Consider the following 57671-nt stretch of genomic DNA (forward strand, 5'->3'; position numbering starts at 1 on the left):
GTGCCAGATTGCAGGAATTAGGTTAAGCCCATGACAAATCAAAAGTTACATACCGAACGTTTCAACTCTGTGTGGGATGCTCTGGAGGACACGCCAGCGCAAGCCGCCAATATGCGCCTACGCTCAAAGCTGCTGTTGGAGTTGTGCAACACCATTCGTAGCTGGGAGCTGTCCCAGAAGGATGCGGCGCTAAGGCTGGGTATCAGCCAGCCTCGCCTGAACGACGTACTTAACGGCAAGATCGACAAGTGTTCTCTTGATGCGTTAGTCAATCTGTCGGCCGCGGCGCAGATGAATGTGGATATCTGTTTCAACGCGCTGCCTGCGTGACGATCGTTTAGGTCGTCACGACGCTTGGGATATTGCCCAATTTTGCATTGGGCAATCGAAGGTCAGTCCAGCAGCAAGACCTTGGCCAGTACTATCTTGGGCCCTTTCATCTTCTTGATGATGATCCGCAAGCCTTCCACTTCCAGCACTTCCTCTTCTTCCGGCACGCGCTTGAGGGTGTCGTAGATCAGGCCGGCCAGGGTTTCGGCTTCGATGTGGTCCAGGTCGACGCCCAGCAGGCGTTCGACTTTGAACAGCGGCGTGTCGCCACGTACCAGCAGTTTGCCGGGCTGGTAGGCGAGGATGCCGCGCTCGGCCTTGCGGTGTTCATCCTGGATATCGCCCACCAGTACTTCCAGCACGTCTTCCATGGTCAGGTAGCCGATGATCTTGCCGTCGGCTTCCTCCACCAGGGCGAAGTGCGCGCCGCCTTTGCGGAACTGCTCCAGCAGTTGCGACAACGGCATGTGCCGCGAGACGCGTTCCAGCGGGCGGGTCAGTTCGGCCAGGTTGAAGGATTCGGGAATATGGTCCAGGGCGGCCAGTTCCAGCAGCAGATCCTTGATGTGCAACAGGCCCACGAACTCATTGCGCACCGCGTCATACACCGGGTACCGGCTGAATTTGTGGCGACGGAACAGCGCAAGAATCTCTTTGAGCGGGGCGTTGAAATCCAGGGTCACCAGGTCTTCCCGGGAGTTGGCCCAGTCCACCACTTCCAGTTCGCCCATTTCCACCGCAGAGGCCAGTACGCGCATACCTTGGTCGCTCGGGTCCTGGCCACGGCTGGAGTGCAGGATCAGTTTGAGCTCTTCGCGGCTGTAATGGTGCTCATGGTGGGGGCCAGGCTCGCCTTGGCCGGCGATGCGCAGGATGGCGTTGGCGCTGGCGTTGAGCAGGTAGATGGCCGGGTACATCGCCCAGTAGAACAGGTACAGCGGCACTGCCGTCCATAGCGACAGCAGCTCGGGCTTGCGAATCGCCCAGGACTTGGGCGCCAGCTCACCGACCACGATGTGCAGGTAGGAAATCACGAAGAAGGCGGCAAAGAACGACACGCCCTTGATCACTTCCGGCGACTGCACGCCGATCGCGCCCAGCATTGGCTCGAGGATGTGCGCAAAGGCCGGTTCACCGACCCAGCCCAGGCCCAGGGACGCCAGGGTGATACCCAGCTGACAGGCCGACAGGTAGGCGTCGAGCTGGCTGTGTACGGTACGCAGGATCTGCCCGCGCCAGCCGTTTTTGTGGGCGATGGCCTCGACCCGCGTGGCGCGCAGTTTGACCATGGCAAATTCCGCCGCAACAAAGAAACCGTTGAGCAGTACCAGGATCAGTGCAAAAAGAATCATGCCGAAATCGGCGAAGAGTGTAGCGAGGGTAATGCCAGGGGAAGGGTCCATGATGGGGTTTTGCAGGTTCCGTGTGTTCAATAAGGGATGACAGGTGAGCCTGAAAGGCAGGCGCAAGTCGGCCAATGTAGCGGCTGACGGGGCGCTTGCCTAGTGCCCGCTGCCGGGCGGGGCAAGGAACCTGTTCTCCAAAAGCATACAAATCCAATGTGGGAGGGGGCTTGCCCCCTCCCACATTTAGATTTGTGCTGTATTTGAGTTATTCATCATTGTCGATCACTGGCGAACGCGTTACCTGCGTTGTCGGAAAATGGCAGGTAAACGTACTGCCATGCCCCAGCACGCTGCTGATTTCCAGGCGCGCCCGATGGCGCAACAACACATGCTTGACGATCGCCAGGCCGAGCCCCGTGCCGCCGGTGTTGGAGTTGCGGCTGGAGTCAACGCGGTAGAAACGTTCGGTGAGGCGCGGCAGATGCTTGGCGTCGATGCCGATACCCGAGTCCTGCACGCTCAGGTGCGCGCCCTGTTCGTCGGCCCACCAGCGAATACGGATATTGCCCTTGTCCTGGGTGTACTTCACCGCGTTGAACACCAAATTGGAGAACGCGCTGCGTAACTCGCCCTCACTGCCCTTGAGCAGCACCGTCGGGTCGGCTTCCAGGGTGATCTGCTGGCCGCGTTCGCCGGAGAGCGCCTGGGCGTCATTCTTGATGGTGTGCAGCAGGCTTTGCACTGCCACCGGGTGGTTATCCGAAGGGTAATCGGTGGCTTCAAGCTTGGCCAAAAGCAGCAAGTCGTTGAGCAGGGTCTGCATCCGCGAGCCTTGCTGCTGCATCTGCTGCAGGGCGCGGCTCCAGCGCGGGTTGATCTCGTCGACGTTGTCCAGCAGCGTCTCCAGGTAGCCGCAGATCACCGTCAGCGGTGTGCGAAGCTCGTGGGAGACGTTGGCGACGAAGTCCTTGCGCATCTGTTCAAGCTGATGGATGCGGGTCACATCACGCACCAGCATCAAGTGCTCATTGTTGCCATAGCGCGTCAGGTACAGCTGGATGCGTACGCGGTCGTTGGTGGGCGACGGGATTTCCAGGGCTTCTTCGTAGTTGTCCTGCTCGAAGTATTCCTTGAAGCGCGGGTGGCGCACCAGGTTGGTCACCGGCTGGCCGCTGTCCTGTGGCGTCTTGAGACCCAGCAGGGTTTCGGCGGCGCGGTTCCACCATTCCAGGTTGCCGTCGCTGTCGAGCATGATCACGGCGTCCTTGAGCGCCGCGGTGGATTCCTGCACCCGGTCGATCACCGCTTGCAGGCGCCCGCGTACCCGTTGGTCGCGACGTTGCAGGTGGTAGATGCTGTCGAACACCTCACCCCACAGGCCATAGCCATCGGGCGGCGCCTCGTCGGGTTTGTGCTGGCGCAGCCATTCATGCAGGCGCAGCAATTGTTTGAGGGTCCAGCCCAGGTACAACGCGATGCCGGCGGCCAGGCTCCAGCCGTAATAGCCACTGATCAGCCCGACCAGCAGGCAAGCAGTGATCAACAGAAGCATGTGGCGGATCAGGGTGCCATGCCAGTTCTGGTTCACTTAAACATGCGTCCTTGTCAGCTGTTAAGGGAGGAAGGGGCTGGCTCAGCTTTTGGTGGAAAACCGATAGCCGGTGCCGCGCACGGTTTGTACCAGATTCTCGTACGCGTCGCCCAAGGCTTTGCGCAAGCGGCGGATATGCACGTCCACGGTGCGTTCCTCCACATACACATTGCCGCCCCACACCTGGTCCAGCAATTGGCCGCGGGTGTAGGCGCGCTCCTGGTGGGTCATGAAGAATTGCAGCAATCGGTATTCGGTCGGGCCCATCTCGGCGGGCTTGCCGTCGATGGTCACGCGGTGGCTGATCGGGTCCAGAATCAGGCCGTCGACTTCGATCGGCGCTTCGCCATCGGTCGGGCCGGCACGGCGCAATACGGCTTTGAGGCGCGCCACCAGCTCCCGAGGGGAAAAAGGTTTGGTGATGTAGTCATCGGCGCCCACTTCCAGGCCCTGGATCTTGTTGTCCTCTTCACCCTTGGCGGTGAGCATGATGATCGGGATATCCCCGGTCAGTTCGTCACGCTTGAGGCGCCGGGCCAACTCGATGCCGGACGTGCCGGGCAGCATCCAGTCGAGCAGGATCAGGTCCGGCTTGCGGTCGACGATAATGGCGTGGGCCTGCTGGGAGTTTTCCGCCTCCAGGCAGTCATAGCCGGCCATTTCCAACGCAACGGCGATCATCTCGCGAATGGGCGCTTCGTCGTCAACAATCAGAATGCTCCTGCCAACCATGCTCAAAATCCTCTTGTCATTTAACTGTCTTGCGCCGCATTAGATAACGGAATTATTGCAGTCGTGTGACAGTAATTTAGTCGCTTGGGCAATTCAGGGCACTCTGGACTACCCTTTGGGTCCGAATCCTGACAACCACAAAAGGAAGGTTCCGATGACTTACAGCACGATTTCCTGGAAAGCCCTGCTGCTATCCGCAGCCTTGGCGCTGCCAGGCCTGGCGTTTGCGGCAGAGCCTGCGATGACTAAAGAAGGGATGTTGGTGGATCACAAGGGCATGACGCTCTACACCTTCGACAAGGACGCCGATGGCAAGTCAGTGTGCAAGGACCAGTGCGCGACCAACTGGCCACCGCTGAAGGCAGAATCCACCGACACCACGACCGGTGACGGTGATTGGACGGTGATCACCCGCGACGACCAGACAAGCCAGTGGGCCTACAAAGGCAAGCCTGTCTACACCTACAAGGACGACAAGAAAGCCGGTGACAAGACCGGGGATGGCAAGGGTGGCGCCTGGCACATCATCAAGCCTTAAGTCTGCGGTGCTGCTGAATCCATCGGGGGCAAGCCCCCTCCCACACTTGAATGTATTCACACATCAAAATGTGGGAGGGGGCTTGCCCCCGATGGCGTCAGTCCTGCACTACCGAACCGCGTAATCCACCACAATCCCGACAAAAATCGCCAACCCCGCCCAATGGTTATGCAAGAACGCCCTGAAGCACTTCATACGGTCCCTGTCCCGGGTGTACCAGAACTCCCAGGCAAAACAGCCCGCCGCCGCCAGCAACCCCAGTTGGAACCAACCCCCCAGTTCAAACCGCGTGCCGGCCAGCAACAGGCACACCAGCGACAGCCCTTGCAGGGTCAGGATGATCACGCGATCAGCATCACCAAACAGAATGGCGGTGGATTTCACCCCGATCTTCAAGTCGTCATCACGGTCGGTCATGGCGTAATAGGTGTCGTAGCCCACGGTCCACAACAGGTTGGCGATATACAGCAACCACGCGGTAGCGGGCAGATGGCCGGTCTCGGCGGTAAACGCCATCGGCATGCCCCAGGAAAACGCCGCGCCCAGCACTACCTGCGGGTAATAGGTGTAGCGCTTCATGAACGGGTAGCTGGCCGCCAGCGCCAGGCCGCCCAGGGATAGCAGGATAGTGCTGGCGTTGGTCAGCAGCACCAGCAGGAAGCTGGTACCCATCAACACGGCAAAAAACACCAATGCCTCTTTCGAGCTGATCTTGCCGCTCACCAGTGGGCGTTGCTCGGTGCGCTTCACATGGCCATCGACCTTGCGGTCAGCCCAATCATTGATCACGCAGCCACCGGCGCGGGTCAGCACCACGCCCAACACGAAAATCACGATATTAAGCAGCGACGGCGAGCCCTCGCCGGCGATCCACAGTGCCCACAATGTCGGCCACAGCAACAGGTAGATGCCAATGGGCTTGTCCATGCGCGTCAACTGAATGAAATCCCAGGCCCTGGGGTTCAGGCGGTTCAAGGACTTGAGCAGACGTTGATACATCAGCAGTTCTCCGGATGGTCATGCAGCGCGTGCCAGAAACTCGGCAGGAAGACTTCTGCCACCAGCACGCTCAGCGCGCCGCGATCGAAGCGAGAGCGGCGCGCCCACAAACCGTCGGTCTGGTCCGCTGCCGGCAGGCATGGGCGAGGGTAATGGCACACTTCGATGGCCTGGCGGGTAAAGGCGCGGTCGCAGAACAACAGCTCCCCCAGCGAGCGACTGCCCAGCTCGTCCATATGCAGCCCGTCGCCCTGCAAGGCACTGCGCGCCGCCACGCTGCGGGCAAACACCCACGGCTGGTCATGCCCACGCAGGTACACCTCGCGCACCCAGCCGATGCTGGCCGGGGCCAGGCCCAGGGCGGCACATTCATCGTCGCGCAATGGCTGCCAGCCTTCGAACAGCGGCGTCACGCTGAAACCGTCGTTGGACAGCCCTGTCAGCCGTCGCGTCAGCGAGCCTTCGTCAAACAGCCAGTTGAGGGTCAAGGGCGTGGGCAAGGGACTCAGAAGGCTCTGGGTCAGCCATTGGCAAGCATCGGAAGGGGCGATTGAGTGCGGCACGGTGAGTCAGTATTGGCAGCAAAAGAGGCGGCGAGCTTACCATGGCACCCTGAACTTTTGCCGCGCCAAACCGGCCGTTTGCGCCGATCGTGCTTGCATCTGCCGGCCCCGATCAGTACAAAACGCCCTGAGCCGTGCGGCAACGCTGGATCCATCGACCGCCGGCCAACATGCCTGGACTTGAGGAAGCACGTAATGAAGAAGTGGCAATGTATCGTCTGTGGCTTGATCTACAACGAAGCGGACGGCTGGCCGGATGACGGAATCGCTCCGGGCACGCTGTGGCAAGACGTCCCGGAAGACTGGCTGTGCCCGGACTGCGGCGTGGGCAAAATGGATTTCGAAATGATCGAAATCGGCTAATTCTTAGTTTAAGACACGTACTACAAGGAGAAAGGAATGAACGCACCCGTCGTGATCATCGGCACAGGATTGGCCGGTTACAACGTAGCCCGGGAGTTTCGCAAGCTCGACAGCGAGACCCCATTGCTGCTGATCACCGCGGATGACGGGCGCTCCTACTCCAAGCCCATGCTCTCCACCGGCTTTGGCAAGAACAAGGAAGCCGATGGCCTGAGCATGGCCGAACCCGGCGCCATGGCCGAGCAGCTCAAGGCCGAAGTGCGCACCCATACACGTGTCAGCGGCATCGACGCAGGCCACAAGCGCCTGTGGATCGGCGAGGAAGCGGTGGCCTACCGCGACCTGATCCTGGCCTGGGGCGCAGAAACCGTGCGCGTACCGGTTGAAGGCGATGGGGCTGAACTGATTTTTCCGATCAACGACCTGGAAGACTACGCGCGCTTCCGCGCCGCGGCTGCCGGCAAACGTCGCGTGTTGTTGCTTGGCGCTGGCCTGATCGGCTGCGAATTTGCCAACGACCTGATCCTCGGCGGCTATGAAATCGACCTGGTCGCACCCTGTGAGCAGGTCATGCCGACCCTGCTGCACCCGGCGGCTGCCGCAGCGGTGCAAGCCGGGCTGGAAGGCATCGGCGCGCGTTTCCACCTGGGCCCGGTGCTCAATCGCCTGCAACGCACGGCTGATGGCCTTGAGGCGCACCTGTCGGACGGTGATGTGATCCACTGTGACCTGGTGGTGTCCGCCATCGGCCTGCGTCCTCGTGTAGACCTGGCCGCCGCCGCCGGCCTGCAAATCAATCGCGGGATCATGGTGGACCGTCACCTCAAGACGTCCCACGCCAACATCTACGCCCTGGGCGACTGCGCCGAGGTCGACGGCTTGAACCTGCTGTACGTGATGCCACTGATGAGCTGCGCCCGTGCCCTGGCGCAAACCTTGGCCGGCAACGCCACGGCGGTGAGCTATGGGCCTATGCCGATCACCGTGAAAACCCCGGTCTGCCCGCTGGTGGTGTCACCTGCGCCACGGGGCACCGAAGGTGTGTGGAGCGTCGAAGGGCAGGGCGCCGACATCAAGGCCCTGTGTCGCGACGCCAGCGGCCGCCTGCTGGGATACGCGCTGACCGGCAGCGCCGTCATGGAAAAACTGGCCCTGAACAAAGAACTTCCGCCATTGCTGGCGTAAATGCCAGCTGTTCTGTCGGAATCAGCACCGTTTCGCCTGTAGAAAGGTCGCCGGGAGACTGGCGGAGCGTGCGAGGGCGTGCCATCCTCACTCCCGTCTGCCGCAGAGTAGAGCCTGCGGCGCCTTGGGCGCTGCTCCACCAGAGAGCAGCACGGACATAACAACAAAAAACCGTCAAAGAGGCTTCATTTATGCGTAAACCAGATCTCGCAGCCGCCATCGCTGAAAAAGCAGACCTCACCAAAGAGCAGGCCAACCGCGTCCTTAACGCCGTACTCGAAGAAATCACCGGCGCCCTGCACCGCAAGGACAGCGTCACCCTGGTGGGTTTCGGCACCTTCCTGCAACGCCACCGCGGCGCCCGCACCGGCAAAAACCCGCAAACCGGTGAGCCTGTGAAGATCAAGGCAAGCAACACCGTCGCGTTCAAACCGGGCAAGTCGCTCAAAGACAGCGTCAACCCGTAAGTTAAGCGGTACCGTCTCGAAGGGAGGCGGGGCGGTAAAGAAAATGGGCACGCCGACTGGGTCGGGTGCCCATTTTTGTTGGGGGTGAAAAAAGGGTAGTGGGGAATATAAGTAGTTGTCTCTTGCAGAATTATTAATGGTTGAAGTGGAAGCTGAGTTGTAGCGAGTTTTTATTGAGTAATAATCGAATTATATAGTTGATATGGAACTACATCGGTACAGATATGACACATATGGCATGAGACAGCAGGGAGCGCGCTCTAAACTAATTTTTAGAGGTGTATATATGAAAATATTCGATCAGTCCCGTGTTCCATTGCTCACGCCATTAACCCAGCAAAAAAAGACGGAGATCAAATCGCCGTCGACGTCGGGTAGTACGGGGGGCGAGGCAAATAGTTCAAACGATAAACCGGATTACAGTCAGAACAAAGGGAGCGCTCAATACCCTCAAGCGACCCCTGAGGAACTCGTTAGTCGAAGCAAAAGGACTGCAGAAAGATTCGGCGCGCCAAGGGCCAGCATCAATCACAAGGGCAAGCCTCCCAAGTCTCGCAACCCTTCCAGGCGTCCACCTGGCAAGCCTGGCAAGTCTGGCAATACGCCTATTAAAAAGCCAGCGGGAGGATCGAACGGTCCCGGGGCGGCACGTAACACTGGAAATGACATTGCCGGCTTGCAACAGAACAACGCTTTCCCACCGGTTTCGCCGTCAGTCGCGATTACTATACGTAATGCGCTTCTAACGTCAGGGACCAGTAATTTGGTCAATAGCGGTTTTACCGTGGGGCAGCATTTCGTTTCCAAAGGCCTAGAAGAAAGGGTTGCAGCACAGGCAAAGATGCCTAGAGCAGAAGTAAAGAAACCAGACGGCACGACGGGTACCGTAGACCCTGCCGCGACGGAGGAGCAAAAAATGCAGGCGCGTCTTACAGGCGCAGAAATAAACACTGAGTCTCTGACCAACAGCATCATTTTCATCAACGAAGGCCCAGACGCGAAGGCTGTGGTAGCTAGCCCCGACGCGCCAACGGATACACAGGGGCGTTTGACCAACCTTGAGAAGCGGATGGACGCGATAGAAAGCCAAATGCCCGACATCGCTAAGCGTTACGGGCTTATCTATACCCCGTATGAGGCGTCTGAGTCATCGGAGGCGCCGACTGACAAGGCGCGTATGGAAAATGTTGAAAAGCGCTACGCGTTTATGAATAAGATGATTAAAACATTGGTCACACTTAAGCAGAACGAAGCTGACGCTGACTAGATTTGTAAATGCAATGAGGGCGGATTTAGCTGAATAAATCCGTCCCGTCCTCTTTTTAGATTTTTTATGTGGAATAAAACCTTGAGGTTACTTGAGGATTTCCCACGTTGTTTCCCCCTCGTAAGTTTGCACAGCCATCCGATAGATATCGGTCCATATATCCCCTGATGGCCTTTTAACAAGGTGTTTTGCACCAAATACATAAACAGTTTCACCTAGCGATATCCTTTCTTTGATGTGCTGCGCTGTAGGGGGTACCAGGAATTGATGCAAAAAGACCATAGGGAGACCCTGATGATATAGCCAGGCAGGTTCGCCTACCCATACGGGTTTATCCTTCATGCAAAGGTATTCGTTATCGAGTCGCTCCGTTAGCCATTTTTTTTTATTTTTTGGTGCGCCTTGCGCTACATATTCCTCGTAAAGCTTGCGAGCAAAATCCTCCGCGCTTTCATCTTCCATCGAGGCAGATTTTTTTTCCGCGACAGTCATTGCCGTGCCCCAGAAAACGTGAAAATCAGTCAACTCACTCATATCTGCTGCTCCTGAAAGGGTTCTCTAAAATTGCCCTGTGGTTTTTACAATTCTCACCAAATCCCAGCCGGTATGGCGATACTTGTCCATTGACTCATGCCCCCAAGGCGTCGCCTTGGTCAAGTTCCAATCTTCATGAGCCACTTTTGATCCGGCGCGTTGTGGAATGTATTGATGATTCAGCTCCATCGACACCGTGATTTCCTTGGTCGTGCCAACACGTCCCTTTAGTCGGCTTCTCAGAGTATTACGATAACGAACCTCTATTCTCATCTGCGGTGCCTTGCCTAGGGCCATTCGAGCCAGGTTTCTAGTTGAGTACTGGCCTGGCCGGGCATTGGCACCCGCGGCTTTCCAAACACCTTTCCTTGCTGTGCTCCAACATTTCCAGCCCCACGGGTCGATCCAGGCGATCGGATTCGGCCCATATTGATAGAGATTGATCCCTCCCGCCAACCCAAGAGGATCCGGTGTGGTAAACCGCCCGATATCCGGGTCGTAAAACCGGAATGTATTAAAATGCAGTCCCGTTTCTCGATCTAGATATTGCCCCTGAAACCGTAAGTTCTGCTCTTCGATGTAGGTAGGCTCGCGCACTTCCTCCACCGTACCGCCCCACATTCGATAACTGGTCCGCCAGATGACTTCGCCGTCTTCTTCGGTTAGCTGCTCCGGCTGGCTATTGAGGTCGTTATGGTAGTGACGGATTTTTTGCACAGGCCCCGTGCCGTCGACCCGGGCTACGGGCTTGTAGCCTTCATCTTCATAGATATAAAGGCTGGACTGACTATGCCTGGATTCCTGCAAGAGACGCAGCTCGTCCCAGAGGAAGCGCGTCATCCCCAACTGATAGCCATCGCTGCCATACTCGGCTTTTTCAATGCGACGCCCCAGGGGGTCATAGGTCATCCTTATCCTGTTGCCGCTATCATTTCGTACTTCAATCAGACGACTTTCCGCATCGTAGACAAAGCGCTGTAAACCGCGAGAGGCACTGCGCTTTTCGACCATGCGACCCAAGGCGTCGTACCGGTAACGCTTATCTTGATAGGTCAGCAGCCGGTTATGTTTTACCAAGCCACCTTGATGTGAACTATCGAGCAGGTTGGCTGCGGCATCATAGGCGCAGGTTTCGCTCCGTCCTGCCTGGTGGCTGACAAGAATCCGTTCGGTACTGTCGTAACCCAGATGCTCTTGATGATCGTGCACGCGATCAACACGATGACGTCCAATCACGTTGTCGCTGGGATCGTAGCTATAGTCGGTCTCTACCAGTGGTGGCAGCTGCCATGGTTGGTCGATGCTGCGACGCTGTCGGGACCGAACCCTTCCGCTACGGTCGTACGCAGTGCTTGTCTTGAGTTGACCCTGAGTACGCTGCACTTCGCGATGCAAGCGATCACGCTCGAAGTCGCTGATAACCTTTCCATCGAGATTCAACTGATGCAGGTGGCCACTGCCGTAATACAGGCGGTTCAGCCATCGACCATCAGGCAAGCCGGTTTGAATCAGATTTCCCAGTTCGTCGTAACGATGCTGCACAGACCCTGCCGAGCTTTTCTCCTCAAGGAGCTGCCCCATGGCGTCATAGCTGAAGCCAAGTAATTGCTCACTACCATCAGGCGCCGTGAAAGTAACACCGACCAGTTGGTCGTTGAGGTCGTGCGCGTAGCTGGTGGTACCGTCCGCAGTTATTTTGCTGACCAGGCGTCCCACGGGATCTCGCTGAAACTGATGTGACAGCGGCGCTACCGGCTCACCTTCCGTTCCCGGCAGGTAGTCAACGGCGACGACATCATCCAGCGGATCATAGGTGTAGCAGCGCCGGCTTTTATCCAGGTCCTGCTGCTGCACCATGCGGTCGGCTGCGTCCCACTCAAAGCGATAACTCTCACCGTTCTCGTTGGTCAGCTTGCTCAGACGTCCGTAGGCATCATGATCGAACATGACCGAACGGTTATGCGCGTCCCAGCGCTGTTTGACCAGACCGCGAATGTCATAGGCATAGCGTGTGGTGCTGCCGGCAGGGTCTACGTGGGCAGTCAGATAACCACTTGCGCTGCGTTGGAATTGTTCGACGCGGCCGTCCGGAAGCTGACATTCCAGAAGCAGCGCCTGAGGGCCGTATCGGTAACGCACCGATTCACCTTCGGCATTGGTCTGCACCACCAGATTGCCAAACGCGTCATATTGATAACGCGTCGGATAACCGGAACAATCGACTTCTTCGACCAGTTGGCTCCACTCGTTCCAATGCAATGTTCTGGATTTTTCCGTCGCATCGATGATGCGCACCGGCTGGCCGAAACCGTCATAGACATAGCGCGTGCGGTTGCCCAGTGGATCGACTTCCTCAATGCAGTTACCACGTTGGTCGTAGCGGTAATGCCAACTATTGCCCGCAGGGTCGGTTTCAATCTGAGGCAATGCCCAATGCGCAAGCCATTGTGTGCCACGGGTCCTGCCCAGCGGATCGGTCACTGTACTCAGGTTGCCGGAGTCGTCGTAACAGAAGCGCCATCTGCCGTTCTTTGGGTCAATCGCGCCTGCAAACTGGCGATCTTCGTTCCATTCGAATTCCCAGATACTGCCCGCGTTATCAACGTATCGGGTGATCTGATATTGCGGGTTCCAATGCCGAGTGCTGACGCGCATCAACCCATCGGTTACGCGTGTAATGCCCGCATCCAAGTCGTAGTCGAAGGTGTATTCATCACCCGCATCTGTCCAGTGCCGACTGACGCGCCATTCCGGGCCGTTTGGCCCAGGTACTTCAACCCATTGGTAGAAGCAACGCAGACCACTCGCCAATTGGTGCTCGACCATGCGTCTGCTGCTGTCGTAGGCAAAGCGCCGTAGGGTTGTGCCTTGGGCATCCAATACTTCGGCAAGATCGCCGTTGCTGTCATAGCGATAACTGACAAGTACGTCGCTGCGTGCATCGAAATGGTCCTGGCGCAGGTAACGCCGCTCGATGTGGCTCACACGACGCGGATGCTGAGTTGTATAACTCAACTCGACGTGCATGAAATCATGGGTGTCACGCAAGCGGTGAAGCCTTCCCTGGGCATCGTAATCGAGAAAGATCCGCCCTTCATTGCGATCACCCAGCAGGTGCAAGCGCATCCGTGAGTTGTTCTGCGGGTCGATTTCGAACAGCCGATACAGACCGTCGATGCTCTCGATCAATACCGCGCCTTCACCGCTGCGTCTCACCGCAAGGCCTTCGCCCGGATCGAACGCTCCACCGGACAACGGGATATAACCGATCTCCAGGCGCCGTCCCTGCTCATCGATATAGAACAGGTTTTCGTCGGCATCTATTTCGACCGACACCTCATAGTCGACGCTCCAGCCTGCGCCGAAGAGGCCGTTGCGACGTGTATCGAGACTGTTGTAGAAACGTTGCCAATCGATAGGGAGCAGGCCGGGCAGAACAAAGTCCAACTCCTCCTCTTCGCCCAAGACCTTGGCCCCTGTCGCGCTGTGCACCGGATTGGGCGAGCCATTCATGGCGCTCTTGAGCGCAGAGGTGACCTTGCTGGTCGCATACGAGACGGCGCCACCGAATACTAAGCCACCCACTAGACACGGCAACTTGGTCCAAAAACATTTCAAGTTGCCCCGCAATGCCATCACCACGGCAATGGCCAGCCCCACCCCCGGCGTTTTGCCGCTACGAATCTCCTGCACTACGATGGTCTCGCCACCAATGCGCACATCCGGCGAAATCAGGCCCTTGGCCGTGCCAATCTTGGCGTCACAGGTACTGCGATCCCCGCTGCGTGCCGCCGGCTGACCATTGATGAATACCGAACTGGAACCCTCGGCAATGAACTGCAGCGGCATGGGCGGATGCTTGTTGCACGCCACGGTATCCAGCGGGCAAGGCTCGGTGCCAGGGGCGGGCGAGGCGACGGTCGGGCGCCACATCTGCGAGAAAAACTCTCCGGCCATATCCAGGAAGCTCGGCGCTGCCGGCTCGCTGGGCGCGACGGGTACAGCCGTCATCTTGCCCGCGGCGCGGGCGGCCTTTTTGCCATTGATGAACACGTTGTGCGAACCGCTGGTGATGAAGGCATCAATCACCGGCGGAAACACCCAGTTGGCGGCGGACTCGCACCAACTGGATATCTTCAAGTCCGCCCCCGTGAGGCCAGCGGTAATACCGACGACCGCGCCCACCACCAACACCAGGGCTACACCGCCGGTGGCGATGGTTGCACCAGTCGCAAGGAACACCGCCCCGGCAACGGCCAGGCAGCCCACAGTAGTGATCGCCGCATAGGCGGCCACTTCCAGCACACCGCCGAGAATGTCGGCCATCACCGAGGTGTGCAGCAGTGCGTCGCCTTCGCGGGCAGCCCAAAGATCGTCACTCATCGCTCAGGCTCGACTCAGGGCGTAGCAGTAAAATTGAGCGTGTTTTTGAGTGTCGCCCAATGAGCTGCCTCGGCAGAGCCCAGGGGCTGGGTCTTGACGTAGCTCAGTGCAATCAGTTGGCGGGTGCCGGGTATCTGCATTGCCAGCTGATATTGGTAAATGTTGTCGCTGCCTTTGTTGAAACGGTTCTGTACTTCAAACGCGTCGATGTCCTGCGCCGGACCGACCTTGACCGCTTGTGCGGGGGAATAGCGCAGATCCTTGACCTGCTGCTCGAGCTTTTTCAGCTGGCCCTCGAAATTGCTTTGCAGGCTCTCGCCATCGGCCAAGGGGCTGCGGCTCACCACCAGGGTAGTGCCCAGCTTGGCGAACCTGAGGATATTGATCGAGGTGTCCTGTACCTCGGCATCGGGCAGGGTGAATTGGGCTTCGTTGATCAGGTAGTTCATGGTGGCGAAATCTCGTTATTGACCAGCACCGGGCTTACCGGGAAATTTTGATTCGACGGCGGACTTGATCGTGCTTTGCACGCCTTGGGCACCGGGCGATGTGCCCTTGTCACTGCCCAGGTTGATGTCCAATTTTCCCTTTGTCTGGATCTTGCTGCTGCCGGTGGAAAACAGGTTGAACGAGCCACAGGTCAGGTTGATGTCGCCGCCAGCCTTGAGCTCAATCACGCTGTCGCCGCACACCAGGCGAATACTCTCGCCGGCCTCGATGGTGTAACTCGTGGCGGCGCTGTCGGACTTGGCTGCGCCCACGATCACCGTGTCGTTATTGCGCACAACCCGCAGGCGGTTGCTGCCGATGGTCACCGTCTCGTTATGGCCAATACTTTTATTCCGGTCATGCCCCACCGAGTGGCTTTCATCCACCTCCACGACGATGTCCTGGTTACGCTCGGCATGGATGTACAACTGCTCCAGCCCCTTCTTGTCTTCCATGCGGATTTCATTGAAGTTGGCCGGTGTGCCGCCTTTGCTGGAGCGGCTTTTCATGCCGCTCTGGGTGGCGTTTTCCGGTAGGTCGTAAGGCACCGTCTGCTCGGCGTTGTAGACGCGACCGGTGATGATCGGTCGGTCCGGGTCGCCTTCAAGGAAGCTGACAATCACTTCCTGGCCGATGCGTGGAATCTGCATCGAGCCCCAGTTCTTGCCGGCCCAGGATTGCGACACACGAATCCAGCACGAGCTGTTTTCGTTGGATTGGTCGTGGCGGTCCCAATAGAAATGCACCTTCACGCGGCCGTACTGGTCGGTCCAGATTTCCTCGCCCTTGGGGCCTACCACCAAGGCGGTCTGCGGGCCTTTGACGATGGGGCGGTGAGTATTGGCCAGCGGGCGGAAACTTTGTTGGGCGTCGATGCAGGTCAGGCTGCTTTCAAACTGCGCCGAGCCTGAGCCGCCACCGCTTTCCAGGCTTTCCTGCACGATGAAGTAGCGGCAACCGACGATCAGGTACTCGCGGTTCTGGTCCTGGCGGCTGAAGCCGGTGAGGCTGAACAGATGGCCCGAGCCCAGGCCACGCGCATTGCCGCTGAACTCGATCTGTTCATGCAGGGTTTGCAGGGCTTCGATGCGGGTGCGCGCATAGTGTTCGCCGTCGGCGCTTTGCACGTAGGTGCCGGGGTAGTCGTACAGCGGGTAGTCGCCGGCGGTGTGCGGGCGCGGCATGGCCGAGCGCACGTCGATGCTCGCGCTGGGGCGCTGGAAGTCGTAGTCGTTCAGCTCCAGCGAGCCCGGCTGCACCTCCTGCGCCAGGTGCCAATTGTGCATATGGTCGCGTTCGCGCTGCTGCTCGTCCTTGGGGTAGTAGGGGATCGACGCATAGCCAGGCACGTTGGTGTGAGCGCCATAGGCGTCGGCCAGCACCAGCACATGGCGGTCCTGTTCATGGCGGAAGAAGTAGTAGATGCCTTCCTGTTCCATCAGCCGGCTGACGAAATCGAAGCTGGTCTCGCGGTACTGCACGCAGTACTCCCACTCGCGATATGGCCGGCTCAGGGCGTCTTCGAAGTCGGAGAAACCCAGGTCGCGGAACACCTGCTTGATGATCTGCGGGATGCTCAGGTTCTGGAAAATCCGGCAATCGGAGGTGCGGCTGAGCAACCACAGCCATGGGCGCAGGGTGACCTGGTAACTGGCGAACTGACCCTGGTCGATGTTCTGGCTGCAACGCGCGACGATGCCGTGAAAGTGCCGCTCGCCACCGTCCGCCAGTTGCAGGCCCACGCTCATGGGCTTGCCGAGCAACTGGTTGAGGTCGATGTTGGCGTCCAGGGACGTCAGTTGCAGCTCATAGTTGAACAGCCTTCCTAACTCTTCACCGCCGCCCATTTCGTTGAGCAACAGCACATCCGGCCCGAGAGGGCTGGTGATCTTGGCCAGGCGTGAGGCTTGGTTGAATAGCATCGGTTAACCCGTAAGTGTCGTAATAACTGAAGAAACCGAATCCAATGTGGGAGCTGGCTTGCCTGCGATAGCAATTGAACATTCAACATTGATGTTGACTGATACACCGCTATCGCAGGCAAGCCAGCTCCCACATTTTGACCGTGTCCCGTCAGGTCAATCTGCGTCGCTGAAGTCGTAGTGCAATTCATTATCCCGGCTGCTGATCCGCACCCCCGCCAGCGCCTTGCCTTCCAACATGCGCGTGAGGAACTCACGGCTCATGTCCGGCAGCAGGCTGTTGGTGAGGATAGTGTCGATCATGCGCCCACCGCTTTCGGTTTCAGTGCAGCGCGAGACGATCAAATCGACCACCGCATCGTCGTAGTCAAAGGCGACTTTGTGGGTGTTCTCCACGCGCTTCTTGATGCGGTTCAGTTGCAGGCGCGTGATCGCCTTGAGCATCTCGTCGCTCAGCGGGTAGTAGGGAATGGTCACCAAACGTCCCAGCAGCGCCGGTGGGAAAATCTCCAGCAACGGCTGGCGCAGGGCCTTGGCGATTTCTTCCGGCTCGGGAATGTTCGCCGGGTCCTTGCAGACGTGGGAGATCAGCTCGGTACCGGCGTTGGTAGTCAGCAGGATCAGGGTATTCTTGAAGTCGATCACCCGACCCTCACCATCCTCCATCACGCCCTTGTCGAACACCTGGAAGAAGATCTCATGCACGTCCGGGTGAGCTTTTTCCACCTCGTCCAACAGCACCACGCTGTAGGGCTTGCGCCGCACCGCTTCGGTCAGCACACCGCCTTCGCCGTAGCCGATATAGCCCGGTGGCGCGCCCTTGAGGGTGGACACGGTGTGGGCTTCCTGGAACTCGCTCATGTTGATGGTGATGACGTTCTGCTCGCCGCCGTACATGGCTTCGGCCAGTGCCAGGGCGGTTTCGGTCTTGCCCACACCCGAGGTGCCGGCCAGCATGAACACGCCAATCGGCTTGCTCGGATTGTCGAGGCCGGCACGGGAGGTCTGGATGCGCTTGGCGATCATTTGCAGCGCGTGGTCCTGGCCGATGATGCGTTTTTTCAGATGCTGGTCGAGGTTGAGCACGGTCTCCAGTTCGTTGCGCGCCATGCGGCCCACCGGGATGCCGGTCCATTCGGCGACCACCGAGGCCACGGCCTGGTAATCCACGGTCGGCAGGATCAGCGGGGTTTCGCCTTGCAGGGCGGTGAGGCGCTGTTGCAGGTCGATCAGTTGCGTGCGGAGTTCATCGCTGCCGCTGTCTACGACGCCGGCTTTTTCGCGCAAGGTGGCACGGGTGGCGAGCAGTTCATCCACCAGGGCTTTCTCTTCGGCCCAACGGTTTTCCAGGGTCGCCAGGCGCTCGCGCTCGGTGCTCAACAGGGCTTCGCTGTTGCTCTGGCGCGTACCAATGGCAATGCCGATGGCCTGTTCGCGGGCGATGATTTGCAGTTCGGTTTCCAGCGCTTCGATGCGGCGACGGCTGTCGTCCACTTCGGCGGGCACTGCGTGCAGGCTGATGGCGACACGGGCGCAGGCGGTGTCCAGCAGGCTCACGGACTTGTCCGGCAACTGGCGCGCCGGGATGTAGCGGTGCGACAGCTTCACCGAGGCTTCCAGGGCTTCATCGAGGATCTGCACCTGGTGGTGTTTTTCCATGGTCGAGGCCACGCCGCGCATCATCAGCAGCGCCTTGTCTTCCGACGGCTCGGCAACCTGTACCACCTGGAAGCGGCGGGTCAGCGCCGGGTCTTTTTCGATGTGCTTCTTGTACTCGGCCCAGGTGGTGGCGGCCACGGTACGCAAGGTGCCACGGGCGAGGGCGGGCTTGAGCAGGTTGGCCGCGTCGCCAGTGCCTGCCGCACCACCGGCACCCACCAGGGTATGGGCTTCGTCGATAAACAGGATGATCGGCTTGGGCGAAGCCTGCACGTCTTCAATGACCTGGCGCAGGCGCTGTTCGAACTCGCCCTTCATGCTGGCGCCGGCTTGCAGCAGGCCCACGTCGAGGCTACGCAGTTCCACGTCTTTCAAGGCGGGCGGCACATCACCGGCGACGATGCGCAGGGCGAAACCTTCGACCACGGCGGTCTTGCCCACCCCGGCCTCACCGGTGAGGATCGGGTTGTTCTGGCGCCGACGCATGAGGATGTCTACCAGTTGGCGAATCTCTTCGTCACGGCCGACGATAGGGTCGAGCTTGCCGCTGCGGGCCTGTTCGGTCAGGTCAACGGTGAAGCGCTTGAGCGCTTCCTGCTTGCCCATCGCACTCGGCGCCATCGCACCGCTGGCTTCACCCGGCACTGCTCCAGCATTGAAACCATCGCTGGCGCTCAAGGCATTTTCCGGCGAGTCGCCGACATACTCGTCAAAGCGCTCGCTCAAGGCTTCGGCCTTGATTTTGTCGAATTCGGCGGACAAGCCCAGCAGCGCGTGGCGCAGGCTCGGCGTTTTCAGAATGCCCAGCACCAGGTAACCGGTGCGCACCTGGCTTTCGCCAAACATCAGGCTGCCGTACACCCAGCCACGTTCCACCGCTTCCTCCACGTGGGAGGACAGGTCGGTGATGGAGGTCGAGCCGCGTGGCAGGCGGTCCAGGGCCTCGGTAAGGTCACGGGCCAGGCGCGCCGGTTCCAGGTTGAACTGGCGGATGATGCGGTGCAGGTCCGAGTCCTGCAATTGCAGCAACTGGTGAAACCAGTGGGCCAGCTCCACATACGGATTGCCCCGCAACTTGCAGAACACGGTGGCGGCTTCGATGGCCTTGTAGGCCACGCTGTTGAGTTTGCCGAACAGTGCGGCGCGACTGATTTCACCCATGCTCTGGATTCCTTGAGGTGGTGGCGTGGTCGGCGTAATGCCGGGCCAGGATTAGGTCGTTGGCGTCATGCGCAGGTTGGCCGAGCCAGGTATTGAAACCCAGGCGGAACTGGCCGTTGAGTTGCAGTGCCGGAACTTCGGGTTGTTGCAAAACCAGGTTCAGGTCCCAGTCCAGTTCATGGCCCAGGTACTCGGCCACCCAGGCCACCAGTTCGTTGAACGGTTGATGACCAGGCAGCATCCCCATGTAGTCGTCCAGCTTGAGTGGGCCCAGGCGAATGCGGAATTTATGCTGGCGGTCCCACACAAAGCGGCCCAGGCAAAAGTCCACGCCCAACTGGTTGGCGCTCACACCGACGCGGCTGCGCTCGGGCAATTCCAGCCATTGGCCGACATATTCCTCGATCGCTACCGGCAGGCCGAAATACTCGCCGAGGATCGCCTTCAAACCGTCCGGGTAGCGGGTTTGCGCCGACAGGTGGCCGCTGTAGTGCAGCTTGGCGGTATCGGCAATCAACCCCTGATTGAGCAGGCTCGGCATACCCCGCCCACTCAAGGCGGCGAGGCGTGCGGACCAGTAGTCATCGTCCGGCCGGTCGTGGCTGACCGTCGGACGTGCCTCGGCCCAGGCTCGGTAGAACAGCGTCAGCAAGCGATGGTGGAACACATCCAGGAACTGCTTGCTGGTGCTGTCGGCGTTATTGCGCTGACGCTCGCGCACGTACTCGGTGATATGCAGCGGCAGCGGGCCGTTGGGGCCGCCGAGGCCGAAGAAGAACTGCTCCAGGCGCGCCGGCTTGCCGTCGCCGCCGGGGTCGACCGACGCCAGCGTGGCCGGCGCGAAGGTGCAATCGGCCTGTTGCCCGAGGCGCAACGGGTCATCCGCCAGGCGCAGGGAATGGCCCAGGCGCGGCAGGTCCGGCGATTCGCACTCGATACGTCGCAGCGCCTGGAAGAAGTCATATTCCCAGGGCTCCTGATGCATCGCATCCAGGGTACTCACAGGGTCGGACGCCGTCCGGGCTTGGCTTTCCATCGCATGATCTCGCCGCGTTCGGTGGTACGGATCACCGTTTCGGTAAAGCTGTTGATCGACACATAACGTGCCAGGAAGCGCTCCAACACCGCACCGAGTAGAAACACACCGGTGCCGCGAAACGCGTTTTCATCGAATTGCAGGGTGATTTCCAGGCCCCGGCCAAATACGATCGGGCCAGGCATCGGCAGGCGCCGGGTCACCGCCTTGCTGCTGACTTCGCGCAAGCCTTCGATCTGCAATTGCAGGGCGGCGTCGTTGCTGTCGCCGTACAGGCGCAATAACTCACGCAGGGCGCCGGCACCCTGGCCCTGTTCGCTCAAAGACAGGTAATTGAGCGACAGCTGGCTGATCAGGCGCCAGGCCTTGGCATCGTGGGCATGGCTGGCGCGTGGGCGGCTGGGGCCTGCGACGCAACGCACTGAAAGCACCGGGGCGCTGTCGGCCAGGGTGAAATCGGTCTTGCCATTGCCCACGCTCATGAACAGCGGCAAGTCACGGTTGGTGCACAGCGCCGTGACGCCCAACTGGCGCAAATCATGGCCGTAGGGCGCCTGGCGGCTGTCCACCAGGCTGACAAAGGTTTCGCTGCCCACGTAGGTGGAGCGCGGACCGTTGCGGCGCTGGTCGCTGGACAGCACGCGTGGCTCGCGGCGCACCGTGTAGTAAGCCTGGTCACGGCCATAACGCGACGGATCACGCACTGCATAGAAGGGTAAAAACGGCTGCTCCGGCCCGGTGCCGTGGCCGGTGATGCCGCTCAACGAGTGAATCTCGAAATCCATCGGCCGCGTGCGGTCGGCGATCACGTGGTGTTCGTTGACCCGATCAGACAAGTGGATGCGGTCTACACGTTTTGGGAACAGGTTGATCGCGGGGGTGCAGAAGGGCAAAAACTGCGCTGCGCCAACGCTGCCTTCCAGGCTCGGTTCGTGGCGGTCGAACAGCACGATCAGTTCCAGCTCCTGGCCGTCGCAACGCTTGACCGCCCGGCCCAGCTCGGCGAACTCGACGAACAGGAAGCGGTGGGGCAGGGCGAAGTATTCCTGCAACAACCGGTAGCCCTGGAACGCCCGCGCCACTACCGGCATCGCCGCGTCGGCATCGTCAAACCCACGGGAGCGCAACGCGTCTTGGGGCAAACGCTCAACCCAATCGCCGCCGGGTTTGCGTGCAAACACCGCGCAGGCATTGCCCAGCAGTTGTTCGTAGAGGCGGAATGGTTGCTCGTCGGCACCACTGAGGTACAGCGGCAGGTTATCCAGCTCAAGGCTGCTGAACGGCAATTCGGCGCCGGTGCGCAAGGTCAGGCGCAACCCCGCCTTGGCTTTCGGCTCGCTGGCGGCCAGGCGACCGAGCACGGCGGCGGGGTTGCCGAAGTATTCGGCGTGACTGACCTGCAAGGGCCACAGCGTCACCGGATGTGCGGTGCGGTACTCGCAGCAGGTCTGGGTTTCGCGGCCCAGGGCGGCGCGCAATACCGTGTCGCGGGGCAGGGGGAAACCGCTGGCCAGGGAGCCTTCATCCGGGTCGGTCTGCAATTGCACCACGGTCATCGACGGGGTGGGCGCCAGGTAGTGCGGGTAGGCGATTTCCAGCAGGTTGTGGGTGAAGGTCGGGTACTCGGCGTCGAGCTTGAGCTGCACCCGGGCCGTGAGGTAGGCAAAGCCTTCAAGCAAGCGTTCGACGTAGGGGTCGGCGCAGTCCATACCGGACAGGGTCAGCCGACTGGCGATCTTCGGGTATTCCTTGGCGAACTCGGCGGCGCTTTCGCGCACGTGGTGCAGTTCCTGGTTGTACAGCTCCAGCAGGCGCGGATTCATGGGCGTCTCCGCTGATCGGCATTGACCACGCGTACGTGGCCGGACTCCAGGTCCAGGTCGGTTTGCAGCAGCAGGCGCAACGGCACTGGCTGCGCCCACAGGTCACCTTCGATCTCGAAACTCAGGGCGTTGTGGTTCATCTCGCCATGGCCGACACGGGCTTTGACCCGCAGGGTGTGGCGCAGGATGCGTGGCTCGAAGGTGGCGATGGCCTGGTAGATCAGGGCTTCCAGGGCCTTGATGTCGACGCTGGAAACGCTGTTGCCCGCCAGTGCCGGCAGGCCGTAATTGACCACCGAGGTACCGGCCGGGGTGTGCAGCGTCGCATCGGCATCAAGTAACGAGGTGGTGTTGAGCAGCCACGCCAGGTCACGCAGTACCGAGGCTTTCAATTGGGTCAGGGATAGCACGCGTTTGTCGGCGCTTTCCTTGGGATTGGTCGGGTCGTCGTCGGTCAGCCGGTCCAGCAGGGACGGTTGCAGACGGTCGCGGGAAGCGATTTCAGTTACCACCAAAGCAGCTCCACGGACGGGTTGCGAGAGAGACAAGATGCCTGTGGCCGTGGCGCGGGGTCACGGCCACAGGGGCTATCAGCGCTTGGTGTTGGAACGGATGTTCCAGCCAAACTTGATCGCGCCGCCGTCTTTGGTGCCGTCGGCTTTCTGCGGCTGGTAGTCGACCATCACTTGGGCGAAGTTCAGGGTCACGTTCTCGGTCAGGCGATCATCGGTGCCCGAGCCGCCGGTGCTCAGGGAGGTGACCAGCACTTCTTCCAGGTTGATCACCATGTACTCGACCTGGCTTTCGCCACCGGCCTTGCGCACGGTCAGCTTGACCTTGTCGATGTGCTTGCCGCTGGCGCAGTGCATCATCAGGTTGGGCGAAGCCTTGTCGACGTACTTGGTCAGCGACAGGTCCTGGATATTCACCTTGCCCGCACCGCCGCCACCGCCAATGTGCATGTTACCGGACTGGGCCATGCCCCAGCTCCAGTTCAATACGTCGATTTCGTCCTTGTGGGCCTTGTCCATGGACTCGCCCTTGATGTCGCCGATCTTGATGAAAATATCAACAGCCATGTTTTCTCCCTGTGTGGTCTCAGCCACGATATTGGGTTACCGCCAATGGGGCAGTGCTTTTCTGGGGGGCTGGCTTGCCTGCGATAGCATCACCGCGGTCTGGCTGGCAGACCGCGTCGCCTGCATCGCGGGCAAGCCCGGCTCCCACAGAAGAACCGGTTCAACAGTTACTTATGCGCTCTTGGCAGAAGGCAGCTTCGATACCAGTCGCAACGACACCGTCAGCCCTTCAAGCTGGTAGTGCGGGCGCAGGTAGAACTTGGAGTTGTAATACCCCGGGTTGCCTTCGACTTCTTCCACGATCACTTCGGCAGCCGCCAATGGGTGCTGGGCCTTGGTGGTTTCGGTGGAGTGCGCAGGGTCGCCGTCGACGTAGTTGAGGATCCAGTCCTGCAACCAGCGCTGCATCTCGTCCTTCTCTTTGAAGGAGCCGACCTTGTCGCGCACGATGCACTTCAAGTAGTGGGCGAAACGGCAGGTGGCGAACAGGTACGGCAGGCGCGCGGCCAGGTTGGCGTTGGCGGTGGCGTCCGGATCGTCGTATTCGGCCGGTTTCTGCAACGACTGTGCGCCGATGAACGCGGCAAAGTCGGTGTTTTTCTTGTGCAGCAGCGGCATGAAACCGTTCTTCGCCAGTTCCGCTTCACGGCGGTCGCTGATAGCGATTTCGGTCGGGCACTTCATGTCCACACCACCGTCATCGGTAGGGAAGGTGTGGGCCGGCAGGTTTTCCACTTCACCGCCAGACTCGATACCACGGATGCGCGAGCACCAGCCGTAGTGCTTGAACGAACGGTTGATGTTCACCGCCATCGCGTAGGCGGCGTTGGCCCAGGTGTACTTGGAGCTGTCGGCGCCGTCGGTGTTTTCTTCGAAGGCGAAGGCTTCCACTGGGTCGGTCTTGGCGCCATACGGCAGGCGCGCCAGGAAGCGCGGCATGGTCAGGCCGATGTAGCGCGAGTCTTCCGATTCACGCAGCGAGCGCCAGCCGGCGTATTCCGGGGTGGTGAAAATCTTGGTCAGGTCGCGTGGGTTCGACAGTTCCTGCCAGGAGCCCATGCCCATCACGGTTGGCGATGCGGCCGCGATGAACGGCGAGTGCATGGCGGCGCAGACTTTCGACAGCTCGCCCAGCAGTTCCACGTCGGGTGGCGACTGGTCGAAGTAGTAATCGCCCACCAGGCAGCCGTAGGGTTCGCCGCCGAACTGGCCGTATTCTTCTTCGTACATCTTCTTGAAGATCGGGCTCTGGTCCCACGCGGTGCCCTTGAATTTCTTCAGGGTCTTGTGCAGCTCCGGCTTGGAAATGTTGAGCACGCGAATCTTCAGTTGCTCATCGCTCTCGGTGTTGTTGACCAGATAGTGCAGGCCACGCCAGGCGCTTTCCAACTGTTGGAAATCCTGGTGGTGGATGATCTGGTTGACTTGGGCAGTGAGCTTGGCGTCGATGGCGGCGATGATCGATTCGATCGACTTGATCGCATCGTTGGACACCAAGTCGGTTTGCGCCAGGGCTTGTTCAGCCAGGGTGCGCACCGCGGTTTCCACGGCTTCGCGGGCACGCTCGGTCTTGGGTTTGAATTCTTGCAGCAGCAGGTTGGCGAACTCGCTGGCTTCTTCGGTGGCACCCAGGATCTGGCTGCCTTCGCGGGCGGTATTGTCAGTCATGATTACTGCTCCCCTGCAGGCTTGGGCGCGCTGGCAAGTGCCTGAAGCAGTGCCGGGTCCTTGATCGCCTTCATGATGATTTCTTCAGCGCCGGTCTTGCCGTCCATGTAGGTCAGCAGGTTGGCCAACTGAGTGCGGGCTTCGAGCAACTGGTTCAGCGAGTCAACCTTGCGCGCCACGGCGGCCGGGCTGAAGTCGTCCATGCTTTCGAAGGTGATATCCAGGCTCAGGTTGCCTTCGCCGGTCAGCTCGTTGGGTACGTGGAACGCCACGCGTGGCTGCATGGCCTTGAGGCGTGAGTCGAAGTTGTCGACGTCCACTTCAAGGAACTTGCGGTCGGCCACGGGTGCCAGCGGCTCGGCGGGCTTGCCGGCGAGGTCGGCCATCACACCCATTACGAAGGGCAGCTGGACCTTTTTCTCGGCGCCGTAGAGCTCGACGTCGTACTCGATCTGCACTCGAGGCGCACGGTTGCGCGCGATGAATTTCTGAGAACTTTGCTTCGCCACGTTGCTGCTCCTGGTCGCTTGAGCGACGGTGTTGTTACTGCACGGTCCGGCGGCTTACTCGCTGTCCGGGCCGCGCAGGTTTTCAAATTGGGACATGCCGTCGGGAATCAGATTGCGCACGATGGCCGCGAAGTCGGCGTGCACCAGATTTTTCGCTCGGTTCAACAACACCGGCAGCGGGCTCGAAGGCTCGTGTCGGGTGTAGTACGCAAGGATCTTGTCGAGGCTGCGCAACACGTCATCGCGAGTAGCGATGTCGCCCGTCGGGCGCGGGGCTGCGGGTGCGGCGGCGAAATCGACCGAGGGGGCATTGTCTTCACTGACGGCCTCGGGTTCGCTGCTGCTGTCGGTGCCGGGCACCGCTTGATTGAGTATTTGCAGGGCCTGCTTGAGCGGCTGCTTCAAGGCGCTGAGGTCCACGCCCTGGGCGGAACCGACCTGGTCATTGACCTGTTGCTCGATGGCTTCGCAGGCCGTACGCGCTGCGATCAACGCGTCGCGGGTGGCTTGCAGCAGCTCGGGGTCGCTGTCGAGGAATGCAGCGTTGAGCTGCTGGTTGCCCAGTTGCTCATCGGCAAAACTCTGCAGGCCGCTGGCGTTGAGCGCGGCGCGCAGGCTCACGGGCCCGAAGGTGCGTGAGCGTGTCAGGATGCTTTCGCGCAACAGGCGAATATTGGTGTCGCAGGTCAGGCCGGTCAGGGCGTTGATGCGCACGGTGGGGTCGTTGTCGTCGTCGGCATCCAGGCGCGGATGCACGTCGGCCCAGTATTCGCGCAGCAAGGCGTTGATCAGGACAAGGACTTCAGCCAGCCCGGCCACGCCCTGCAAGGCGAGGGAACTTTGCAGCAGGAAATGAGTGATGCGCAGGTCTTTGCTGCGCTGCAACAGGTCGAGGCTCTGCTGCTGGATGCTGCGCCACTCCGGCGGCTCGGCGGGCAGGATCGAGTCGCCCATGCTGCGCTCGGGCTGGCCCTTGGCATCACGTTCCAATTGCAGAAATTGCGCGTCATATTCCATGTCTTCGCCACAGGGCGAAGTTGCAGAAACGGCGGTGAGCAGCAACGGCACATCCACTGAGTTCGATCTCCTTATCAGCCCGCTGGAAGGCGGGCAACGCATGCATTAGTTGCGCAATGAACTGTGCATGTTTTCTTGGTCATACAATCAGAGTGCCACTACTGCGCCATCACTGATGTTCAAGAAGTTGTGCATTTTTGGTGTAGTAGTTATGCCTTGTCAAGGTAAGCTATTCGCCCTCTGTGACAGATGTGCGGTGTTTAACAACCTGTGCGACTGGCGGGTCGAAAGGCGCGCCCATGGAGGATTTTTGTCATGCAAGCCAGTTAAGATCAGCGATCATGCTGGTAAAAGCAGATTTTGGCGGTCGTTTTCGCGACCGCGGGCAAATCTTCAGGGAAGCGTGGCCCGTTGGGTAGACCGCGCGCGATGCATCAGCAAGGAGGCAAGATGTCGCTGTGTTTGACTATCACTAGTTATCACAAGATTACCCCAGGGCAATGCGCTGAAAAGTCCATGGATCAGGGCAGGATAGCTATTGGTCGCAGTTCGGATAATGACTGGGTATTGCCTGATCCTGAGCGTCTCGTCTCCTCCCAGCATTGCGTTATTCAATACAAAGATGGCCGTTATTACTTAACCGATAACAGCACCAATGGTGTGGAGTTGGTCAAGGCCGGTATTCGTATGCGCCGGGGTAACAGCGAGCCGCTGCAAGATGGCGAGTTGATCCGCATCGGCGATTACGAAATCCAGGCGCGCATCGACTTCAACGTGCAAGCCGTCGACAGCCAACCGTTTGCCGGTGAGTCGCCAAACAGCTTCGAAGCGCTGATGGGCGCTGTGGCGAGTCCGCCTGCGCCTACGCCGATGATCGCACCGCAATTCCACGGCGCCTCGTCGATGGAAACCCTGCCAGACCTGTTCGACTTCCTCAGCCCCACCGCCGTGCCGCCGCCCACTGTGGCGGACCATGTGCCATCCGAACAACACGATTTCCGCCCGCCGGCTCCGGTTGCTGTACCGGTAGTCGAGAAACCGGTGGTGCAAGGCGCTGTCATTCCTGAAGACTGGGACCTGTTTGGCGACGCGCCTGCGCCCGCGCCGGTCGCCAATGCCGCGCCTGCACCGACGCCGATTGCCCCAGCACCGATTGCTCCGCCGCCTGTGGTCGAGCCGGTTGCACTTGCCGTGGCCGACACTGCGCAACCTAGCGACCTCTTGCAAGCCTTCCTGCGTGGCGCCGGTCTCGACCAGTTGCGCCTGGACCAGGCCGACGCCAGCGCCCAGATGGAAAGCATCGGCCGCAGCTACCGGCTGATGGTCGAGGGCCTGATCGACGTATTGCGCGCCCGGGCCAGCCTCAAGGGCGAGTTCCGTATGCAGCAGACGATGATCCGCCCCGCCGAAAACAACCCGTTGAAATTCGCTCCAAATGCCGACGAAGCGTTACTGCTGCTGCTTCGTCATGGCAACCAGGCGTTTATGGCGCCGGACATCGCGGTACGGGACAGTTTCGATGACCTGCGCGCCCACCAGTTGGCCGTGATGGCTGGCGTGGAAGCGGCGATCAAACACCTGCTCGCGCGCTTTGAACCGGCGCAGTTGGAGGAACGCATGGGCAAGCCCGGTGGCCTTTCGAGCATTTTCAACGGCTCGCGCCAGGCCCAGTACTGGCAGCAGTTTACCGAGCTCTACAGCAACATTTCGCGCGAGGCCCAGGAGGATTTCCAGGACCTGTTCGGTCGCGAATTCAGCCGGGCCTACGAAGAGCACAGCGCACGACAGCGACGCTAAAGCGCGTCGCACTTATGGATAAAACGGATAGCTAAACACGTCATTGAGGACGCAGGATGATTCCCAGGTTTTTACTCGCAGCCGCTACCGCGCTGCTGCTGACCGCGTGTGCAAACGACGCGGCCAAACCCGAAGCGGCGGCCGACACGCAAGCCAACAGCGCCGCCGTCGAGTTGCATTTCCACGCGATCGCCGGGCTCAACCCCGGTGCCAATGGCCAGGCTGCGCCGGTGCGGGTGCGTATTTTCGAACTGAAAAACGCCGCGACCTTTTCCCGCTCCGATTACTTCGCCCTGGCTGACCGTGCGCAATCCACCCTCGGCCTCGACCTGCTGGACCAGGATGAAGTGGTGGTGCAACCCGGCCAGCAACTGAGCATTCAGCGTGACCTCAACCCGGCCACGCGCCAGATCGGCGTGCTGGTGGGCTATCGCGAGTTGGACCGCGCGCAATGGCGCGCCGTGATCAACGTAGCGCCGCGCCAATCCAGCGAATACCAGATCAGCCTCGATGTGCGTGCCGTGCGCGCCGACGTCGTGGTTTCCCCCTCCAGCCCAGCCCAATAACAAGCAATCGGAGCCCCCATGTCCTGGAACAATCGCGTGGTCTGGTCGGAAGGCATGTTCATCGCAACGCAGCACTTCCAGCAGCATGACCGTTACCTGGAAAACCTGATCGACGCGCGCAGCCGTCCGTTGTCGGCAGGGGCCTGGGGTTTTTCCGAATTGCTGATCGACCAGGGCCTGCTGGCCCAGGGCAAGCTGGCGATCGTATCGGCCCGCGGCCTGTTGCCCGATGGCACGCCCTTCAATATCCCCCAGGATGACCTGGCGCCGAGCCCGTTGAGTATCGACGACAACCTGCGCGACGGCTTGGTGTACCTGGCCCTGCCGCTCAAGCGTGCCGGTGCGCGTGACACGGTTGAGGAAGGCGAAGCCCTGGAAGCTGCGCGTTATGTCAGCCAGGTGCGTGAAGTGCGCGATGACAACGCGCCGTTCGAAAACCGCGCCCCGGTAGCCGTGGGGTCGCGGGCATTGCGCCTGCTGACGGCGCAGGACGGCATCAGCGACTATGCCGCCATTGGTCTGGTACGCATCAAGGAAAAACGCGCCGACCGTGCACTGGTGCTCGACGACACCTACATCCCGCCGGTGCTGAATGTGACCGCAAGCAAACCGCTGACTGCGTTTCGCAGTGAACTGCTCGGCCTGCTGCACCAGCGTGGCGAAGCCCTGGCGGGGCGCGTGGTGGCCTCCGGCGCTGGCGGCGCTTCGGAGATTGCCGACTTCATGCTGCTGCAGCTGGTCAATCGCGCCCAGCCGCTGATCCAGCATTTGAGCCAGTTGAGCCCGCTGCACCCGGAGCGCTTCTTCAGCGAACTGGTGAGCCTGGCCGGTGAGTTTTCGACCTTCTCCACTTCAGGTCGCCGCCCGCAGGAATACCCGCAATACCAGCACGATGACTTGGCGCTGAGCTTCACTCCGGTGATGGCGGCCCTGCGTGAAGCGCTGTCGATGCTGATCGACAGCAAGGCCACGCCGATCCCGATTGTGGAGAAGGCCTACGGTATCCACGTGGCGATGCTGGCCGACAAGACCCTGCTCGACAACGCCAGTTTCATCCTCGTGGTGCGTGCCGATGTGCCCGGCGAAACCCTGCGCGCACGCTTTGGCCAGCAGAGCAAAGTCGGTTCGGTGGAGCACATTCGCGACATGGTCAACCTGCAACTGCCAGGCATTGGCTTGCTGCCGTTACCGGTGGCGCCGCGCCAATTGCCGTACCACGCCGGTAGTACCTACTACGAGCTGGACCGAGGCAGCGAGCACTGGCAGCAGTTGAGCAATTCCGGCGGCTTTGCCTTCCATATCGCCGGGCAGTTCCCGGGTTTGAACCTGGCCTTCTGGGCGATCCGAGGATAATCCGCGATGCACCCCAATGATGATGACCGCACCCAGTTCATGCCGCGCCCGGGTGGCCGAGCGCCGGAGCCTGCACGCGCAGAACCGACGCCGCTGTCGATGCCGGCTGCGCCGATCCTCACCGGCAAAAGCCAGGGCCTCAACCCGCTGGAAAGCGCCGCCGGCCCTTTACTGGCGTTGCTGACGCGGCTGCGCAACACCATCGCCCACCCGGCGCCAGCCAGCCTGCGGGCGCAGTTGTTGGCCTATCTGCGTCAGTTCGAAGAGCGCGCCGAAGCGGCTGGTGTGGCGCGCAACGAAGTGCTGCTGGCCCGTTACGCGCTGTGCACCGCCCTGGATGAAGCGGTGTTGAGCACGCCGTGGGGCAGCACCAGTGATTGGGGCAAGCAAAGCCTGCTGATCACCGTGCACAACGAAGCCTGGGGCGGTGAAAAGGTCTTCCAGTTGCTCGACCACTGCCTGCAAAGCCCACGGGAACGCCTGTACCTGTTGGAGCTGTTGTACCTGTGCATGTGCCTGGGTTTCGAAGGCCGCTACCGCGTGATGACCGACGGTCGCAGCCAATTGGAAGCCTTGCGCGAGCGCACCGCCGCAGCGATTCGCAGTGCCCGTGGTGAACACGAGCGTGAGCTGTCGCCGCACTGGCGCGGCGTGACCGTGGCCCGTGATCGCCTGGCGCAGTTCATGCCACCGTGGATCGCCGTGGCGATCGGCGTGGCGCTGCTGCTGGCGTTGCTGTTTGGCCTGCGCATGAAACTGGCCTCGGACGCCGAGCCGGTGTTCAAGAATATCCATGCCCTGGGCGAGATCCCGGTGCAGGCCATCGACCGTCCGGTGGCGCAGCCAAAAGTGATCGAGCGGCCGCGCCTGGCCGGCTTCCTGGCCGAAGACATCAAGGCCGGTCGCGTGGCCGTGGAAGACAAGGTTGACCGTTCGGTGGTGACCATTCGTGGCGATGAGCTGTTCGCCTCCGCCAGCTCCAGCATTGTCGATGCTTACCAGCCGCTGATGCTGCGCATCGCTGATGCCATTCGCAAGGTCAAGGGTCAGGTGCGTGTCACCGGCCATAGCGACAACCGCCCGATCGCCACGCTGCGCTTTCCGTCGAACTGGGCGCTGTCCGAAGCCCGGGCCAAGTCGGTGCTGGAGATCCTCGCGGCCAAGACCGGCCAGGCTGATCGCTTCAGCGCCGAAGGCCGTAGCGACACCGAGCCGCTGGCGAGCAACGGTACTGCCGAAGGCCGTGCCCGCAATCGTCGGGTTGAAATCACCGTACTGGCGGAGGGCGTCGAGTGAAGGCGTTTTTCAGTTTTATGATTCGCTGGGTAATCCCCGTTCTGGGCCTGATTGCCCTGAGCCTGATCATCTGGTTTGTCGGGCCGTTGCTCGACGTGTTGATGCCCGAGGGGCGACGTTGGGCGCTGATCATCCTGGTATTTGCGCTGTGGCTCGCCTACCGCGTGTTCCGTATCATCCAGGCCCGCCGCCAGGCCGCCGAGGTGATGCGCAGCCTGGCCGCCGAAACCCCGGCTGATCCCAACAGTGTTGCCACTGCCGAAGAGTTGTCGACCCTGCGCCAGCGCATGGATGAAGCCCTGACGCTGCTGAAAAAAGCCAAGCTCGGCGGTGACGAACGCCGCAACCTTTACGAGCTGCCATGGTACGTAATCATTGGCCCGCCGGGTTCGGGCAAGACCACCGCACTGGTCAATTCCGGATTGCACTTTCCGCTGGCAGCGCAGTTGGGCGCCGGTGCCGTGCGCGGCGTCGGTGGTACGCGTAACTGCGACTGGTGGTTTACCGATCAGGCCGTTTTGCTTGACACCGCGGGCCGCTACACCACCCAGGACAGCAACTCGACGGTGGATAAAGCCGCGTGGCTGGGCTTTCTTGACCTGCTGAAAAAGCAACGTTCGCGCCGACCCATCGATGGTGCGTTTATCGCCATCAGCCTGTCGGATTTGCTGCTGGGTACAGACGCCGAGCGCGCCGCCCATGCCGCCGCGATTCGCCTGCGTATCCAGGAGGTGTACACCCAGTTGGGCGTGCGTTTCCCCATCTACCTGATGCTGACCAAGCTCGACCTTGTGCCGGGCTTCATGGAGTTCTTCGACAACCTGAGCAAGGAAGAGCGCGCCCAGGTGTGGGGCATGACCTTTGCCCTGGACGACGGCAAAAATAGCGACAGCCCGTTGGCGCACCTGCAAAGCGAATTCGCCGGGCTGGAGCAGCGCCTCAACGAACGCCTGGTCGAGCGTCTGCAACAGGAGCGCGACCCGGCACGCCGCGACCTGATCTACGGTTTCCCGCAGCAGTTCGGCGCGTTGAAGGACTGTCTGCAAAGCTTCCTTGAAGGTGTGTTCAAGCCCAACGCCTTTGAAGAGCGCGTGTTGCTGCGTGGCGTGTATTTCACCAGCGGCACCCAGGAAGGCAGCCCGATTGACCGCCTGATCGGCGCCATGGCCCAGAGCATGAACCTGGACCGCCAGCACCTGGCGCGCCAGAGCGGCACCGGGCGCAGTTACTTCATCGAAAAACTCTTCACCGCAGTGGCTTTCGCCGAGCGTGGCTTGGTGGGGGTGAACCCGAAAATCGAACGGCGCCGCAAGTGGATTGCACGTGGTGTGCTGGCGGCCACCGTAGCGCTGGTCGTGGTGGTCAGCAGCCTGTGGTGGGTGAGTTATCGCGCCAACCAGGCGTATATCGCCCAAGTCGACCAGAAAGTTGCGCCCCTGGGCCAGACCGTGCAGAACCTGAGCCCGGCACAACGAGAAGTGCTCGCGGTGCTACCACTGCTGAACGCGGTGAAGAACCTCGCGGGGGATTCGCCGAGCTGGTCCGAAGGGCTGGGGCTGTATCAGGGCGATATGCTTGAAGCCGAATCCGCCAGTGTCTACCGCAAGCTGTTGATCGCCGTGTTCGCGCCACGCTTGGTGACGCGCATCGAAGAGCAACTGCACGGCGGCGGTAACTCCGACTTTCTCTACGAGGGCCTCAAGGCCTACCTGATGCTCGCCGACACCGAGCATTACGATCCGGACTTTATCAAGGCCTGGATCGCCCTGGACTGGGATCGCAACCTGCCCCGCGACCTTCCGGCCGATCAGCGTCAGGCGCTGGCCGGGCACTTGCAAGCGCTGTTCGAACGGCACCCGCCGAGCGCCCGCCTGGACCCGCGCCTGATCGATGACCTGCGACGCCAGTTGCAGCAACTGCCGGTGGCCCAGCGCGTGTATGACCGGGTCAAGCGCCAGAAACTGCCCGAAGGCATCCCGGACTTTCGTCTCAACGAAGCCGCTGGGCGTGACGCCGCGCTGGTGTTCAGCCGCAAAAGCGGCAAGCCATTGGGTGAGCCGTTGAGTGGTTTCTTCACTGCCAAGGGCTATCGTCAGGCGTTCTTGCTGAGCAGCCTGAACCAGACCGGCACCCTGGCCGAGGAACAATGGGTGCTGGGCCACGAACAGGCCGATCAGCAGAACGTGGTGAGCCTGGCCGCGGATGTGCGTCGCTTGTACTTCCAGGACTACCAGCGTCAGTGGGATGCGCTGCTTGCCGACATCGACTTTGTGCCGATCACCAGCGTGGCCCAGGCCGCCGACGTGCTGCGGGTGATTTCCGGCCCGACCTCGCCGCTGAAAAAGCTGCTGGTGGCGGTCGCCAGGGAAACTGACCTGCAAGCCGAAGAGCGCCAGTTGGCTGCCAAGGGTGTACCGGTGGAAGGTGGCGTCGACAAGCTCAAAGAGCGCCTTGGCAGCTTGCTTGGCCAGGAGCAACCGACGGCGAATGCCCCGGCGGCGTCGGAGGATCCGGTGACCGCGCACTTTGCCGAACTCAACAGCATCGTCAGCAAAAACGAAGGCGAACCGGCGGCCATCGACGGCCTGCTGTCGGACATGAATGCGCTGTATGTGCAGGTCAGCGCCATGGTCGGTGCCAGCGGCGATGCCTTGCTCGGTGAGGCCAAGAACCAGGCGGCGGCTGCGGCCACGCGGGTCAGCCTGAATGCCGAGCGCCAGCCGCCGCTGGTGCAGGGCATGGTCAAGTCGGTGGTCAATTCCACCACCAACAGCATGATGGGCGGGGTGCGTAACCAGCTGAACGCGGCCTGGGTCAGCGAAGTGGTCAACGTGTATCGTCAGTCGTTGGCCGGTCGCTACCCGATGTCGCCGGGCAGTGCGCGGGACGCCACCCTGGATGACTTCGGCCAGTTCTTCGGCGTGGGCGGGGTAATGGATAACTACTTCCGCAAATACTTGCAGCCCTATGTGGATACATCGGCACAGACCTGGCGCTGGCAACCGGGCGCGGCGCAGAAGCTGGGGATTGCCCCGGGCGTGCTGCAAACCTTCCAGCGGGCGGCGACAATTCGCGATGCGTTCTTCAGGTCCGGGGGCACCCAGCCTATCGTGCGTTTCGAGCTCAAGCCGGTGTCGATGGACCCGACCATCACCCAGTTTCTGCTTGATCTGGATGGCCAGCAGTTGAGCTACGACCACGGCCCGAGCCGCCCGGTAGCGATGCAATGGCCGAACCCTGGCAGCATCGGCGTGGTGCGTATTTCCATCATGCCGCCGTCGGCCAGTGGTCGCTCCGGTATCACGCTGGACGGCCCGTGGGCCTGGTTCCGTCTGCTGGAGCAATCGGACCTCACCGCGGGCAACTCGCCGGACCGCTTCAACCTGCGCCTGCGGGTTGATGGTGCGAGCATCGCCTACGAGCTGCGCGCCAACAGTGCCTTCAACCCGTTCAGAAGCCGCGTGCTCAGCGGTTTCAGCCTGCCGGAGCGGCTATGACGACTGTGGGTTTCTACGGCAAGCTGGCCAGTCGCGGGGACTTTGTCAGCCGCGCCTTGCCCCAGAGCTTTATCGGCCCATGGGACAGCTGGCTGGCGGCGGGTTTGCTCGCCAGCCAGAACAGCCTGGGCGGTGACTGGCTCAACGTGTATCTGGTCAGCCCGTTGTGGCGCTTCGTACTGGCGCCAGGCGTATGCGGGCCCGATGCCGCGGCGGGCGTGGTGATGCCGAGCATTGATCGGGTCGGGCGGTATTTTCCGCTGGCCGTGGTCACCTTGCTGGATCACGACACCAACCCCGCCTCCCTGGTGGGCGGGCCGGACACCTGGTTCGAGCAGGCCGAAGAGCTGTTGCTCAGCACCCTGGACAGTGGCGCTACCTTCGAAAGTTTCAACGCGGGTCTCGACGCCCTGGGCTTTCCGGCGAGTGAGCCGCGTGCGGTCGACAGCCGTTTCGCCGGCCTGCAGCGCGTGGCCGCCATCGTGCCCCATCAGCGCATGACCGCACTGGCCGAACAGGCGTGCGAGGGCGCGAGCCTGTGGTGGGGCCGTGGTTCGCAACGTATTTCACCTGGTTTATTACGGTGCCAGGGCTTGCCTGCCGCCAATGATTTTGCGCAGTTTTTGCTCGGACAAGAAGGTGTGGTGTAGATGGGCGCGACGTACAAATCCGCGAGCAAAAGCCATGTGGGCATGGTTCGCCAAGTCAACGAAGATGCCTTTCTGGACCTGCCGGAAAACCGCCTGTGGGTGGTGGCCGATGGCATGGGCGGGCACGCCGCGGGGGACTATGTCAGCAGCTTGATCGTCGACAGCCTGCGCCATGTACCGCTGGGCCGCTCCCTCGACGAATACACCGCGGCGCTGCGCAATGACCTGCTGCGCATCAACACCGCTGTACGCGAAGAAACCGCCAACCGTGGCGTGACCATGATGGGCAGTACGGTAGTGGTATTTGCCGCCCGCGGCTTGCGCGGTGTGTGCCTGTGGGCCGGCGACAGTCGTTTGTATCGCCTGCGTGACGGCGTGCTGGAAAGCATCTCTCGCGACCACAGCTACGTGCAGGACCTGCAAGACAGCGGCTTGCTCAGCGAAGCTGACGCCCGCACCCATCCGCGCTCCAATATCGTCACCCGCGCTGTCGGCGTGGAAGCGCAACTGGACGTGGCGTCGGTCGAACTGTTGATCGCTCCCGGCGACAGCTACCTGTTGTGCAGCGACGGCCTGAACAAGACCGTCGAAGACCGCGAAATCCGCGACGTGCTCAGCCATGACGCACCGGACGAAATCGTGCGCAGCCTGGTGCACCTGGGGCTCAATCGCGGCGCACCGGACAACATCACCACCCTCGTCGTGAAGGTCTCGTCATGAACATTGTCATTCCAGGTTATGACATCGAAGGCGAGATCGGCGAAGGCGCCATGGCCAGCGTGTACCTGGCGACCCAGCGGTCGCTGGAGCGCAAGGTAGCGTTGAAGGTGATGGCCGCGGCGCTGGCAGCCGATCCGAGTTTCTGCGAGCGCTTCCTGCGTGAGGGCAAGACCCTGGCGCGCCTGTCGCACCCGCACACGGTGACCATCCATGACATCGGCAACGTCGGTGAGCTGTATTACATGGCCATGGAATACCTGCCCAACGGCACGCTCAAGGAGCGCATCGCTGCCGGCCTGACGCCGGAGCAGGGGGTGACGCTGATCCGCCAGATCGCCTCGGCGCTGGGTTATGCCCATGCCCAGGGCTTGGTGCACCGCGACGTCAAGCCGGCGAACATTCTGTTCCGCGCCGATGGTACCGCAGTACTTTCCGACTTTGGTATCGCCAAGTCGCTGGACGACCGCACCCAATTCACCCAGGCCGGGTTTGCCGTGGGTACACCCAGCTACATGAGCCCCGAGCAGGCGCGGGGTCAGGAGATCGACGGGCGCGCCGATCTCTACGCACTCGGTGTGGTGCTGTACGAAATCCTCGTCGGCAAGCTGCCCTACAGCGGCACCGATGCGCTTTCCACTGCGCTGGCGCACCTGACTGAGCCGTTGCCGGAATTGCCTGTGCATCACGGGCGTTACCAGGGTGTGCTGCGCAAGTTGTTGGCCAAACACCCGGCGCAGCGTTATCCGGATGCGGCAGCGTTGTTGTTGGCGCTGGATCAACTGCCGGCGGATGAATCGGACGCCACGCTGGTACGGCCGCTGCCGATTCCTCTGAGCTTTGATCTGGCGGGCATGACCCCTGTCACCATCGACATTCCGACTGATAAACCGCAGCCGCAGCCAATAGTGCGCCAACCGGTGGTCACGCCGACCCAGCACAGTGCGCCCTCCGAGCAGCGCCGTGGTCCGGTATTGGCCTTGGCCGCCGTGGCGGTCGCCGTCGCGTTGGCCATTGGTGGCGCCAGCTACTGGTGGTTGAGTGGCAGCGATGAACCGGCTCAGCCGCCAGCCGCCGTGGTGCCCACGGTGACGCCACCGGTGGCTGTCGCTGCAGTGGATGGCGGTCAACGTCCGTTGCTGATGGCGGGCAAGAAGACCCTGTTCCAGCGCGTACTCAGCAAGCCCGGCGCCCAGCTTTCAGCAGACGCGGGCAGCGCGCCGGGTAAAGCGTTGCCGGCGTTTTCCGTGCTCTACGTGTACCAGCGCAAGGAAGTGGATGGCAGCCCGTGGGTACGCGTGGGCGCCGCCACCGATGGGCGCAGCGACGGTTGGTTGCCGGCCGCCCAGGTCAGCGACTGGAAACAAAGCCTGGTGCTCAAGTTCACCGAGCGCTCGGGGCGTGCGCCCGTGATGTTCCTGCGCCAATCCGGCGAGGTGGAGAAACTGTTGGCCGATCCTGCCGCCGCGAAAAGCGTGCTGGCCAAGGCGCAGAGTAACCCTGAGGACAACCAGCAAGTCCTGGCCCTTGAGCCGGCCGCCAGCGCGGTGCCGCAAAACCAGTTCTACCTGTTGCCGATTTTCGACTCAAAAGAGAGCTTCGATGAAAACGGCCAGCCGGTGCAGTTGCTCAACGTGGCCTCTATCGACCCAGGCCGCAGCGCGGCTGCCACACCGGCGACCCCGACACTCAGCGCCAATGCCGATGCATTCCGCACCGCCGTGGTGCTGGTGGTGGATACCACGGTATCGATGCAGCCCTACATCGACCAGATCCGCGACGTGGTACACGAGTTGCAAACCCGTATCGCAGAGCGCGGCGAACTGGACAGCGTCAGCTTCGGCCTGGTCGGCTTTCGCAGCAGCATCAAGAAAACCCCTGGCCTTGAGTACGTCGCCAAGACCCTGATCAGCCTCGACCAGGGGCGCGATCCGCAGCGCTTCCTCGATATGGCGCGCCAGGTCAAAGCCTCAACCGTCTCCAGCCATTCCTTCAACGAAGATGCGTTTGCCGGGGTGATGCAGGCGGTGGATGGCATGGACTGGTCGGGCTATGGCGGGCGCATCATCCTGCTGGTCACCGACGCGGGTGCGCTGCGCAAGAACGACCCGTTCGCCGCTACCCAGATGAACGAAGCCGAAGTGCGACAGGCCGCACTCGGCAAGCAGATCAAGATCTACGCGCTGCATCTGCGCACCGATGTCGGCAAGAAAACCCACGCCGGTGCCGAGAGCCAGTACCGCATCCTTACCGCCGACGCCAACCCGCAGATCGGTGACCTGTACACGCCAGTGCCGGGAGGCGATGTGCGCAAGCTGGGTGAGCGCGTCGATGAGATCGGTACAGTGTTCGCCGACCTGGTGCATCAGGTGCGCAACAACACGCCGCAACCGGTGCCGCTGCTCGGTTCGGCGCCAAGCCTGGCGGACAAATCCGCCGCGGTCGGCTATGCCATGCACATGGACTTCCTCGGGCGCAAAACCGCCAGTCAGGCGCCGCAACTGGTCAGCGCCTGGACCGCCGACCGCGACCTGACCAACCCGGCACTGCCAGCGTTCCAGGTGTGCGTGATGCTGACCAAGCTGCAACTCAATGACCTGCAACAGTCGCTGAAGTTGATCGTGGATGCGGCGCGCAAGACCCAAAGCTCGCCCAAGGATTTCTTCCAGGAAATCGCCAGCGCCTCGGCTTACATGAGCCGAGACCCCCAAGCCCTGCGCAAGGGCGGTAACCTGGCCGACGGCGGTCTGCTCGGTGAATACCTGGAGGGCCTGCCGTACCGCAGCAAGTCGCTGAACATGACCCAGGATTTGTGGTTGTCGTTGAGCGTGGCCGAGCAGGAAGACTTTATCGACGAGCTGGATTCGAAAATCCGCCTGTATGAAACCTTCCATAACGACGTGGCCAACTGGGTCCGTTTCGGCGATGCCGAACCGGGTGATGCGTTGTACCGCGTGCCGCTGTCGACGCTGCCGTAATGTTGAACCTGAGCGCAGTGCACAAGAGCCGGGGCGTTGGTAGCCAGCGCTACAGCCTGGTGATTCCGGCGTTGCACCTGCAAGTGGGCGAACAACTGGCGATTGTCGGCCCCAGTGGTTGCGGCAAAAGCACGTTGCTGGATCTGCTGGCGCTGGTGTTGGCGCCGGATCAGGTCGGGCAGTTTGCGTTCAACCAGCAGGACATCGGCGCGCTGTGGCGTGCCGACCGGCAATCCGCCCTGGCCGCGTTGCGCAGCCAGCACTTGGGCTATGTACCGCAAACCGGTGGGCTGCTGGGGTTTCTGGATGTGCGCGGCAATATCGCTTTGTCCCGGCAATTGCTGGGCTTGAAGGACGACGGCAGCGTGGCGCGTCTGGCCGAGCAGTTGCAGGTCAGCGATCAGTTGGCCAAGCGCCCGGCGGCGTTGTCGGTGGGCCAGCGCCAGCGCGTGAGTTGCGCCCGCGCCCTGGCCCATGCGCCGCAACTGGTGCTGGCGGATGAGCCGACCGCTTCCCTCGACCCGCTCAACGCCGAGCGGGTGATGCAGGCGCTGCTGGCCCGGGCCCGTGAACAGCGGGCGGCCTGTGTGATCGCCACCCATGACGAACCCCTGGCCCGCGCCAGTGGCTTGCAGGTGCGGCGTATCGGGTGCCGTCGCGATGCTGACGGCGGCGTCACCGCAACCCTCGGGGAGGCGTGCTGATGCGCATCGGTCTGCTTGCCTCACTCGCCTGGCAGGACTATCGCAACGACGGTTGGCTGTCGGCCTGTTCGGTGCTGGCGCTGGTAGCGGTTATCGCGCCATTGCTGGTGTTATTCGGCCTGAAATTTGGACTGGTTAGCAGTTTGACCGAACGCTTGGAGACCGATCCGGCTACCCGTGAAATTATCCCGTTGGGCGGTGGCCGATTCAGCGCAGCGTTTATCCAGCAGTTGGGGCAGCGCAGCGATGTGGCGTTTGCTTTGCCGCGTACACGGCAGATTGCGGCAACGGCCCAAGTGGGCGCGCTGACCCTGGAAATGTTGCCAACCGCAGCGGGTGATCCGTTGTTGGCAGGCTTACCGATGCCTCACGGTTTGGATCAGATTGTGCTCAGCCATACCGCTGCCGAAAAGCTTGCGGCAAGGCCCGGTGACTGGCTGGAAACCAGCTTTGCGCGGCAAGTGGCGGGGCGCGTCGAGGCCCAGCGCACGCGGTTGCAAGTGCTGGCGGTGTTGCCGTTGGAAGCCTTTGCCCGTGATGGACTGTTAACTGATTTGGCGCTGCTGGAAGCGGCGGAAGATTATCGCGATGGCCGTGCGGTGCCGGCGTTGCATTGGGACGGCGAGGTGGCGGGCGTGAGCGAACAGCGTATCTATCCGGCGTTTCGCCTGTATGCGCGCAGCCTCAGTGATGTGGAACCGCTGCGGGTGTATTTCGCCGGGCAGAACCTGCTGGTGTCGACCCAGGCGCACACTATCGCCCAAGTGCAGTCGTTGAGCCGCAACCTGTCGATTGTATTCTGGATCATCGCCGGGTTGGCCCTGGCCGGAGCCTTTGCGGCGATATTTGCCGGCGCGTTGGCGGCGGTCGCGCGCAAGCGGCGGGAATTGTCAGTGTTGCGCCTGCTGGGGTTTTCCACCGGCGCGCTGTTGCTGTTCGTGCTGTTGCAGGCGCTGTACAGCGCCGGTTTTGCGGGCTTGCTCAGTGTTGGGCTCTATGGCCTGGCCGAAGCGGGTTTGAATCAACTCTTCGTGCAGGTGCCGGGCGAGTACGCCAGCCATCTGTTGGCGCGTCACTACGGCCTGGCCCTGGCTGCCGTGCTCGGCGTCAGCGCCGTGGCGGCGGCCTGTGGGGGGTGGCGGGTGGCGCGTATCCAGGCTTCTGAAGGAATCAGAGATGTATAAGTTACTGGGCGCCTGCGTGGCGCTGAGCCTGGCCTCGCTGGCCTGGGCGGATGAGGCAAGCGACAAGCTCGACAACCCGAAACCGTTGCCGGATGACGTGAGCTTGCCGCTGCCGTGCGAAGGCAACATGGTGTTCCGCTATGCCTACGTGCTGGCCCAGGGCACCCTGGATGACCGCGAAGTCAGCCTCGGCTACCCCTTTGCCGAAGGCGAGGCCGGTTACCAGCAGTCGTTTATTTCCGGTTATCGCCGCGACTTCATCAACGGCCAGTTCACCCTCAAGGACTTGCCCAAGGCCTGGAACAAGGTCATCGCGCCGCTGATGCCCAAGACCGACGCCAAGACCCCACTCAAGCCCATGCTGTACTTCATCGGCAAGTACGAAGTGACTGCACGCCAATATGCCCAGGTGATGGGCCAGGCGCAGTCCCTGGCCAGCGGTGAACCGGCACCGGCGTGTGACGCGCCCACCGGCATGGCCGGGCGGTTGCCCAAGGTGAAGCTGTCGCGTTTTGAAGCCGAGCGTTTTTCGGCGGTGTACAGCGCCTGGCTGATGAAGTACCACCGCGAGTTGTTGCCGGTGAGCGGGCGCGGTTCGTCAGCCGAAGACGGCGGCCTGGGCTTTGTGCGCCTGCCTACCGAGGTTGAGTGGGAATACGCCGCACGCGGCGGCCAGGCGGTGAGCCGTCAGGACCTGGAAAGCCGCTTGTATCCACGGCGCGCCGAGGGCAGCGAAAGCGATGGCCCGCTGGCTGATTACGCGGTGTTCAACCAGGTCGCCGGCGGCACCGGTCAGGCGGCACGGCTGATGCCCATCGGCACCAAATTGCCCAACCCCATCGGCCTGTTCGACGTGATCGGCAACGCTGCGGAAATGGTCCAGGAATCGTTCCAGCTGGTACATGCCGGCCGACGCCAGGGCACCTATGGCGGCTTTGTGGTCAAGGGCGGCAATTATCTGGAAGGCGAGGGCACCTTGTTTACCGGTATGCGCCGCGAATACCCATTGTTTGCAGCCGATGGCACCGAGCAAAGCAACGAGACCACCGGCTTTCGCGTGGCGATCGGCGCGTTGTCGGCGCCGCGTTCGCGCTACAAGGAGTTGTTTGCCCAATGGCAGAAGGAAGGCCGCCTCGCTGCGCTGACCGACGCCATCGACGACGCCCAGGACCCGACCAAGCGCCTGGACAGCATCATCGCCGCCAGCGTCGACCCCAAGCTGCAGGCCGAGCTGGGTCTGGTCAACGAAGAGCTCAAGCGCAACGTTTCGCTGATCGCCCAGCAGCGCGAAGAGGCCGCGGGCAACCTGATCCAGTCGGCGGCGTTGGTGGCCGAGACCATCAGCAACTACAACATTCGCCTGGCCAACCTGCAGAAGAGTCGCCAGCAGGCCGTCGACAGCAAGGACGAAGCCAGCGCGCAGCTGTTCGCCACCGCCATTGCCAATGGACGCAGCGCCCTCGACGGCGCGGTGGCGATTTATATCGACAACCTGGCCACCGGCACGCGCTACACCGATGCGGTGATCCAGGCGCAGTTTCAACGGGTCAAGGAAGAGTTGGATCGCAAGCCAGTGCTCGGCAAGAGCCTGGTGACGCGCGCGACACTGTTCGTTCGCCATGTCGGCAACTACCGCAAGCAACAGCGGGCCGACCCGGCAACGATCTTGAAGGAATTGCTCGCAGCGAGCGGTCAGCGGTCTTGATCGTTGGCTGTCTAGCGAGCTTGGAAGGGACTCAGGCGGCGGTGGGCCGTGCTGGGCAAGTCAAACTTAACAGAGATCACATCTATGCTTTTTTCCCGTAAGTCGGTTTCCAAGCGTCACCTGCTGCTGATCGCGGCCGGTTTCAGCACCGTGTTGACCGGTTGCGCTACGTCGCCTGCGTCCAAGGTCGCGTCGAGCACCAAGGTCGAGTACTACCCCAACTGCTACGAGCCGGTGCAGCATCTGCGTGCCACCGACTCGAACATGACCAAGTCGGTGGTGACCGGTGCCGCCATCGGCGCGGCCGGCGGTGCGTTGCTGGGCGCGCTGACCGGCGACAAGGAAAAACGTGGCCGTAATGCCGCCATCGGTGCTGCCGGTGGCGCCCTGGCCGGCGGCGCGGCGGGTTACTACACCGAACGTCAGAAGCAGATCGCCGATGACAACCAGCGCATCGCCTCCTATGCCGCTGACGTGAATAAAAGCGTCTCCGACATCGACCGCAGCACCGCCTACGCCAAGGCGTCGCAGCAGTGCTACCAGAGTGCGTTCACCAAGCTTGTGGCCGACCGCAAGGCCAAGACCGTCAACGATACCGAAGGCCGCAAGCGCCTGGCGGAAATCGTCTCGGGCTTGAAGGAATCCAATGACCTGATCGTCGCAGTCAACGGCAAAGCCAGCGAAGACCTGAACAACTACACTCAGGCTTACGAAAAAGACCTGCAGCAAGTCGGCGTGCAGCGTGCCGACGTGGTCACCGTGGCCCAGGCCGATGCGGCGCCTGTCGTGACGCCGACCAAGAAGAAAGGCGCGGGCACCAAGCCACCGAAAAAGCCGGTGCTGCCAACCGTGCCGAAAGAAGCGGTCACCACCGAGAAGACCTTGCAAACGGCCCAGGCCAAGCAAGCTGAAAGCAAGCAGGTAGCCAACGCGGGTGATTCCCAGCTCAAGCTCAACTGCACCAACCCGAACCTGGTTGACTGGGCGCCGGTACCTTGCCCTAACGTCTAAGCACTTGTTGCTATAAGCGTTAAACGCCAGCCGATCTGCGCCTAAAGCGCAAGATCGGTGGCGTTCTATTTGCAAATCGTTACACTGCTGCGGCCACTCCAATAAATACACCGAGGCCGTGTGCATGAAATTTCGTCTTCTTCTGTGGGTGCTTGGCCTGATGATGGGCAAAGCCAGCCGCACCAATCCCGCCTTCCAGCAGCAACTGGGTGACAAAGACCTGGCCTTCCAGCTGCAGACCCTCGACGGCAAGGTTGCCCGTCACTTCATTGTCAAAGACCAGCGCATCACCAGCCGTTCAGGTGTTCACCCTGAGCCTGCCTTTGCGATTGCTTTCAAGGATGCCGCCTACGGTTTTGCCACGATGCAGGCGAAGAACAAGCAACTGGCGTTCATGACGGGGATTCAGGACAAGTCGATCCAGATCAAGGGCAACCCGGCGCTGGTGATCTGGTTTCAAGGGCTGACCAAGTATTTGAAGCCGAAGAAAAAGAAGTAGGGTTTTCAGGTATACCGAGTTGGATTCATCGCAGGCAAGCCAGCTCCCACAGTCTGGCTGCGCTCCAACGCTGGAACTCGGTCAACTGTGGGAGCTGGCTTGCCTGCGATAGCGGTTTATCAGGTGAAAGATTTAGCCCTGGCTGAACTGCGATGCCAACTCGCGCAACAGCACCTCGGCATCCAACACCTTGGCGACCACTTCCTCAGCTTTTTCCCGGCTCAAGCCCAAACGCTCCAGCAACGCATCCGGAATCGCCTCATCTGGCCCCGATCCAATTCCCCGGCTACGCAACAATCGCACCGCCAGACACACCAAGTTCGGATACTCGGCATATTGCCCGTCATAGGTCGGATCGTGCTGAAAGCGCAGGGCTGTGGACAGTTCGTCCGGCATGTCCCAGTAGCGCATCAGCCACGCACCAATCTGTTCGCGGCTGATCCCCAGCAAATGTTGCTCGACATAGCTGTGGCACAGGTGCGGGTTGACCTCCAGGTGTCGGCAGATCAGCGAGAAATGCGGTGGGAACACATGGGCCAGCAGCAGGTAGCCGAAGTTGTGCAACAGCCCGGCCAGGTAGGTCAGGCCGGCTTCCGGGCGCTGGGCACGGGGCATGGCGCGGGTCAGCCCCTCGATCACGGCAGCGGTGTAGATCGACTGATGCCAGTACGGGGTGGACTGATGCGGACGGTCTTTGGGCAGGCTCAGGGTTTTGCCCAGTGCCAGGCCGAGCGCCAGGTTGATCACCAGATCGAAGCCCAGTACGCGCACGATGGCGTCTTCGACTGAACGGATCTTGCCCGGCGAGGCGTAGTAGGGCGACGCGGCCCAACTCACCACCTGGGCGGCCAGCGCCGGGTCGGTTTCCACCACGCCGGTGATGTCATCGATGGTGGCGTTGGGATCTACGCGCAGCTTGATGATCTTTTGCGCCGTGTCGGCCAGCGGTGGAATCTCGATGGTCGCTTCCAGGCGTTGCTGAATGCGGCGGGCTGTGAACGCCTGCATCGCCTGGGTGATTTCCTCGCGGTCATCATTGGGGCGGTCCAGGTTCGGGCGAATGTTGCTCAATGGCTCGCCGAACTGGGCGGCACTGGCCTTGGTGAGCAGGCTCTTGAAGGCGTCACTGGGGATTTCCAGCAACAACCCGGCTTCGCCCGAATGCACCAGCAGGCTCGGCTCGTTGAGCAGGCTGCCTTCATACAGGCAAGGTGAACTGGTGAGCGGCGGCAGCCCGGGCAGCAGGCTCAGGTCATGCTTGCCAAGCATACGCTCGACCCGCTCCGGGGCTACGGCCGTGAGACGGCGACCAGTGAGTTCGGTGAGGCGGTTGAGGTCAAGCAACTGGCTTTGAGGGAACAGCACCATGAGTGCACCGACCGCATCCTCAAGCAACACCGCCTGGACCTTTCGCGCAGGGTTCAGGCCCGCGTGTTCGGCGACTTCCGTGTAGGGGACGGCGAGCTTTGCGAGCAGCGCCCGAATGACCGGCGGGGCGGTCAGTGGGGCTGTGGCGAGGGCAACTTCTGACATGGCCTGATCCAATTTCTTACAGTCATTGGAGTATAACCAGCTTGATACGGGTGATGGTCGGATAAGTGCGTCGGGCGTCACACTTGGCCGTATTGCTGCCCGTGCCGCAGCCAGCGATCCAGCAGCGGGCTGACATGTTCGGGCCAGCGTTCCAACAAGGCTTGCGCGGCGTCGCGCACAGCAGGCAACAAGTCGGCGTCACGCATCAGGTCAGCGACCTTGAATTGCAGCAGACCGGTCTGGCGTGTGCCGAGCATTTCACCCGGGCCGCGCAGTTCGAGGTCTTTTTCGGCGATGACAAACCCGTCGTTGGTTTCGCGCATGATGCCCAGGCGCTGGCGGCCGATCTGCGACAGCGGCGGGTGATACAACAGCACGCAATGGCTGGCAGCGCTGCCCCGGCCGACCCGGCCGCGCAATTGGTGCAGTTGCGCCAGGCCCAGGCGTTCGGGGTTTTCGATGATCATCAGGCTGGCGTTGGGCACGTCCACGCCCACTTCGATCACCGTGGTAGCCACCAGCAATTGCAGGTTGCCGGCCTTGAACTCGGCCATCACTGCGGCTTTCTCTGCCGGTTTCATGCGGCCATGGATCAGCCCGACCTTGAGTTCGCCCAGGGCGCTGGTGAGGTCTTCGTAAGTGGTTTCGGCGGCTTGGCAGGTCAGCTCTTCGGACTCTTCAATCAAGGTACAGACCCAGTACGCCTGCCGGCCTTCGGCGCAGGCGCCGCGCACGCGCTCGATCACCTCCACGCGCCGGGTGTCGGTGACCAGCACGGTGTTGACCGGCGTACGCCCGGGCGGCAATTCATCGAGGATCGAGGTGTCGAGATCGGCGTAGGCGCTCATGGCCAGGGTGCGCGGGATCGGGGTGGCGGTCATGATCAACTGGTGCGGGTTCATGCGCCCGCCCACGCCTTTCTGGCGCAGGGCCAGGCGCTGTTGCACGCCGAAGCGATGCTGCTCGTCGATGATCACCAGCGCGAGGTTCTTGAACTGCACTTCGTCCTGGAACAGCGCATGGGTGCCCACCACCATCGGCGCGCCGGCAGCGATTTGCTCCAGGGCGCTCGCACGGTTCTTGCCTTTGAGCTTGCCGGCCAGCCACGCCACTTCCAGGCCCAGCGGCTCGAGCCAGCGCTTGAAGGTGATGAAGTGTTGTTCGGCGAGAATTTCTGTCGGCGCCATCAGCGCGACTTGGTAACCCGCCTCCAGTGCTTGCAAGGCGGCGAGGGCGGCGACCACGGTTTTGCCTGCGCCCACGTCGCCCTGGATCAGGCGCAGCATGGGTTCTTGCTGGCTGAGGTCGTAGGCGATCTCATTGCCCACGCGCTGCTGTGCTCCGGTCGGCGCAAAGCCGAGGTTGGCCAGGTATTGCGCGGGCAGCCGCGTAGCCTTGGGCATCGCCGGCGCACGCAGGGAGCGCATGCTTTCACGCAGGCGCTGCTGGGACAGTTGGTGGGTCAACAGCTCTTCGAAGGCCAGGCGATGCTGGGCCCAGTGATGGCCGAGGGCGAGTTCGTCCACATCGGCATCGGCGGGCGGGTGATGCAGGTAGCGGATCGCATCGGCCAGGGGCGCCAGTTGATAGTCGCGGGCCAGCTCCAGGGGCAGCCAGTCGGGCAGGCTTTGCGGGCCGAGCATGGTCAGGGTTTGCATGCACAGTTGGCGCAGGCGTTGCTGGGTCAGGCCCTCGGTCAGCGGGTAGATCGGCGTGAGGGTGGTGTCCACCGGTGGCGGTTCGTCGCCGGTGATGGCGCGGTATTCCGGGTGGTAGATCTCCAGGCCCGATGCACCGGGACGTGCCTCACCGTAGCAGCGCACACGGGTGCCACGCTTGAGGCCTTCTTTCTGCGCGTTGCTGAAATGGTAGAAGCGCAGGCTCAAGCCGCCAGTACCATCCTGCAGGCGCACCACCAGGCTGCGGCGCTTGCCCATCACCACGTCAGCGCCGCTGACAGTGCCTTCGACCACCGCATCCTGGCCTGGGCGCAAATGGCCGATGGGCACGACGCGGGTGCGGTCCTGATAACGCAGGGGCAAGTGGAACAGCACGTCCTGGAGGTTTTCCAGGCCGACCTTGGCCAACTTCTCGGCCATGGCGTCACCGACACCCTTGAGTGCCGTCACCGACACCTGCGACAGCTCAGTCATACGGTTGCTTAGCTCGCAGCGGGCGGCTTGGCCACCGAACACAGGCGAATCGAGTCGGCGAGGATCTCAATTGCCTTGGGGCGTGGGAAGCTGGCGCGCCAGGCGATCGCCACGGTACGGAACGGCACCGGAGGCGTGAGTGGGCGAACTTCGATCACGCCTTGAGCGTAGTGATGGCTGTCCACCGCTGACAGCGGCAGGATCGAAATACCCAGGCCGGAAGCGACCATATGGCGAATGGTTTCCAGGGAGCTGGATTCCACCGTGGTGTGCTTGGCGCCGTCGTTGCCCTTGGTCAGGGTCGGGCAGGCTTCCAGTACCTGGTCGCGGAAGCAGTGGCCTTCGCCGAGCAGCAGCAGGCTCTTGTCGTTGAGCAGGCCGGCATCGATGGTGTCCTTTTTGGTCCACGGGTGCGAGGCCGGCATCAGCACGTAGAACGGCTCGTCGTAGAGCGGCAGGGTCAGCACGTCCGCCTCGTTGAACGGCAGGGCGATGATGATCGCGTCCAACTCGCCGTTGCGCAGTTTGTCGCGCAGCACGTGAGTGAAGTTTTCTTCGATATACAGCGGCATCTGCGGCGCGACGCGGTGCAGTTGCGGGATCAGGTGCGGGAACAGGTAAGGGCCGACAGTGTAGATCGCGCCGACTTTGAGCGGTGCGGTCAGCTGGTTCTTGCCGGCCTGGGCCAGCTCGCGAATGCTTTGCGCCTGCTCCAGGACCTTCTGGGCCTGGGCAACGATGCCTTCGCCCACTGGGGTGAGGCGCACGGCGCTCTTGCTGCGCTCGAAAATCAGCACACCGAGTTCGTCTTCAAGCTTTTTCACGCCCACCGACAGCGTCGGCTGGCTGACGTGGCAACGCTCGGCGGCATGGCCGAAGTGCTGTTCTTGGGCGAGGGTCACGATGTAGCGTAATTCTGTAAGAGTCATAGCGGGCGTCCATGAAGTTGCGGGCCAAGCATACCGGCTGCAATCGATAGACGCACGTTATCAGAACTTTGCTGGGGATTGAGTGGGGAATGTCGGAAATTGTTGTCGCGGTGAAAGTCAGTGCGGGAGGGGGGCAAGCCCCTCCCACATTGCTCCGCTAGCGGCGACGTTTATCGATGTTGTAAACGAAGGGTGCGACCAGTTCGACACTGCCGTTTTTCAACAAGTCGGCTGGCGGTTTGGGCAAGGGTTGAGCCTTGCGGATCATCTCCAGAGTCGCGCGATCCAGGTCGGCGTTGCCGGAGCGGCCTTCCAGTTCGTAGGACAGTACATTGCCTTCGCCATCGACCACGAAACGCAAGCGGTTCATGCCTTCCTTGCCACGTTGCTGGGCGCCCGGCGGGTACTTCTTGTACTTCTGCAGGTGCGCCAGCAGGGTACTTTGCCAGGATGCCTGGGCAGCAAGCTGCTGTGCCGATGGCCCGGGCGCAGGCTGGGCGGATTTTTGCGCAGGCGCGTTGCTCGGCGGCGTTTCGCTTGGAGGCTCCTCGGAAGGTTTCTCCTTGGGCGGATCGGGCTTCTTCTCCACTGGCTTGGGCGGTTGCGGCTTGGGTTTGGGCTTGACCGGCTTGGGCACCTGGATCGTTGGTTTGGGCGCCTCGGCCAATTTCGGCAGCGGCAGCTCCTCAACTGGCGGCGGCGGTGGCGCCACGACCTTGGGCGGTGCCGGAGGCGGCGGTGGCGCTGGCAGCGGCGCCAGGTCGATGACCATCGCGGCAGGCGGTAACTGGATCACCTGCGGCGCGGACCATTGGAGCGCGATGATGATCGCGACGGCATGCACGCCCAGCACGACGGCGAGGCTGGTGCCGTAACGCGTCAGTTTGTGGCGCGTCGTGATCATTTCTTGGCTGCCGTCTCAAGTCCGACCAGGCCTACCTTGAGGTAGCCGGCTGCCCGCAGGGCATCCATCACACTCATCAGGTCGCCGTAGTCCACGCCCTTGTCGGCCTGGAAGAAGATTGTCGTGTCTTTCTTGCCCTGGGTCTTGGCGTCGAGCACCGGCCCCAGGGTTTCAGCCTTGACTTCTTCTTCGCCCAGGAACAGGCGTTGGTCCGCCTTGACGCTGAGGAAAATCGGCTTCTCCGGCCGCGGCGCCGGCTTGGCGCTGGAGGCGGGCAGGTCAACCTTGATGTCCACGGTGGCCAACGGTGCAGCCACCATGAAGATGATCAGCAGCACCAGCATCACGTCGATAAACGGCGTAACGTTGATTTCGTGGTTCTCGACGAGTTCGTCGTCGCCTTGATTCAAATGCAGGCCCATGGCCGATTACCCCACTTTCACCATGTGCGGTTGCGAGCTGCGCTCGGTAGGCAGGTGATCGAGGTCACGGCTGACCAGCAGCAGGACTTCTGCCGACGCATCCGATACCTGAGCCTTGTAGCCGGCGATCGAACGGGCGAAGACGTTGTAGATCACCACCGCAGGGATCGCGGCAACCAGGCCCAGGGCAGTAGCCAGCAGGGCTTCGGCGATGCCGGGGGCAACGACGGCGAGGTTGGTGGTCTGGGTTTTGGCGATGCCGATGAAGCTGTTCATGATGCCCCATACGGTGCCGAACAGGCCGACAAACGGCGCGGTGGAACCGATGGTGGCGAGTACGCCGGTGCCGCTGCTCATGTTACGGCCGCAGGCGGCAACCAGGCGCTCCAGGCGGAAAGCCACGCGTTCCTTGATGCCTTCTTTTTCGCGGGTGTTGGCCGACAGGCGCATTTCTTCCAGCGCGTCGTGCACCAGGGTGTTGGCCAGGGTGCCCTTTTTGGTTGCGGTTTCGCTCGCTTCCTTGAGGGTAGTGGCTTTTTTCAGGTGGACGATTTCAGCGCGCAGACGACGCTTGGCGCCCAGCAGCTCGAAGCCTTTGGCAATCCAGATGGTCCAGGTGATGATCGAGGCGATGGCCAGGCCGATCATCACAGCCTTCACCACTACGTCGGCATTCTGGTACATGCCCCATGGCGACAGGTCATGGGCCATACCCAGGGTGTTGTCTTCTTCCAGCACAACGCCGGTTTCGTTGGCAGGTGCGGCGTCGCCCGTGGCCTGGGCCGGGTCGGTAGCCACTGGAGCAACGGCAGGTGTCGTCGGGGTCGCAGCATTCTGCTCGGTAGCCGCCGGAGTGGCGGGGGCGGTGGCATCAGCGAATGCGGCGGTCGGTGCCAGCAGGACGCTGAACAGCATCGCAGCAATCGCACGCCAGGCGCGGGATGGGCTGTGAGGCTTGGTTGGCGAAGCGGGGGTTGTATTACATGTCATGCTGGCCGGACCTGAGAGAAAAAATGGGTGATCGTCCTTCCAGACCGAGGGGGGTCGAGGACAAATGGGTGGTTATTATTGCAAGTAATTCTTGTTAACTAAAGTGGCACTGTTACTTTATTTCGCTTTTCACTGGCCGTTGATCCACTCGCGCGGCTAATCTGCGCCTTTGAGAATGGAGTTTTATGATGTCTGCGCCTTCTGTTGTGATTGCCGGTTGCGGTGATGTGGGTAGTCGGCTGGCTAGCCAATTGCTGGCCTCGGAATGGGAGGTCCACGGCCTGCGCCGCGATATTTCACGCCTGCCCGACGGCGTGATCGGCATCGCTGGCGATCTGTTCAAAAAGGATTGCCCGGACACCTGGCCGATCGGCGGGGTGGATTATCTGGTGTACTGCGCCGCTGCCACCGACCACGACGAGGCCGGCTATCGCGCCGCCTACGTGCAAGGGTTGCAGCATGTACTGGAGTGGCTGGACGACTACGGCCAGGCGCCCAAGCATTTGCTGTTTGTCTCCAGCAGCAGTGTGTATGGGCAGCAGAACGGCGAGTGGGTCGACGAAACGTCAGAGACGCAAGCGAAGGGTTATTCCGGGCAGGTGATGCTGGAAGCTGAGCAAATGGCGCTCAATAGTGGTATTCCGGCCACCATCGTGCGGCTGACCGGGATTTACGGCCCGGGTCGTGAATGGCTGCTGACCCAGGTGCGTCAAGGCTACCGCGTAGCGGTTGACCCGCCTTTATATGGCAACCGGATTCACGCTGATGATGCGGCCGGGCTGCTGGCGTTTTTACTGCGGCACGTAGAGCAGGGCGGTACATTGGACAAAGTCTACATCGGTGTCGACGATGCGCCGGCGCCATTGGCCGAGGTGGTGGGCTGGTTGCGCGAGTACCTGGGTGTGACCGAATGGGCTGATGACGCCAGTGTGCGGCGTGCGGGGAGCAAGCAGTGCAGTAATGCGCGTATCAAGGCGTTGGGCTGGGTGCCGACTTACCCGACTTACCGGGAAGGCTATGCCGCCATCCTGAAAGAATGAAACCCGGTCAAAAATGTGGGAGGGGGCTTGCTCCCGATAGCGGTGAGTCAGCCAAGGAAATATTGACTGGTGTGATGCTATCGGGGGCAAGCCCCCTCCCACCTTTAGATCCAGGTGACGTTGTTATTACTTTTCAAGCAGCCATTGGCGCGGGCCTGGGGTAAACGAAGGCACTTCATCGGCCTGGGCGGTGTTGATCGCCTGGAAGATTTCCAGTTGCTCACCCTTGCGTACGAAGATCCATGGGTTGCCCTGGCCGTTCAGTTGCAGCCAGATGCTGTCGTAGCCGCCGCTCATGGAGGCGCAATCACCCGCCAGGCACAGTGAGTAACGGTCAACGCCAGGCAGACCGGCGATCTTGCCGTCAGCCTGGAACTGCACTGTGGCGCCGTTGCCGGTGCCGTCGGTTATCTTCCAGTCGCCGCCCATGTAGGCCGCATACAGCGCCCGTTCGAAGTTGGCACCCAGTGGTGCGCCTTCGGGGGCCGGGTCTTTGGCGCGGGCGAACAGCTGCTCTGGCTCATTGTCGTTGGCCACTTGCAGCAATTGTTTGCCTTTGCGCTTGAGTTCGGTGGCGGAGCTGCCGTAGAAGTCCACGCTCCACGCGCCGGGTTTTTCACCCGACAACTTGCCTTCCGCTACTTCAAAACCGTTGTAGTAGCGCGCCTGCAACGCCTTGGTGTTGACCTCCCACTCAAGGTTGGGGCCATAGGATTGCAGGGCTTCACGCAAAGGGCCGCCCTTGGCTGCCGCGTCGATGGCGGCCTGGTTGATCCAGGTACCGCTTACGTCCAGATCGGCCGGGTTGCTGGCACAACCGCCGAGCAACAGTGCGAGCAACGAAGAGGCTACAAGCGCTTTGCGCATTACGAAATCCTTATGAAGCGAAGCCGGCGCAGCCTTTTGGGGCTGCGCCGGGTGTTTTACTCGATGACCAGAATGGCGTCCATCTCAACCTGTGCGCCCTTTGGCAGGGCGGCAACGCCGATGGCGGCGCGGGCTGGGTAGGGTTGTTCGAAGTACTTGCCCATGATCTCGTTGACCTTGGCAAAATGGCTCAGGTCGGTGAGGAAGATGTTCAGCTTGACGATGTCTTTGAACGAACCACCGGCAGCTTCAGCCACGGACTTGAGGTTTTCGAAGACTTGTACGGTCTGGGCTTCGAAGCCTTCAACCAGTTCCATGGTCTTTGGGTCCAGCGGAATCTGGCCGGACATGTAGACGGTGTTGCCCGCCTTGATCGCCTGGGAGTAGGTGCCGATGGCGGCTGGGGCTTTATCGCTGGTGATAACTGTCTTGGTCATGAATGACTCCTTGTAATGGATCGGTTATGCACGCATACGGGTGATGCGGATCACACCGGTCAAGGCGCGCAGTTTCTTGATCACGCGGGCCAGGTGCACGCGGTCGTGCACACTGACCACCAGTTGGACCACGCTGATGCGACCATCACGTTCGTCCATGCTGATTTTCTCGATATTGCCATCGGCCGCGTTGACGCTGCTGGCCAGCAGGGCGATCAGGCCGCGCTGGTGTTCCAGCTCCACCCGCAGCTCGACGTTGAATTCGCCGGTGACATCCTTGGCCCACGAGAGCTGGATGCATTTTTCCGGGTTGTGGCGGATTTCGGTGATATTGCGGCAGTTGTCCAGGTGCACCACCATGCCCTTGCCCGCGGACAGGTGGCCGACAATCGGGTCGCCCGGAATCGGTGTGCAACATTTTGCGTAACTGAGCACCAGACCCTCGGTGCCGCGAATCGCCAGCGGGCCTTCCGGGCTCGGCAGTTGTTCGCCTTCGCCCAGCAAGCGACGGGCGACCACGTAAGCCATGCGGTTGCCCAGGCCGATATCTTCGAGCAGGTCTTCGATGGTTTCCTGGCGATACTCATGAAGCATCGCCTGCACGCGCTCTTGCGCAATCTTGTCCAGGGCGCTGTCGAAGCCGTTGAGCACCTTGTTCAGCAGGCGCTCGCCCAGGCTGATGGACTCGGAGCGACGCTGCAGTTTCAGGGCGTGGCGAATATGCGTACGGGCCTTGCCGGTGACCACGAAGTTCAGCCATGCCGGGTTGGGGCGAGCGCCCGGAGCACTGACGATCTCGACCGTGGAGCCGCTTTGCAGGGGCTCGGACAGCGGCGCGAGACGACGATTGATCCGACAGGCAATGCAGCTGTTGCCGACGTCGGTGTGTACCGCGTAGGCGAAGTCGACCGCTGTGGAGCCCTTGGGCAGCTCCATGATCCGGCCCTTGGGCGTGAACACGTAGACCTCGTCCGGGAACAGGTCGATCTTCACGCTTTCGATGAATTCCAGTGAGTTGCCGGCACGTTGCTGCATTTCCAGCACGCCCTTGACCCACTGGCGGGCGCGGGCATGGGTGCCTTTGGGCTGCTCGTCGCCACTGGACTTGTACAGCCAATGGGCGGCGATGCCGTTGTTGGCCATCTCTTCCATTTCGCGGGTACGGATCTGAATCTCGATCGGCACGCCATGCATACCGAACAGCGTGGTATGCAGCGACTGATAGCCGTTGGCCTTGGGGATCGCGATGTAGTCCTTGAAGCGGCCCGGCAAGGGCTTGTACAAATTATGTACAGCGCCCAGCACGCGGTAGCAGGTATCGACCTTGTCGACGATGATCCGGAACGCGTACACGTCCATGATCTCGTTGAAGGCCCGGCGCTTGCCGCGCATCTTCTTGTAGATGCCGTAGATGTGCTTCTGGCGGCCACTGACCTCGCCTTCGATTTCGTCGATTGCCAGGCAATGGCTCAGGGATTCTTCGATCTTGTTGACGATTTCCTTGCGATTGCCCCGGGCGCGTTTGACCGCCTGGTAGATGCGCGCCGAACGCATCGGGTGCATGGCTTTGAAACCAAGGTCTTCGAATTCGATACGAATAGCGTGCATGCCCAGCCGGTTGGCGATGGGCGCGTAGATTTCCAGAGTTTCCTTGGCGATGCGCCGACGCTTTTCGCCGGACAGCACTTCCAGCGTGCGCATGTTGTGCAGCCGGTCGGCCAGCTTGACCAGGATCACCCGAATGTCTCGGGCCATGGCCATGGCCATCTTCTGGAAGTTTTCCGCCTGGGCTTCGGCCTTGGTCTCGAAGTTCATCTGGGTCAGTTTGCTGACCCCGTCGACCAGTTCGGCCACGGTTTCGCCAAATTGCGCGCTGAGCGCTTCCTTGGCAATGCCGGTGTCTTCGATCACGTCATGCAGCATCGCGGCCATCAGGCTCTGATGGTCCATGTGCATGTCGGCCAGGATATTTGCCACCGCAAGGGGATGGGTGACGTACGCCTCACCGCTACGTCGGCGTTGGCCGTCGTGGGCTTGTTCGGCGTAGAAATACGCTCGGCGGACCAGGTTGACCTGGTCGGGGCCGAGGTAGGCCGATAAGCGATCGGCGAGGGCGTCTATGCTCGGCAAAGTGTGAACTCCTGCCGATGACTGTGACCCTGCGCCGTGCTACGTCGACCTGGCATAGGCTTAGACGGCCTCGTTGGACTCGTCCTCGAACGCTGCAAACAGCGGTTCGTCTTCAACGATTTCGGCGTTGGCAATGAACTCGTAGCTCATCAGGCCTTCAGCGATTTCACGCAGAGCTACAACGGTAGGCTTGTCGTTTTCCCACTGGACCAGGGGCTCTTTGCCGCCAGTGGCCAGTTGACGGGCACGCTTGGTAGAGAGCATGACCAGCTCAAAGCGGTTATCCACGTGTTCTAGGCAGTCTTCAACGGTTACGCGGGCCATGGTATTCCTCGGAGCGAATGCAAGATGCGCGCTGCCCGGTTGGGCGAGCGGACTGAGCAGTTTAAAAAATCACCAGCGTTTAGGGAAGCGCTGATTTTTCGCAGGCTCTCGCAAAACCGCTACAAGTGCCAATGTAAGGCCCTTGCAGCGGTTTTGGGAAGAGCCAATCAGCCGAGCAGTTCGGCGAGTAATTTGCCGAAACGCTGCTGTTGACGCTTTTGCTGGAGCTGATTGGCACGGAAAATCGCCTTCAAATCATCCAGGGCGTGGGCAAAATCGTCATTGATGATCAGGTAGTCGTAGTCGACATAGTGGCTCATTTCGCTGACGGCTTCACGCATACGCCCTTCGATGATCTCGTCGCTGTCCTGGCCACGGTTGGTCAGGCGCTGGTGCAACGCTTCAAGCGACGGCGGCAGGATAAAGATCGAGCGTGCCTTGGGCATCAATTGGCGCACTTGCTCGGCGCCCTGCCAATCGATTTCCAGGATCAGGTCGTGGCCTTCGTCCAGGGTCTGCTGCAGATGACTTTGGGAGGTGCCGTAGAGGTTGCCGAAGACTTCGGCGCGCTCCAGGAAGTCGCCGTGTTCGATCATCTTGACGAATTCGGTACGCTCGACGAAGTGATAGTGCACGCCGTTCACTTCGCCCGGGCGCATGGCGCGGGTGGTGTGCGACACCGAAATGCGGATCTGCTCGTCAGCGTCGGTCAAGGCTTTGACCAGGCTGCTTTTGCCCGCGCCCGAAGGGGCGGAAATGATGTAAAGGGTGCCGGTGCTGTGGGTCATGGAGGTTGCCTTACTCAATATTCTGTACTTGTTCGCGCATTTGCTCGATCAACACTTTGAGGTTGACCGCCGCCGTGGTGCTGCGCGGATCGAACGCCTTGGAGCCCAGTGTATTGGCTTCGCGGTTGAGTTCCTGCATCAGGAAGTCCAGGCGCCGACCGGCGGCGCCACCGGACTTGAGCACGCGGCGTACTTCAAGAATGTGGGTGCTCAGGCGGTCGAGTTCTTCGGCCACGTCGCTTTTCTGGGCAAGCAGGACCATTTCCTGTTCCAGACGCGTCGGGTCAAGGTCGGCTTTCATGTCGGTGAAGCGGTCGAGGATCTTCTGGCGTTGGGTAGCAAGCATCTGCGGCACCAGTTCGCGCAGGGTGACCACATCGGCTTCGATCGATGTCAGACGCTCGTTGATCAGGCGCGCCAGTTCAGCGCCTTCGCGCTCACGGCCGGCCTTGAGCTCCTTCAGGCCCTGGTTGAACAGCGCGAGGGCTTCGGCGTTCAGGGCCTGCGGGTCGGTTGCGTCGCCCACCAGTACGCCG

Annotated in this window: 50 protein-coding genes (2 of these 50 only partly in view); 21 read left to right on the plus strand and 29 right to left on the minus strand. The window is 61.4% G+C overall.

Annotated elements, in window-relative coordinates; all coding sequences use genetic code 11:
* A protein-coding gene (locus E4O97_RS01765; protein WP_005792530.1) for a type II toxin-antitoxin system RelE/ParE family toxin crosses the window boundary here: on the plus strand, positions 1-26 show its end. 298 nt of this gene lie to the left of the window's left edge; only the last 26 of its 324 coding nucleotides appear in the window; the start codon falls outside the window, past its left edge; the stop codon is at positions 24-26.
* Positions 27-30: 4 nt separating this feature from the next.
* Complete coding sequence (locus E4O97_RS01770) at positions 31-330, plus strand: XRE family transcriptional regulator (protein WP_005792529.1); 300 nt, start codon at positions 31-33, stop codon at positions 328-330.
* A 62-nt stretch (positions 331-392) separates the two neighbouring features.
* Here E4O97_RS01770 and E4O97_RS01775 read toward each other — a convergent pair whose 3' ends face one another.
* The 3 genes from E4O97_RS01775 to phoB all read right to left on the minus strand — a co-directional run bounded on the left by E4O97_RS01775 (position 393) and on the right by phoB (position 3999).
* Positions 393-1733, minus strand: coding sequence for a hemolysin family protein (locus E4O97_RS01775; protein ID WP_005792528.1), 1341 nt, complete (start codon positions 1731-1733; stop codon positions 393-395).
* A 208-nt stretch (positions 1734-1941) separates the two neighbouring features.
* Positions 1942-3228: a phosphate regulon sensor histidine kinase PhoR gene (phoR, locus tag E4O97_RS01780; RefSeq protein WP_236648093.1), complete on the minus strand. Its 1287-nt coding sequence runs from the start codon at positions 3226-3228 to the stop codon at positions 1942-1944.
* Positions 3229-3309: 81 nt separating this feature from the next.
* Entirely contained in the window at positions 3310-3999 is a 690-nt protein-coding gene (gene phoB, locus E4O97_RS01785) for a phosphate regulon transcriptional regulator PhoB (protein WP_005792526.1), read from the minus strand.
* A gap of 154 nt (positions 4000-4153) precedes the next feature.
* Here phoB and E4O97_RS01790 point away from each other — a divergent pair, with 154 nt between their 5' ends.
* The gene (locus tag E4O97_RS01790) at positions 4154-4537 is read left to right on the plus strand and encodes a hypothetical protein (RefSeq protein WP_078822653.1); all 384 of its coding nucleotides are present in this window, start codon (positions 4154-4156) and stop codon (positions 4535-4537) included.
* 108 nt (positions 4538-4645) lie between these two features.
* On the opposite strand, the gene ubiA is transcribed toward E4O97_RS01790, so the two are convergent.
* Together ubiA and E4O97_RS01800 are read right to left on the minus strand one after the other, a co-directional pair.
* Positions 4646-5536, minus strand: coding sequence for a 4-hydroxybenzoate octaprenyltransferase (gene ubiA / locus E4O97_RS01795; RefSeq protein ID WP_248089226.1), 891 nt, complete (start codon positions 5534-5536; stop codon positions 4646-4648).
* The gene (locus E4O97_RS01800; protein WP_103734136.1) at positions 5536-6099 is read right to left on the minus strand and encodes a chorismate lyase; all 564 of its coding nucleotides are present in this window, start codon (positions 6097-6099) and stop codon (positions 5536-5538) included. Before E4O97_RS01800 ends, ubiA begins: the two co-directional genes overlap by 1 nt.
* Before the next feature lie 195 nt (positions 6100-6294).
* Between E4O97_RS01800 and E4O97_RS01805 the strand changes: the two genes are divergently transcribed.
* The 4 genes from E4O97_RS01805 (at position 6295) to E4O97_RS01820 (ending at position 9381) form a co-directional block, all read left to right on the plus strand.
* Entirely contained in the window at positions 6295-6462 is a 168-nt protein-coding gene (locus E4O97_RS01805) for a rubredoxin (RefSeq protein ID WP_002555879.1), read from the plus strand.
* Positions 6463-6498: 36 nt separating this feature from the next.
* Positions 6499-7647 carry an FAD-dependent oxidoreductase gene (locus tag E4O97_RS01810; RefSeq protein ID WP_248160785.1) on the plus strand — a complete coding sequence of 383 codons (1149 nt, stop codon included), beginning with the start codon at positions 6499-6501 and terminating at the stop codon, positions 7645-7647.
* A 191-nt stretch (positions 7648-7838) separates the two neighbouring features.
* Positions 7839-8114: an HU family DNA-binding protein gene (locus tag E4O97_RS01815; RefSeq protein ID WP_003195589.1), complete on the plus strand. Its 276-nt coding sequence runs from the start codon at positions 7839-7841 to the stop codon at positions 8112-8114.
* Positions 8115-8400: 286 nt separating this feature from the next.
* The gene (locus tag E4O97_RS01820; protein WP_248160786.1) at positions 8401-9381 is read left to right on the plus strand and encodes a hypothetical protein; all 981 of its coding nucleotides are present in this window, start codon (positions 8401-8403) and stop codon (positions 9379-9381) included.
* 87 nt (positions 9382-9468) lie between these two features.
* On the opposite strand, the gene E4O97_RS01825 is transcribed toward E4O97_RS01820, so the two are convergent.
* The 12 genes from E4O97_RS01825 to tssA all read right to left on the minus strand — a co-directional run bounded on the left by E4O97_RS01825 (position 9469) and on the right by tssA (position 26718).
* Complete coding sequence (locus E4O97_RS01825; protein WP_103734138.1) at positions 9469-9915, minus strand: hypothetical protein; 447 nt, start codon at positions 9913-9915, stop codon at positions 9469-9471.
* A 24-nt stretch (positions 9916-9939) separates the two neighbouring features.
* Positions 9940-14298, minus strand: a complete 4359-nt coding sequence (locus E4O97_RS01830) for an RHS repeat-associated core domain-containing protein (RefSeq protein ID WP_248160787.1) — start codon at positions 14296-14298, stop codon at positions 9940-9942.
* 14 nt (positions 14299-14312) lie between these two features.
* Complete coding sequence (locus E4O97_RS01835; protein ID WP_248133141.1) at positions 14313-14747, minus strand: DcrB-related protein; 435 nt, start codon at positions 14745-14747, stop codon at positions 14313-14315.
* 15 nt (positions 14748-14762) lie between these two features.
* On the minus strand, positions 14763-16709 hold the full coding sequence (locus E4O97_RS01840; RefSeq protein WP_248160788.1) for a type VI secretion system Vgr family protein: 1947 nt from the start codon (positions 16707-16709) through the stop codon (positions 14763-14765).
* A gap of 156 nt (positions 16710-16865) precedes the next feature.
* Positions 16866-19529, minus strand: a complete 2664-nt coding sequence (gene tssH / locus E4O97_RS01845; RefSeq protein WP_248160789.1) for a type VI secretion system ATPase TssH — start codon at positions 19527-19529, stop codon at positions 16866-16868.
* Positions 19522-20565: a type VI secretion system baseplate subunit TssG gene (gene tssG / locus E4O97_RS01850; RefSeq protein WP_078822644.1), complete on the minus strand. Its 1044-nt coding sequence runs from the start codon at positions 20563-20565 to the stop codon at positions 19522-19524. Before tssG ends, tssH begins: the two co-directional genes overlap by 8 nt.
* Positions 20529-22388 carry a type VI secretion system baseplate subunit TssF gene (gene tssF, locus E4O97_RS01855; protein ID WP_148853787.1) on the minus strand — a complete coding sequence of 620 codons (1860 nt, stop codon included), beginning with the start codon at positions 22386-22388 and terminating at the stop codon, positions 20529-20531. Before tssF ends, tssG begins: the two co-directional genes overlap by 37 nt.
* A complete protein-coding gene (tssE, locus tag E4O97_RS01860) occupies positions 22385-22900 on the minus strand; it encodes a type VI secretion system baseplate subunit TssE (protein WP_005792513.1) in 516 nt (171 codons plus the stop codon). The genes tssF and tssE overlap by 4 nt, the downstream gene beginning before the upstream one ends.
* Positions 22901-22978: 78 nt before the next feature.
* Positions 22979-23467: a type VI secretion system tube protein Hcp gene (locus tag E4O97_RS01865; protein ID WP_248160790.1), complete on the minus strand. Its 489-nt coding sequence runs from the start codon at positions 23465-23467 to the stop codon at positions 22979-22981.
* A gap of 171 nt (positions 23468-23638) precedes the next feature.
* Positions 23639-25135: a type VI secretion system contractile sheath large subunit gene (tssC, locus tag E4O97_RS01870; RefSeq protein WP_005792511.1), complete on the minus strand. Its 1497-nt coding sequence runs from the start codon at positions 25133-25135 to the stop codon at positions 23639-23641.
* A gap of 2 nt (positions 25136-25137) precedes the next feature.
* Positions 25138-25644, minus strand: a complete 507-nt coding sequence (gene tssB / locus E4O97_RS01875) for a type VI secretion system contractile sheath small subunit (protein WP_003195557.1) — start codon at positions 25642-25644, stop codon at positions 25138-25140.
* A 54-nt stretch (positions 25645-25698) separates the two neighbouring features.
* On the minus strand, positions 25699-26718 hold the full coding sequence (gene tssA, locus E4O97_RS01880; protein ID WP_032878693.1) for a type VI secretion system protein TssA: 1020 nt from the start codon (positions 26716-26718) through the stop codon (positions 25699-25701).
* A gap of 393 nt (positions 26719-27111) precedes the next feature.
* Between tssA and tagH the strand changes: the two genes are divergently transcribed.
* From tagH to E4O97_RS01945, 13 genes are all read left to right on the plus strand, one after another.
* Positions 27112-28458 (plus strand): type VI secretion system-associated FHA domain protein TagH, encoded by a 1347-nt coding sequence (gene tagH, locus E4O97_RS01885; protein ID WP_032878694.1) that lies wholly within the window; start codon positions 27112-27114, stop codon positions 28456-28458.
* Between the two features lie 56 nt (positions 28459-28514).
* A complete protein-coding gene (gene tssJ / locus E4O97_RS01890; protein WP_005792508.1) occupies positions 28515-29024 on the plus strand; it encodes a type VI secretion system lipoprotein TssJ in 510 nt (169 codons plus the stop codon).
* Between the two features lie 18 nt (positions 29025-29042).
* Positions 29043-30377, plus strand: coding sequence for a type VI secretion system baseplate subunit TssK (gene tssK, locus E4O97_RS01895; protein WP_005792507.1), 1335 nt, complete (start codon positions 29043-29045; stop codon positions 30375-30377).
* A gap of 6 nt (positions 30378-30383) precedes the next feature.
* Entirely contained in the window at positions 30384-31673 is a 1290-nt protein-coding gene (locus E4O97_RS01900; RefSeq protein ID WP_078822642.1) for a DotU family type VI secretion system protein, read from the plus strand.
* Positions 31670-35170 carry a type VI secretion system membrane subunit TssM gene (gene tssM, locus E4O97_RS01905; RefSeq protein ID WP_248160791.1) on the plus strand — a complete coding sequence of 1167 codons (3501 nt, stop codon included), beginning with the start codon at positions 31670-31672 and terminating at the stop codon, positions 35168-35170. The genes E4O97_RS01900 and tssM overlap by 4 nt, the downstream gene beginning before the upstream one ends.
* Positions 35167-35820: a type VI secretion system-associated protein TagF gene (tagF, locus tag E4O97_RS01910; protein WP_103734146.1), complete on the plus strand. Its 654-nt coding sequence runs from the start codon at positions 35167-35169 to the stop codon at positions 35818-35820. The genes tssM and tagF overlap by 4 nt, the downstream gene beginning before the upstream one ends.
* Positions 35821-36540, plus strand: coding sequence for a protein phosphatase 2C domain-containing protein (locus tag E4O97_RS01915; protein ID WP_005792503.1), 720 nt, complete (start codon positions 35821-35823; stop codon positions 36538-36540). It begins immediately after the preceding gene.
* Positions 36537-39515 carry a serine/threonine-protein kinase gene (locus E4O97_RS01920; protein ID WP_248160792.1) on the plus strand — a complete coding sequence of 993 codons (2979 nt, stop codon included), beginning with the start codon at positions 36537-36539 and terminating at the stop codon, positions 39513-39515. Before E4O97_RS01915 ends, E4O97_RS01920 begins: the two co-directional genes overlap by 4 nt.
* Positions 39515-40219: an ABC transporter ATP-binding protein gene (locus E4O97_RS01925; RefSeq protein WP_248160793.1), complete on the plus strand. Its 705-nt coding sequence runs from the start codon at positions 39515-39517 to the stop codon at positions 40217-40219. The genes E4O97_RS01920 and E4O97_RS01925 overlap by 1 nt, the downstream gene beginning before the upstream one ends.
* Positions 40219-41403, plus strand: coding sequence for a hypothetical protein (locus tag E4O97_RS01930; RefSeq protein ID WP_078822638.1), 1185 nt, complete (start codon positions 40219-40221; stop codon positions 41401-41403). The genes E4O97_RS01925 and E4O97_RS01930 overlap by 1 nt, the downstream gene beginning before the upstream one ends.
* Positions 41396-43108 carry an SUMF1/EgtB/PvdO family nonheme iron enzyme gene (locus E4O97_RS01935; protein ID WP_032878707.1) on the plus strand — a complete coding sequence of 571 codons (1713 nt, stop codon included), beginning with the start codon at positions 41396-41398 and terminating at the stop codon, positions 43106-43108. The genes E4O97_RS01930 and E4O97_RS01935 overlap by 8 nt, the downstream gene beginning before the upstream one ends.
* Positions 43109-43192: 84 nt before the next feature.
* Complete coding sequence (gene tagQ, locus E4O97_RS01940) at positions 43193-44119, plus strand: type VI secretion system-associated lipoprotein TagQ (protein ID WP_032878708.1); 927 nt, start codon at positions 43193-43195, stop codon at positions 44117-44119.
* Between the two features lie 124 nt (positions 44120-44243).
* Positions 44244-44618 carry a hypothetical protein gene (locus E4O97_RS01945; protein ID WP_032803751.1) on the plus strand — a complete coding sequence of 125 codons (375 nt, stop codon included), beginning with the start codon at positions 44244-44246 and terminating at the stop codon, positions 44616-44618.
* Between the two features lie 132 nt (positions 44619-44750).
* On the opposite strand, the gene E4O97_RS01950 is transcribed toward E4O97_RS01945, so the two are convergent.
* The 6 genes from E4O97_RS01950 to exbB all read right to left on the minus strand — a co-directional run bounded on the left by E4O97_RS01950 (position 44751) and on the right by exbB (position 51549).
* On the minus strand, positions 44751-46151 hold the full coding sequence (locus E4O97_RS01950; protein ID WP_005792496.1) for an aminoacyl-tRNA deacylase and HDOD domain-containing protein: 1401 nt from the start codon (positions 46149-46151) through the stop codon (positions 44751-44753).
* A gap of 77 nt (positions 46152-46228) precedes the next feature.
* A complete protein-coding gene (gene recG / locus E4O97_RS01955; protein ID WP_032881178.1) occupies positions 46229-48304 on the minus strand; it encodes an ATP-dependent DNA helicase RecG in 2076 nt (691 codons plus the stop codon).
* Between the two features lie 8 nt (positions 48305-48312).
* Positions 48313-49233, minus strand: coding sequence for a hydrogen peroxide-inducible genes activator (locus E4O97_RS01960; RefSeq protein WP_032878710.1), 921 nt, complete (start codon positions 49231-49233; stop codon positions 48313-48315).
* Positions 49234-49390: 157 nt separating this feature from the next.
* Entirely contained in the window at positions 49391-50137 is a 747-nt protein-coding gene (locus tag E4O97_RS01965; protein WP_005792493.1) for an energy transducer TonB, read from the minus strand.
* Positions 50134-50559, minus strand: a complete 426-nt coding sequence (gene exbD, locus E4O97_RS01970) for a TonB system transport protein ExbD (RefSeq protein WP_003195519.1) — start codon at positions 50557-50559, stop codon at positions 50134-50136. Before exbD ends, E4O97_RS01965 begins: the two co-directional genes overlap by 4 nt.
* A 6-nt stretch (positions 50560-50565) precedes the next feature.
* Positions 50566-51549, minus strand: a complete 984-nt coding sequence (gene exbB / locus E4O97_RS01975) for a tonB-system energizer ExbB (protein WP_032878712.1) — start codon at positions 51547-51549, stop codon at positions 50566-50568.
* A gap of 188 nt (positions 51550-51737) precedes the next feature.
* Here exbB and E4O97_RS01980 point away from each other — a divergent pair, with 188 nt between their 5' ends.
* The gene (locus tag E4O97_RS01980) at positions 51738-52589 is read left to right on the plus strand and encodes an SDR family oxidoreductase (RefSeq protein ID WP_248160794.1); all 852 of its coding nucleotides are present in this window, start codon (positions 51738-51740) and stop codon (positions 52587-52589) included.
* 126 nt (positions 52590-52715) lie between these two features.
* On the opposite strand, the gene E4O97_RS01985 is transcribed toward E4O97_RS01980, so the two are convergent.
* The 6 genes from E4O97_RS01985 to E4O97_RS02010 all read right to left on the minus strand — a co-directional run.
* The gene (locus tag E4O97_RS01985; RefSeq protein ID WP_032878714.1) at positions 52716-53456 is read right to left on the minus strand and encodes a hypothetical protein; all 741 of its coding nucleotides are present in this window, start codon (positions 53454-53456) and stop codon (positions 52716-52718) included.
* A gap of 56 nt (positions 53457-53512) precedes the next feature.
* A complete protein-coding gene (locus tag E4O97_RS01990; protein WP_003176922.1) occupies positions 53513-53893 on the minus strand; it encodes a RidA family protein in 381 nt (126 codons plus the stop codon).
* A 24-nt stretch (positions 53894-53917) separates the two neighbouring features.
* Positions 53918-56023, minus strand: coding sequence for a bifunctional GTP diphosphokinase/guanosine-3',5'-bis pyrophosphate 3'-pyrophosphohydrolase (spoT, locus tag E4O97_RS01995; protein WP_005792489.1), 2106 nt, complete (start codon positions 56021-56023; stop codon positions 53918-53920).
* A 60-nt stretch (positions 56024-56083) separates the two neighbouring features.
* Entirely contained in the window at positions 56084-56347 is a 264-nt protein-coding gene (gene rpoZ, locus E4O97_RS02000; RefSeq protein WP_003176920.1) for a DNA-directed RNA polymerase subunit omega, read from the minus strand.
* Between the two features lie 167 nt (positions 56348-56514).
* Positions 56515-57135, minus strand: a complete 621-nt coding sequence (gene gmk / locus E4O97_RS02005) for a guanylate kinase (protein WP_003213284.1) — start codon at positions 57133-57135, stop codon at positions 56515-56517.
* Between the two features lie 10 nt (positions 57136-57145).
* A protein-coding gene (locus E4O97_RS02010) for a YicC/YloC family endoribonuclease (RefSeq protein WP_005792488.1) crosses the window boundary here: on the minus strand, positions 57146-57671 show its 3' portion. The gene runs 338 nt beyond the window's last position; 526 of the gene's 864 nt are visible here — the last part of the coding sequence; its start codon lies off the right edge, out of view; its stop codon occupies positions 57146-57148.

The organism is Pseudomonas sp. W15Feb34, from assembly GCF_023127765.1.
GTDB lineage: Bacteria > Pseudomonadota > Gammaproteobacteria > Pseudomonadales > Pseudomonadaceae > Aquipseudomonas > Aquipseudomonas synxantha_A.

Coding starts and splice junctions, on each gene's coding strand:
- E4O97_RS01830 (WP_248160787.1), bottom strand. CDS start 14,298: ATGAGTGACGATCTTTGGGCTGCCCGCGAAGGCGACGCACTGCTGCAC.
- tssH (WP_248160789.1), bottom strand. CDS start 19,529: ATGGGTGAAATCAGTCGCGCCGCACTGTTCGGCAAACTCAACAGCGTG.
- tssG (WP_078822644.1), bottom strand. CDS start 20,565: ATGGAAAGCCAAGCCCGGACGGCGTCCGACCCTGTGAGTACCCTGGAT.
- E4O97_RS01950 (WP_005792496.1), bottom strand. CDS start 46,151: ATGTCAGAAGTTGCCCTCGCCACAGCCCCACTGACCGCCCCGCCGGTC.
- ubiA (WP_248089226.1), bottom strand. CDS start 5,536: ATGTATCAACGTCTGCTCAAGTCCTTGAACCGCCTGAACCCCAGGGCC.
- recG (WP_032881178.1), bottom strand. CDS start 48,304: ATGACTGAGCTGTCGCAGGTGTCGGTGACGGCACTCAAGGGTGTCGGT.
- tssC (WP_005792511.1), bottom strand. CDS start 25,135: ATGACTGACAATACCGCCCGCGAAGGCAGCCAGATCCTGGGTGCCACC.
- rpoZ (WP_003176920.1), bottom strand. CDS start 56,347: ATGGCCCGCGTAACCGTTGAAGACTGCCTAGAACACGTGGATAACCGC.
- E4O97_RS01945 (WP_032803751.1), top strand. CDS start 44,244: ATGAAATTTCGTCTTCTTCTGTGGGTGCTTGGCCTGATGATGGGCAAA.
- E4O97_RS01980 (WP_248160794.1), top strand. CDS start 51,738: ATGTCTGCGCCTTCTGTTGTGATTGCCGGTTGCGGTGATGTGGGTAGT.
- exbD (WP_003195519.1), bottom strand. CDS start 50,559: ATGGGCCTGCATTTGAATCAAGGCGACGACGAACTCGTCGAGAACCAC.
- E4O97_RS01985 (WP_032878714.1), bottom strand. CDS start 53,456: ATGCGCAAAGCGCTTGTAGCCTCTTCGTTGCTCGCACTGTTGCTCGGC.
- phoB (WP_005792526.1), bottom strand. CDS start 3,999: ATGGTTGGCAGGAGCATTCTGATTGTTGACGACGAAGCGCCCATTCGC.
- E4O97_RS01820 (WP_248160786.1), top strand. CDS start 8,401: ATGAAAATATTCGATCAGTCCCGTGTTCCATTGCTCACGCCATTAACC.
- E4O97_RS01965 (WP_005792493.1), bottom strand. CDS start 50,137: ATGATCACGACGCGCCACAAACTGACGCGTTACGGCACCAGCCTCGCC.
- E4O97_RS01935 (WP_032878707.1), top strand. CDS start 41,396: ATGTATAAGTTACTGGGCGCCTGCGTGGCGCTGAGCCTGGCCTCGCTG.
- tagQ (WP_032878708.1), top strand. CDS start 43,193: ATGCTTTTTTCCCGTAAGTCGGTTTCCAAGCGTCACCTGCTGCTGATC.
- tssK (WP_005792507.1), top strand. CDS start 29,043: ATGTCCTGGAACAATCGCGTGGTCTGGTCGGAAGGCATGTTCATCGCA.
- E4O97_RS01865 (WP_248160790.1), bottom strand. CDS start 23,467: ATGGCTGTTGATATTTTCATCAAGATCGGCGACATCAAGGGCGAGTCC.
- E4O97_RS01960 (WP_032878710.1), bottom strand. CDS start 49,233: ATGACTCTTACAGAATTACGCTACATCGTGACCCTCGCCCAAGAACAG.
- E4O97_RS01775 (WP_005792528.1), bottom strand. CDS start 1,733: ATGGACCCTTCCCCTGGCATTACCCTCGCTACACTCTTCGCCGATTTC.
- E4O97_RS01825 (WP_103734138.1), bottom strand. CDS start 9,915: ATGAGTGAGTTGACTGATTTTCACGTTTTCTGGGGCACGGCAATGACT.
- E4O97_RS01925 (WP_248160793.1), top strand. CDS start 39,515: ATGTTGAACCTGAGCGCAGTGCACAAGAGCCGGGGCGTTGGTAGCCAG.
- E4O97_RS01920 (WP_248160792.1), top strand. CDS start 36,537: ATGAACATTGTCATTCCAGGTTATGACATCGAAGGCGAGATCGGCGAA.
- E4O97_RS01815 (WP_003195589.1), top strand. CDS start 7,839: ATGCGTAAACCAGATCTCGCAGCCGCCATCGCTGAAAAAGCAGACCTC.
- E4O97_RS01810 (WP_248160785.1), top strand. CDS start 6,499: ATGAACGCACCCGTCGTGATCATCGGCACAGGATTGGCCGGTTACAAC.
- E4O97_RS01930 (WP_078822638.1), top strand. CDS start 40,219: ATGCGCATCGGTCTGCTTGCCTCACTCGCCTGGCAGGACTATCGCAAC.
- tssJ (WP_005792508.1), top strand. CDS start 28,515: ATGATTCCCAGGTTTTTACTCGCAGCCGCTACCGCGCTGCTGCTGACC.
- phoR (WP_236648093.1), bottom strand. CDS start 3,228: ATGCTTCTGTTGATCACTGCTTGCCTGCTGGTCGGGCTGATCAGTGGC.
- E4O97_RS01835 (WP_248133141.1), bottom strand. CDS start 14,747: ATGAACTACCTGATCAACGAAGCCCAATTCACCCTGCCCGATGCCGAG.
- E4O97_RS01770 (WP_005792529.1), top strand. CDS start 31: ATGACAAATCAAAAGTTACATACCGAACGTTTCAACTCTGTGTGGGAT.
- E4O97_RS01900 (WP_078822642.1), top strand. CDS start 30,384: ATGCACCCCAATGATGATGACCGCACCCAGTTCATGCCGCGCCCGGGT.
- gmk (WP_003213284.1), bottom strand. CDS start 57,135: ATGACCCACAGCACCGGCACCCTTTACATCATTTCCGCCCCTTCGGGC.
- E4O97_RS01790 (WP_078822653.1), top strand. CDS start 4,154: ATGACTTACAGCACGATTTCCTGGAAAGCCCTGCTGCTATCCGCAGCC.
- E4O97_RS01805 (WP_002555879.1), top strand. CDS start 6,295: ATGAAGAAGTGGCAATGTATCGTCTGTGGCTTGATCTACAACGAAGCG.
- exbB (WP_032878712.1), bottom strand. CDS start 51,549: ATGACATGTAATACAACCCCCGCTTCGCCAACCAAGCCTCACAGCCCA.
- tssF (WP_148853787.1), bottom strand. CDS start 22,388: ATGAATCCGCGCCTGCTGGAGCTGTACAACCAGGAACTGCACCACGTG.
- E4O97_RS01840 (WP_248160788.1), bottom strand. CDS start 16,709: ATGCTATTCAACCAAGCCTCACGCCTGGCCAAGATCACCAGCCCTCTC.
- E4O97_RS01990 (WP_003176922.1), bottom strand. CDS start 53,893: ATGACCAAGACAGTTATCACCAGCGATAAAGCCCCAGCCGCCATCGGC.
- tagH (WP_032878694.1), top strand. CDS start 27,112: ATGTCGCTGTGTTTGACTATCACTAGTTATCACAAGATTACCCCAGGG.
- tagF (WP_103734146.1), top strand. CDS start 35,167: ATGACGACTGTGGGTTTCTACGGCAAGCTGGCCAGTCGCGGGGACTTT.
- E4O97_RS01915 (WP_005792503.1), top strand. CDS start 35,821: ATGGGCGCGACGTACAAATCCGCGAGCAAAAGCCATGTGGGCATGGTT.